At 65.6% G+C, this 55,352-nt stretch carries 55 protein-coding genes, 1 other RNA gene and 1 pseudogene (2 of these 57 running past the window's edge); 29 read left to right on the top strand and 28 right to left on the bottom strand.

Features of this window, described 5'->3' with window-relative positions; all coding sequences use genetic code 11:
* Positions 1-4,590: the 3' portion of a glutamate synthase large subunit gene (gltB, locus tag ACQ6S1_RS05685; RefSeq protein ID WP_445040162.1), read on the top strand. The gene continues 111 nt to the left of window position 1, outside the view; the window shows 4,590 of its 4,701 coding nt (coding positions 112-4,701); the start codon falls outside the window, past its left edge; the stop codon is at positions 4,588-4,590.
* Between the two features lie 116 nt (positions 4,591-4,706).
* Positions 4,707-6,128, top strand: a complete 1,422-nt coding sequence (locus ACQ6S1_RS05680) for a glutamate synthase subunit beta (protein ID WP_445040161.1) — start codon at positions 4,707-4,709, stop codon at positions 6,126-6,128.
* A 72-nt stretch (positions 6,129-6,200) separates the two neighbouring features.
* On the opposite strand, the gene ACQ6S1_RS05675 is transcribed toward ACQ6S1_RS05680, so the two are convergent.
* From ACQ6S1_RS05675 to galE, 3 genes are all read right to left on the bottom strand, one after another.
* Positions 6,201-7,451, bottom strand: a complete 1,251-nt coding sequence (locus ACQ6S1_RS05675) for an SGNH/GDSL hydrolase family protein (RefSeq protein ID WP_445040160.1) — start codon at positions 7,449-7,451, stop codon at positions 6,201-6,203.
* A 60-nt stretch (positions 7,452-7,511) separates the two neighbouring features.
* Entirely contained in the window at positions 7,512-8,753 is a 1,242-nt protein-coding gene (locus tag ACQ6S1_RS05670; RefSeq protein ID WP_445040159.1) for a lytic murein transglycosylase, read from the bottom strand.
* Positions 8,754-8,858: 105 nt separating this feature from the next.
* Positions 8,859-9,854 (bottom strand): UDP-glucose 4-epimerase GalE, encoded by a 996-nt coding sequence (galE, locus tag ACQ6S1_RS05665; protein WP_445040158.1) that lies wholly within the window; start codon positions 9,852-9,854, stop codon positions 8,859-8,861.
* A gap of 153 nt (positions 9,855-10,007) precedes the next feature.
* On the opposite strand from galE, the gene galU reads away from it, so the two are divergent.
* Positions 10,008-10,877: a UTP--glucose-1-phosphate uridylyltransferase GalU gene (gene galU, locus ACQ6S1_RS05660; RefSeq protein ID WP_445040157.1), complete on the top strand. Its 870-nt coding sequence runs from the start codon at positions 10,008-10,010 to the stop codon at positions 10,875-10,877.
* Here galU and ACQ6S1_RS05655 read toward each other — a convergent pair whose 3' ends face one another.
* The gene (locus tag ACQ6S1_RS05655) at positions 10,878-12,299 is read right to left on the bottom strand and encodes an outer membrane beta-barrel protein (RefSeq protein ID WP_445040156.1); all 1,422 of its coding nucleotides are present in this window, start codon (positions 12,297-12,299) and stop codon (positions 10,878-10,880) included. It abuts the gene before it with no gap.
* Positions 12,300-12,409: 110 nt separating this feature from the next.
* Between ACQ6S1_RS05655 and ACQ6S1_RS05650 the strand changes: the two genes are divergently transcribed.
* From ACQ6S1_RS05650 to ACQ6S1_RS05640, 3 genes are all read left to right on the top strand, one after another.
* Positions 12,410-13,450, top strand: coding sequence for a KpsF/GutQ family sugar-phosphate isomerase (locus ACQ6S1_RS05650; protein WP_445040155.1), 1,041 nt, complete (start codon positions 12,410-12,412; stop codon positions 13,448-13,450).
* 139 nt (positions 13,451-13,589) lie between these two features.
* Entirely contained in the window at positions 13,590-13,715 is a 126-nt protein-coding gene (gene ykgO / locus ACQ6S1_RS05645) for a type B 50S ribosomal protein L36 (RefSeq protein WP_114957376.1), read from the top strand.
* Positions 13,716-13,773: 58 nt separating this feature from the next.
* A complete protein-coding gene (locus ACQ6S1_RS05640; protein WP_445040154.1) occupies positions 13,774-14,403 on the top strand; it encodes a tetratricopeptide repeat protein in 630 nt (209 codons plus the stop codon).
* Between the two features lie 8 nt (positions 14,404-14,411).
* Here the strand turns inward: ACQ6S1_RS05640 and ACQ6S1_RS05635 are convergent, their stop codons facing one another.
* Positions 14,412-14,942 (bottom strand): DUF1036 domain-containing protein, encoded by a 531-nt coding sequence (locus ACQ6S1_RS05635; RefSeq protein WP_445040153.1) that lies wholly within the window; start codon positions 14,940-14,942, stop codon positions 14,412-14,414.
* A 156-nt stretch (positions 14,943-15,098) separates the two neighbouring features.
* Positions 15,099-16,007, bottom strand: coding sequence for a DMT family transporter (locus ACQ6S1_RS05630; RefSeq protein WP_445040152.1), 909 nt, complete (start codon positions 16,005-16,007; stop codon positions 15,099-15,101).
* Positions 16,008-16,017: 10 nt separating this feature from the next.
* Here ACQ6S1_RS05630 and ACQ6S1_RS05625 point away from each other — a divergent pair, with 10 nt between their 5' ends.
* The 3 genes from ACQ6S1_RS05625 (at position 16,018) to ACQ6S1_RS05615 (ending at position 17,546) form a co-directional block, all read left to right on the top strand.
* On the top strand, positions 16,018-16,869 hold the full coding sequence (locus tag ACQ6S1_RS05625; RefSeq protein WP_445040151.1) for an N-formylglutamate amidohydrolase: 852 nt from the start codon (positions 16,018-16,020) through the stop codon (positions 16,867-16,869).
* A gap of 10 nt (positions 16,870-16,879) precedes the next feature.
* A complete protein-coding gene (locus ACQ6S1_RS05620; RefSeq protein WP_445040276.1) occupies positions 16,880-17,173 on the top strand; it encodes a DUF1244 domain-containing protein in 294 nt (97 codons plus the stop codon).
* A 127-nt stretch (positions 17,174-17,300) separates the two neighbouring features.
* Entirely contained in the window at positions 17,301-17,546 is a 246-nt protein-coding gene (locus tag ACQ6S1_RS05615; RefSeq protein ID WP_445040150.1) for a DUF2312 domain-containing protein, read from the top strand.
* Positions 17,547-17,585: 39 nt separating this feature from the next.
* Here ACQ6S1_RS05615 and ACQ6S1_RS05610 read toward each other — a convergent pair whose 3' ends face one another.
* The 3 genes from ACQ6S1_RS05610 to ACQ6S1_RS05600 form a co-directional block, all read right to left on the bottom strand.
* Positions 17,586-19,241: a peptidoglycan L,D-endopeptidase MepK gene (locus ACQ6S1_RS05610; protein ID WP_445040149.1), complete on the bottom strand. Its 1,656-nt coding sequence runs from the start codon at positions 19,239-19,241 to the stop codon at positions 17,586-17,588.
* Between the two features lie 201 nt (positions 19,242-19,442).
* The gene (locus ACQ6S1_RS05605) at positions 19,443-21,329 is read right to left on the bottom strand and encodes a L,D-transpeptidase family protein (RefSeq protein ID WP_445040148.1); all 1,887 of its coding nucleotides are present in this window, start codon (positions 21,327-21,329) and stop codon (positions 19,443-19,445) included.
* A 76-nt stretch (positions 21,330-21,405) separates the two neighbouring features.
* On the bottom strand, positions 21,406-22,854 hold the full coding sequence (locus ACQ6S1_RS05600; protein WP_445040147.1) for a sigma-54-dependent transcriptional regulator: 1,449 nt from the start codon (positions 22,852-22,854) through the stop codon (positions 21,406-21,408).
* A 157-nt stretch (positions 22,855-23,011) separates the two neighbouring features.
* Between ACQ6S1_RS05600 and ACQ6S1_RS05595 the strand changes: the two genes are divergently transcribed.
* The 6 genes from ACQ6S1_RS05595 (at position 23,012) to ACQ6S1_RS05570 (ending at position 29,660) form a co-directional block, all read left to right on the top strand.
* Positions 23,012-24,832 carry a M3 family oligoendopeptidase gene (locus ACQ6S1_RS05595; protein WP_445040275.1) on the top strand — a complete coding sequence of 607 codons (1,821 nt, stop codon included), beginning with the start codon at positions 23,012-23,014 and terminating at the stop codon, positions 24,830-24,832.
* Positions 24,833-24,853: 21 nt separating this feature from the next.
* Positions 24,854-26,233, top strand: coding sequence for an ABC1 kinase family protein (locus ACQ6S1_RS05590; RefSeq protein WP_445040146.1), 1,380 nt, complete (start codon positions 24,854-24,856; stop codon positions 26,231-26,233).
* A 133-nt stretch (positions 26,234-26,366) separates the two neighbouring features.
* Positions 26,367-26,654, top strand: a complete 288-nt coding sequence (locus ACQ6S1_RS05585; protein WP_445040145.1) for an aa3-type cytochrome c oxidase subunit IV — start codon at positions 26,367-26,369, stop codon at positions 26,652-26,654.
* Complete coding sequence (locus tag ACQ6S1_RS05580) at positions 26,654-27,793, top strand: Re/Si-specific NAD(P)(+) transhydrogenase subunit alpha (protein ID WP_445040144.1); 1,140 nt, start codon at positions 26,654-26,656, stop codon at positions 27,791-27,793. The genes ACQ6S1_RS05585 and ACQ6S1_RS05580 overlap by 1 nt, the downstream gene beginning before the upstream one ends.
* 5 nt (positions 27,794-27,798) lie before the next feature.
* Positions 27,799-28,260, top strand: a complete 462-nt coding sequence (locus tag ACQ6S1_RS05575) for a proton-translocating transhydrogenase family protein (RefSeq protein ID WP_445040143.1) — start codon at positions 27,799-27,801, stop codon at positions 28,258-28,260.
* 5 nt (positions 28,261-28,265) lie between these two features.
* Positions 28,266-29,660: an NAD(P)(+) transhydrogenase (Re/Si-specific) subunit beta gene (locus ACQ6S1_RS05570; protein WP_445040142.1), complete on the top strand. Its 1,395-nt coding sequence runs from the start codon at positions 28,266-28,268 to the stop codon at positions 29,658-29,660.
* A gap of 138 nt (positions 29,661-29,798) precedes the next feature.
* On the opposite strand, the gene ACQ6S1_RS05565 is transcribed toward ACQ6S1_RS05570, so the two are convergent.
* The 5 genes and pseudogenes from ACQ6S1_RS05565 to ACQ6S1_RS05545 all read right to left on the bottom strand — a co-directional run bounded on the left by ACQ6S1_RS05565 (position 29,799) and on the right by ACQ6S1_RS05545 (position 33,003).
* Entirely contained in the window at positions 29,799-30,662 is an 864-nt protein-coding gene (locus tag ACQ6S1_RS05565; protein ID WP_445040141.1) for a tetratricopeptide repeat protein, read from the bottom strand.
* A 142-nt stretch (positions 30,663-30,804) separates the two neighbouring features.
* A pseudogene (gene rpsU / locus ACQ6S1_RS05560) lies at positions 30,805-31,017 on the bottom strand (30S ribosomal protein S21); the annotation flags it as partial.
* Between the two features lie 133 nt (positions 31,018-31,150).
* Positions 31,151-32,236, bottom strand: coding sequence for a 5-(carboxyamino)imidazole ribonucleotide synthase (locus ACQ6S1_RS05555; protein ID WP_445040140.1), 1,086 nt, complete (start codon positions 32,234-32,236; stop codon positions 31,151-31,153).
* A 1-nt stretch (position 32,237) separates the two neighbouring features.
* Positions 32,238-32,735 carry a 5-(carboxyamino)imidazole ribonucleotide mutase gene (gene purE / locus ACQ6S1_RS05550; RefSeq protein ID WP_445040139.1) on the bottom strand — a complete coding sequence of 166 codons (498 nt, stop codon included), beginning with the start codon at positions 32,733-32,735 and terminating at the stop codon, positions 32,238-32,240.
* A gap of 79 nt (positions 32,736-32,814) precedes the next feature.
* Complete coding sequence (locus tag ACQ6S1_RS05545) at positions 32,815-33,003, bottom strand: DUF3606 domain-containing protein (protein WP_445040138.1); 189 nt, start codon at positions 33,001-33,003, stop codon at positions 32,815-32,817.
* A gap of 160 nt (positions 33,004-33,163) precedes the next feature.
* On the opposite strand from ACQ6S1_RS05545, the gene ACQ6S1_RS05540 reads away from it, so the two are divergent.
* Both ACQ6S1_RS05540 and ACQ6S1_RS05535 read left to right on the top strand, forming a co-directional pair.
* Positions 33,164-34,147: a flagellar motor protein MotA gene (locus ACQ6S1_RS05540; protein ID WP_445040137.1), complete on the top strand. Its 984-nt coding sequence runs from the start codon at positions 33,164-33,166 to the stop codon at positions 34,145-34,147.
* A gap of 3 nt (positions 34,148-34,150) precedes the next feature.
* Positions 34,151-35,173: a peptidoglycan -binding protein gene (locus ACQ6S1_RS05535; RefSeq protein ID WP_445040136.1), complete on the top strand. Its 1,023-nt coding sequence runs from the start codon at positions 34,151-34,153 to the stop codon at positions 35,171-35,173.
* Between the two features lie 16 nt (positions 35,174-35,189).
* On the opposite strand, the gene ACQ6S1_RS05530 is transcribed toward ACQ6S1_RS05535, so the two are convergent.
* A complete protein-coding gene (locus tag ACQ6S1_RS05530) occupies positions 35,190-36,995 on the bottom strand; it encodes an ABC transporter transmembrane domain-containing protein (protein ID WP_445040135.1) in 1,806 nt (601 codons plus the stop codon).
* Positions 36,996-37,194: 199 nt separating this feature from the next.
* On the opposite strand from ACQ6S1_RS05530, the gene rpmE reads away from it, so the two are divergent.
* Entirely contained in the window at positions 37,195-37,422 is a 228-nt protein-coding gene (gene rpmE, locus ACQ6S1_RS05525; protein ID WP_445040134.1) for a 50S ribosomal protein L31, read from the top strand.
* A gap of 72 nt (positions 37,423-37,494) precedes the next feature.
* Here the strand turns inward: rpmE and rcdA are convergent, their stop codons facing one another.
* Both rcdA and ACQ6S1_RS05515 read right to left on the bottom strand, forming a co-directional pair.
* Positions 37,495-38,016 carry a protease adaptor protein RcdA gene (gene rcdA, locus ACQ6S1_RS05520; protein ID WP_445040133.1) on the bottom strand — a complete coding sequence of 174 codons (522 nt, stop codon included), beginning with the start codon at positions 38,014-38,016 and terminating at the stop codon, positions 37,495-37,497.
* Positions 38,017-38,268: 252 nt separating this feature from the next.
* The gene (locus tag ACQ6S1_RS05515; RefSeq protein ID WP_445040132.1) at positions 38,269-38,469 is read right to left on the bottom strand and encodes a DUF1192 domain-containing protein; all 201 of its coding nucleotides are present in this window, start codon (positions 38,467-38,469) and stop codon (positions 38,269-38,271) included.
* Between the two features lie 188 nt (positions 38,470-38,657).
* On the opposite strand from ACQ6S1_RS05515, the gene ACQ6S1_RS05510 reads away from it, so the two are divergent.
* A complete protein-coding gene (locus ACQ6S1_RS05510) occupies positions 38,658-39,383 on the top strand; it encodes a DUF1013 domain-containing protein (RefSeq protein WP_445040131.1) in 726 nt (241 codons plus the stop codon).
* Between the two features lie 21 nt (positions 39,384-39,404).
* On the opposite strand, the gene ACQ6S1_RS05505 is transcribed toward ACQ6S1_RS05510, so the two are convergent.
* On the bottom strand, positions 39,405-39,593 hold the full coding sequence (locus tag ACQ6S1_RS05505; RefSeq protein WP_445040130.1) for a YdcH family protein: 189 nt from the start codon (positions 39,591-39,593) through the stop codon (positions 39,405-39,407).
* Positions 39,594-39,781: 188 nt separating this feature from the next.
* Between ACQ6S1_RS05505 and ACQ6S1_RS05500 the strand changes: the two genes are divergently transcribed.
* Positions 39,782-39,994: a YdcH family protein gene (locus ACQ6S1_RS05500; protein WP_445040129.1), complete on the top strand. Its 213-nt coding sequence runs from the start codon at positions 39,782-39,784 to the stop codon at positions 39,992-39,994.
* A 25-nt stretch (positions 39,995-40,019) separates the two neighbouring features.
* Here ACQ6S1_RS05500 and ACQ6S1_RS05495 read toward each other — a convergent pair whose 3' ends face one another.
* The 10 genes from ACQ6S1_RS05495 to tkt form a co-directional block, all read right to left on the bottom strand.
* Entirely contained in the window at positions 40,020-40,814 is a 795-nt protein-coding gene (locus ACQ6S1_RS05495) for an inositol monophosphatase family protein (protein WP_445040128.1), read from the bottom strand.
* 48 nt (positions 40,815-40,862) lie between these two features.
* Complete coding sequence (locus ACQ6S1_RS05490; RefSeq protein WP_445040127.1) at positions 40,863-41,891, bottom strand: tetratricopeptide repeat protein; 1,029 nt, start codon at positions 41,889-41,891, stop codon at positions 40,863-40,865.
* Positions 41,888-42,538, bottom strand: coding sequence for a thiamine phosphate synthase (locus ACQ6S1_RS05485; RefSeq protein ID WP_445040126.1), 651 nt, complete (start codon positions 42,536-42,538; stop codon positions 41,888-41,890). Before ACQ6S1_RS05485 ends, ACQ6S1_RS05490 begins: the two co-directional genes overlap by 4 nt.
* 107 nt (positions 42,539-42,645) lie before the next feature.
* The gene (locus ACQ6S1_RS05480) at positions 42,646-43,323 is read right to left on the bottom strand and encodes a L,D-transpeptidase (protein WP_445040125.1); all 678 of its coding nucleotides are present in this window, start codon (positions 43,321-43,323) and stop codon (positions 42,646-42,648) included.
* Between the two features lie 45 nt (positions 43,324-43,368).
* Positions 43,369-43,716 carry a hypothetical protein gene (locus ACQ6S1_RS05475; RefSeq protein WP_445040124.1) on the bottom strand — a complete coding sequence of 116 codons (348 nt, stop codon included), beginning with the start codon at positions 43,714-43,716 and terminating at the stop codon, positions 43,369-43,371.
* A gap of 31 nt (positions 43,717-43,747) precedes the next feature.
* On the bottom strand, positions 43,748-44,812 hold the full coding sequence (fba, locus tag ACQ6S1_RS05470; RefSeq protein WP_445040123.1) for a class II fructose-bisphosphate aldolase: 1,065 nt from the start codon (positions 44,810-44,812) through the stop codon (positions 43,748-43,750).
* Between the two features lie 33 nt (positions 44,813-44,845).
* Positions 44,846-46,048: a phosphoglycerate kinase gene (locus ACQ6S1_RS05465; RefSeq protein WP_445040122.1), complete on the bottom strand. Its 1,203-nt coding sequence runs from the start codon at positions 46,046-46,048 to the stop codon at positions 44,846-44,848.
* The gene (locus tag ACQ6S1_RS05460; protein ID WP_445040121.1) at positions 46,048-46,608 is read right to left on the bottom strand and encodes a putative glycolipid-binding domain-containing protein; all 561 of its coding nucleotides are present in this window, start codon (positions 46,606-46,608) and stop codon (positions 46,048-46,050) included. The genes ACQ6S1_RS05465 and ACQ6S1_RS05460 overlap by 1 nt, the downstream gene beginning before the upstream one ends.
* A 7-nt stretch (positions 46,609-46,615) precedes the next feature.
* The gene (gap, locus tag ACQ6S1_RS05455) at positions 46,616-47,635 is read right to left on the bottom strand and encodes a type I glyceraldehyde-3-phosphate dehydrogenase (protein WP_445040120.1); all 1,020 of its coding nucleotides are present in this window, start codon (positions 47,633-47,635) and stop codon (positions 46,616-46,618) included.
* Between the two features lie 43 nt (positions 47,636-47,678).
* On the bottom strand, positions 47,679-49,667 hold the full coding sequence (gene tkt, locus ACQ6S1_RS05450) for a transketolase (protein ID WP_445040119.1): 1,989 nt from the start codon (positions 49,665-49,667) through the stop codon (positions 47,679-47,681).
* A gap of 303 nt (positions 49,668-49,970) precedes the next feature.
* Between tkt and ACQ6S1_RS05445 the strand changes: the two genes are divergently transcribed.
* The 9 genes from ACQ6S1_RS05445 to ruvA all read left to right on the top strand — a co-directional run.
* Positions 49,971-50,249 (top strand): DUF4164 family protein, encoded by a 279-nt coding sequence (locus ACQ6S1_RS05445; RefSeq protein ID WP_445040274.1) that lies wholly within the window; start codon positions 49,971-49,973, stop codon positions 50,247-50,249.
* A gap of 3 nt (positions 50,250-50,252) precedes the next feature.
* Positions 50,253-50,660 (top strand): cell division protein ZapA, encoded by a 408-nt coding sequence (locus ACQ6S1_RS05440; RefSeq protein ID WP_445040118.1) that lies wholly within the window; start codon positions 50,253-50,255, stop codon positions 50,658-50,660.
* 4 nt (positions 50,661-50,664) lie between these two features.
* Positions 50,665-50,820, top strand: a non-coding RNA gene (gene ssrS, locus ACQ6S1_RS05435) — 6S RNA.
* A gap of 23 nt (positions 50,821-50,843) precedes the next feature.
* Positions 50,844-51,461 carry a 5-formyltetrahydrofolate cyclo-ligase gene (locus ACQ6S1_RS05430; protein ID WP_445040273.1) on the top strand — a complete coding sequence of 206 codons (618 nt, stop codon included), beginning with the start codon at positions 50,844-50,846 and terminating at the stop codon, positions 51,459-51,461.
* 2 nt (positions 51,462-51,463) lie between these two features.
* Entirely contained in the window at positions 51,464-52,282 is an 819-nt protein-coding gene (locus ACQ6S1_RS05425; RefSeq protein WP_445040117.1) for a TIGR00282 family metallophosphoesterase, read from the top strand.
* Positions 52,283-52,363: 81 nt separating this feature from the next.
* Positions 52,364-53,113: a YebC/PmpR family DNA-binding transcriptional regulator gene (locus tag ACQ6S1_RS05420; RefSeq protein ID WP_445040116.1), complete on the top strand. Its 750-nt coding sequence runs from the start codon at positions 52,364-52,366 to the stop codon at positions 53,111-53,113.
* A gap of 70 nt (positions 53,114-53,183) precedes the next feature.
* Complete coding sequence (locus tag ACQ6S1_RS05415; RefSeq protein ID WP_445040115.1) at positions 53,184-54,377, top strand: glycosyltransferase family 87 protein; 1,194 nt, start codon at positions 53,184-53,186, stop codon at positions 54,375-54,377.
* Positions 54,378-54,385: 8 nt separating this feature from the next.
* Positions 54,386-54,898: a crossover junction endodeoxyribonuclease RuvC gene (gene ruvC, locus ACQ6S1_RS05410; protein ID WP_445040114.1), complete on the top strand. Its 513-nt coding sequence runs from the start codon at positions 54,386-54,388 to the stop codon at positions 54,896-54,898.
* Positions 54,895-55,352: the 5' portion of a Holliday junction branch migration protein RuvA gene (gene ruvA / locus ACQ6S1_RS05405; RefSeq protein WP_445040113.1), read on the top strand. Its footprint extends 160 nt past the window's final position; 458 of the gene's 618 nt are visible here — the first part of the coding sequence; it begins with the start codon at positions 54,895-54,897; its stop codon lies off the right edge, out of view. The genes ruvC and ruvA overlap by 4 nt, the downstream gene beginning before the upstream one ends.

The raw sequence follows: 55,352 nt of genomic DNA, 5'->3' as shown, positions 1-55,352 counted from the left end.
CATGACAGCTGCGGCGTCGGCTTCATCGCGCACATGAAGAATGTGGCCTCCCACGACATCGTGGAGAAGGGGCTGCACATCCTCGCCAACCTCGAGCATCGCGGCGCCGTGGGCGCGGACGAGCGCGCGGGCGACGGCGTGGGCATCCTGGTTCAGATCCCGCACAAATTCTTCCGCGCGGAAGCCGAGCGGCTGGGCTTTGCCCTGCCTGAGCCCGGCCAGTATGCCGTCGGCCACATCTTCATGCCGCGCGACGCCGAAGGCCAGCGAATCATCCGTGAAACATTTGCGAAAGTGGTCGCGGACGAAGGGCAGGTCCTGCTCGGCTGGCGTGACGTGCCGACCGACAATTCCACGCTGGGCTATTCCGTGCTGCCCACCGAGCCGCACCACGCGCAGATCTTCATCGGACGCGGAGCGGGCGTAACGGACGAGGGCGATTTCGAGCGCAAGCTCTATATCCTGCGCAAGCATGTCTCGAACACGCTGTATCGTGCCGCCGACCCGTGCACGCGCGGCTATTATGCCGTGTCGCTGTCGTGCCGCACGCTGGTTTACAAGGGCATGTTCCTGTCGGATCAGGTGGGCGTGTATTACCCCGATCTGCGGCATCCGGATTTCGAGAGCGCGCTCGCGCTGGTGCATCAGCGCTTCTCCACGAACACCTTCCCCTCGTGGCAGCTGTCGCACCCCTACCGGATGGTGGCGCACAACGGCGAGATCAACACGCTGCGCGGCAATGTGAACTGGATGGCGGCGCGGCAGGCGTCGGTGTCGTCGCCGCTGTTCGGCGAGGACATCGAGAAGCTGTGGCCCATCTCGTATGAGGGCCAGTCGGATACCGCGTGCTTCGACAACGCGCTCGAATTCCTGGTGCAGGGCGGCTACAGCCTCGCGCATGCGGCGATGATGCTGATCCCCGAGGCGTGGGCCGGCCATCCGCACATGGAAGAAGACCGCCGCGCCTTCTACGAATATCACGCCGCGCTGATGGAGCCGTGGGACGGTCCCGCCGCCATGGCCTTCACCGACGGCCGCCAGATCGGCGCGACGCTCGACCGCAACGGCCTGCGCCCGGCGCGCTATTTTGTGACGAGCGACGACCTGGTCGTGATGGCGTCCGAGATGGGCGTGCTGGAACTGCCGGAAGAGAGCATCGTCACGAAGTGGCGCCTGCAGCCCGGCCGCATGCTGCTGATCGACCTGCAGGAAGGGCGCATCGTCTCGGACGACGAGGTGAAGGCGCAGCTTGCCGCCGCGCATCCTTACAAGGACTGGCTGGCGAAGACGCAGATCCAGCTGGAAGACCTCGACAAGGTGTCGAGCGCGCCGGACTGGACGAGCGACGTGCCGCTGCTCGATCGCCAGCAGGCGTTCGGCTACACCGACGAAGACCTCAAGCTTCTGATGTCGCCGATGGCGATGACGGGACAGGAGGCCGTGGGCTCGATGGGCACGGACACCCCCATCTCGCCGCTCTCGGTGCATTCGAAGCCGCTCTACACCTATTTCAAACAATTGTTTGCGCAGGTGACGAACCCGCCGATCGATCCGATCCGCGAAGAGCTGGTGATGAGCCTCGTGTCCTTCATCGGACCGCGGCCGAACATCCTCGACCATGAGGGCACCGCCAACCGGAAGCGGCTGGAAGTGCGCCAGCCCATCCTGACCAATGCCGATCTTGAGAAGATCCGCCACATCTCGGATGTGGAGCCCAGCTTCTCGACCTGCACGCTCGACATCACCTATCCGGTGGAGGCGGGGGCCGAGGGCATGGAGGCCGCGCTCGAGGCCCTGTGCACCGACGCCGAGACGGCGGTGGCCGAGGGCCGCAACATCATCGTCCTGTCCGACCGGAAAGTGGGGGCGGACCGCATCGCCATCCCCGCGCTGCTGGCGACGGCGGCGGTGCATCACGATCTGATCCGCAAGGGGCTTCGCACCTCGGTCGGCCTTGTGGTCGAATCGGGCGAGCCGCGCGAGGTGCATCATTTCGCGTGTCTGGCGGGCTATGGCGCGGAGGCGATCAACCCCTATCTCGCGTTCGAGACGATCGTTCAGATGCACAAGGCCGGCGAGTTCCCGCCGGAAGTCTCCGAGTATGAGGCGGTTTCGCGCTTCAGCAAGGCGGTCGGCAAGGGGCTGCTGAAGGTGGCGTCCAAGCTCGGCATCTCGACTTATCAGAGCTATTGCGGCGCGCAGATCTTCGACGCGGTGGGCCTCAAGAGCGAATTCGTGGATCGCTATTTCCGCGGCACCTCGACCTCGATCGAAGGTGTGGGGCTGGCCGAGATCGCCGAAGAGACGGTGCGTCGCCATCGCGACGCGTTCAGCAATGTGCAGATCCTGCGCAACGCGCTGGAAGTGGGCGGCGAATACGCGTTGCGCATGCGGGGCGAAAACCACGCCTGGACCGCGAATACGGTGCGCGACCTTCAGCACGCGGTGCGCGGCAACAGCCAGGATCGCTACCGCGCGTTCGCCCAGCAGATCAACGAATGCGTCGACCAGCCGCTGACCATCCGTGCGCTGTTCGATCTCAAGACGGCGGAAGATGACGGCCGCACGGCCGTGCCGCTCGACGAGGTGGAGAGCGCCGCCGACATCGTGAAGCGGTTTTCGACCGGCGCGATGAGCTTCGGCTCGATCAGCCGCGAGGCGCACACCACGCTCGCCATTGCCATGAACCGCATCGGCGGCAAGTCCAACACCGGCGAGGGCGGCGAGGAGCCGGACCGTTTCCGGCCGATGGACAATGGCGACAGCATGCGCTCGGCCATCAAGCAGGTGGCGTCGGGCCGGTTCGGAGTGACGGCGGAATATCTCGCCAATTCCGACATGATCCAGATCAAGATGGCGCAGGGCGCGAAGCCCGGCGAAGGCGGTCAGCTGCCCGGTCACAAGGTCGATGGCATCGTCGCCAAGGTGCGGCATTCGACGCCGGGCGTGGGCCTCATCTCTCCGCCGCCGCACCACGACATCTATTCGATCGAGGATCTGGCGCAGCTGATCTACGATCTGAAGAACGTCAATCCGCGCGCGGCGGTGTCGGTGAAGCTGGTGTCCGAAATGGGCGTCGGCACGGTGGCTGCGGGCGTTGCCAAGGCGCGCGCCGACCATGTGACGATCTCGGGCTTCGACGGCGGCACGGGTGCTTCCCCGCTGACCTCGATCAAGCATGCCGGCTCGCCCTGGGAAATCGGCCTCGCCGAAACGCACCAGACGCTGGTGAAGAACGAATTGCGCGGCCGCATCGCCGTGCAGGTGGACGGTGGCCTCAAGACCGGCCGCGACGTGGTGATCGGCGCGCTCCTGGGCGCCGACGAGTTCGGCTTCGCCACCGCGCCGCTGATCGCGGCGGGCTGCATCATGATGCGCAAATGCCATCTGAACACCTGCCCGGTGGGCGTGGCGACGCAGGACCCGGTGCTGCGCAAGCGCTTCACCGGCCTGCCGGAGCATGTGGTCAATTACTTCTTCTTCGTGGCGGAAGAGGTGCGCGAGATCATGGCGTCCCTCGGCTATCGCCGCCTCGAGGAGATGGTGGGCCAGATCCAGATGCTGGACCGCTCGCGCGTGATCGAGCATTGGAAGGCGCAGGGCCTCGATTTCTCGCGGCTGTTCGAGAAGCCGGTGCCGGGCGAGGGTGTGGCCATCCGCCATGTCGAGGCGCAGAACCATCATCTGGAGAAGGTGCTGGATCGTGGGCTGATCGCGCAGGCGCAGCCGGCGCTGGAGCGCGGCGAGAAGGTCGCGATCGAAACCGCGATCTGCAACATCAACCGGTCCGCCGGCGCGATGCTGTCGGGTGAGGTTGCGGCCCGCTACGGACATGCGGGCCTGCCGGACGACACGATCCATGTGAATCTGAAAGGCACGGCCGGCCAGAGCTTCGGCGCATGGCTTGCGCAGGGCGTGACGTTCGATCTCGAGGGCGTTGCCAACGATTATGTCGGCAAGGGCCTTGCCGGTGGGCGGATCGTGGTGCGGCCGCCGGCCCATTCGGGCATCGTGCCCGAGGAATCGATCATTGTCGGCAACACCGTTCTCTACGGTGCGATCTCCGGCGAGGTCTATTTCCGCGGCGTGGCGGGCGAGCGGTTCGCCGTTCGCAATTCCGGCGCCATCGCGGTGGTGGAAGGCACAGGCGACCATGGCTGCGAGTACATGACGGGCGGCGTGGTCGTGGTGCTTGGCGGAACGGGCCGCAATTTCGCGGCCGGCATGTCGGGCGGCGTCGCCTATGTGCTGGACGAGGACGGCACGTTCGAGAAGCGGTGCAACATGTCGATGGTGGAATTCGAGCCGGTGCTCGAAGAAGCCGAACTGCTGGAGCGCGTCCACCATCAGGGCGGCGACCTGCTGTTCCCCGGCCGCGTGGAGCTGCTGAGCAACATGACGGGCCGTGATGCCGAGCGCCTGATGCAGCTGATCTGCAATCACGAACGCTATACGGGCTCGGCCAAGGCGAAGACGATCCTCGACAATTGGGCCGAGTATCGCGGCAAGTTCATCAAGGTGATGCCGGTGGAATATCGCCGCGCATTGGCCGAGATGGAGAAGGCGCAGCAGCTCGTGGCGGCGGAATAGACCGCGGCGTCAGATGAAGAACACGGACGCGGCTTGAGGCCGCGTCTCCGGACAGGTGGGCGCGCACGCGCAGGTGATGCGCGGCGCTGCGCCAGAGAATGTGGGCGGGCAGGACAATGGGCAAGATCACGGGCTTCCTGGAGATCGAGCGGCAGGATCGCACCTACGAGCCGGTGGCCGAGCGCGTGCGCGATTATCGCGAATTCGTGGTGCCGCTGGGCGACGAGGGCACGAAGACGCAGGCGGCGCGCTGCATGGATTGCGGCATCCCGTACTGCCACAATGGCTGCCCGGTGCATAACCAGATCCCGGACTGGAACGACCTCGTCTATCACGACGATTGGGAGGAGGCGGCCCGCAACCTGCACTCCACCAACAATTTCCCGGAATTCACCGGCCGTGTCTGCCCGGCTCCGTGCGAGGCGTCCTGCACGCTGAACCTCATCGACCAGCCGGTCACGATCAAGACCATCGAATGCGCCATTGCCGACAAGGCCTGGGAGAACGGCTGGCTGGGGCCGGTGTCGCTGCGCGAGAAGACCGGGCGGCGTGTGGCCGTCATCGGTTCCGGCCCGGCCGGCATGGCGGCGGCGCAGCAATTGGCTCGCGCGGGGCACGATGTGCATGTGTTCGAGAAGAACGCGCGCGCCGGCGGCCTGCTGCGCTATGGCATCCCCGACTTCAAAATGGAAAAGCACATCATCGACCGCCGGGTGCGGCAGATGGAGGAGGAGGGTGTCACCTTCCATTACGGTGTGAATGTCGGCGTCGACATGCCCGCCGCGAAGCTGTCCGAGGACTACGATTCCGTCATCCTGACCGGCGGTTCGGAGACGCCGCGCGATCTGCCGGTGCCGGGCCGCGAGCTTTCGGGCGTGTATTTCGCCATGGACTTCCTGGCGCAGTCGAACCGCCGCGTCTCGGGCGAAAACACCGATGTGCGCGACCCGATTCTGGCCACGGGCAAGAATGTGGTGGTGATCGGCGGCGGCGATACCGGCTCGGACTGCATCGGCACCTCGGTGCGTCAGGGTGCGGTGTCGGTGACGCAGCTTGAAATCCTGCCCCTGCCGCCGACCCGCGAGAACAAGCTGATGACCTGGCCGGATTGGCCGCTGAAGCTGCGCACCTCGTCCAGCCATCAGGAAGGCGCAGAGCGCGACTTCGCGGTGCTGACGCAGAGCTTCTCGGGCGAGAACGGCCGCGTAACGGGCCTGAATTGCGTGCGTGTGGATGCGGCCTTCAAGCCCGTGCCCGGCACCGAATTCCATATCCCCGCCGACATCGTGTTTCTCGCAATGGGCTTCGTGCACCCGATCCGCGAGGGCATGCTGACCGAGCTCGGCGTGTCGCTCGACGCGCGCGGCAATGTCATCGCGAATACGAAGAGCTACGAGACCTCGGTCCCGAACGTGTTTGTGGCCGGTGACATGCGACGCGGCCAGTCTCTGGTCGTGTGGGCCATTCGCGAAGGCCGTCAGGCGGCCCATGCGGTGGACGCGTTCCTGATGGGATCCTCGGTGCTGCCGCGCACCTGATGGGATCGCTTCAGGCAAATGTAAAAAGCCCGGCTTCGGCCGGGCTTTTTCGTGAGGTCGTGCCAGGCCGGTTCAGGGCGTGGCGAACGAGTTCCATGTAAAGTCGTCGGCGCGTCCGGGCTTTGAGGCGATCGCCTCGCCCGTGGTCAAGGCGCGGGCCGCGATCTGCGTCTCGGGCGCCAATTGCACGTTTGCCGGAGCCGAGGCCGGCACCAATTGGGCGCCGGGGGTGCGGGGCGCTTCGCCCAGCAGCAGGATGCGGCTGGAACCCGGCGTGATCGGAACCGCCTCGATCTCCTTGGCGACGTCGGCGAGAGCCGTGCCGTCATCTTTCGAGATCAGGTAATTGCGCAATTCCAGCTCGACGTAATGAGCGAGCTTGCCGGCGCCTTCTTCCGTGAAATGGACGCCGTCGGCCGTGCGCAGCCGCACGATCTGGCCGCCGAGATTGGGGCCTTGCGCGGTGAAGGCTTCGTCCTCGTCGACGAAGCCTTCCCAGACGTCGATGAAGGTGGCGCCGAGCGATGTCACCCGCTGCTGGACGAGCTCGTTGAGGAAGGCGTTGTCGGCATTGACGCGGGCGTCGGCGACCGGCGGCAGGCCGACCCACAAAAGAGGGATGCCCTTGAGCCGGAAGGCGAGGGTGATGTCGTCGACGCGGGCGGCGTAGAGGTCGGTCCACGGCGAAATGCCGGAATCCGCGGGCTGCTCGGCCTTGCCTTTCACTGGCGGATCGTCGTGTGGACCCATGAAGACCACTGCGGCGGCCATGGGTGGCGTGCGGTTCAGCACATCGTCGGCGATGGCTTTCCAGCTGCGGTCGGTCTCTTTCAGGAAGCCGACACCGGGACGGATCTCGCGCACCAGCCCCACTTCGGGACGCTCTTCGAGCGCCTGATCGAGACCCTTGGCGAGATCGCGGGCAAGCGAATCACCGAGCACCGCGACGAAGGTGGTCGGCTCCACCTTGCGCTTCGCGGCGGCGGCGGGCGCGGCGGAATCGGTGCGGTTCGTGCGGTTTGGGCGGGGCGTGGCCGAGCGTGGGACCGTGCCGCGGAACTGCTGTCCGGGTCTCGCGCCCGGCGGCTCTTCGCTCCGGCGCGTGCCGAACAGGCGCTCGAAGAAATTGGGGCGGCGCGCTTCCTGAGGGGGGGGCTGCTGAGCCGACCGCTGCTGGACGCGCTGACGCGGCGGCGGCTGCTCCTGGCGCTCGCCGCGCGGCGGGCCGAACAATTGCGCCTCGGCGGGCGTCAGGGGAACGCCCGTCATGATGAGGATGAGGATGACAAGCCCCGCAAGCATGCGCGGGAAAGCCGTGGCCATGTTCCGGTTTCCGCAGGAATTCCCGCCCCCACAGGGGCTGCCTGTCGGGAAGCTACCCGGTCAATAGGCCGTGCGCAAACGCTCCAGCATGGCAAGGCTGCCATTGCCGTTCGGTTCGAGCCCCGCGGCGGCCTGGAACTGGCGGATGGCGGTGCGCGTCTGCGGGCCGAACTTGCCGTCGACCGTGCCGATGGCATAGCCGCGCCGCGACAGATGGGTCTGGATTTCCTCACGCTCCTTCTGCGTCAGCAATTGGTCTTCCGGCCACGGCGTGACGAAGGGGCCGGCGCCACGGATGCGATCGGCGAGATGGCCGACGACAAGGGCGTAATTGTCGGCGTTGTTGTAGCGCTTGATGACGCGGAAATTCGGCAGGACGACGAAAGCGGGGCCGGTGAGACCGCCGGGCAGGATGAGGCGGCCCTGATCGGAAGGGCGGGGGAAGGCCGCGCCGTTGGCGCGCCGCACGCCGAGCGATTGCCATTGGGCAAGACTGGCGGTGCGATTGGCCTGCGCGGCGCTGAAGCCCTGCGGGAGGACGACCTCGTAGCCCCAGGTCTCGCCGGGCCGCCAGCCGTGGACCTTCAGGTAATTGGCGGTGGAGGCGAGCGCATCGGGAATGTTCGTCCAGATGTCGCGGCGGCCGTCGCCGTCGAAATCGGCCGCGTAGGCCTTGAAGCTCGACGGCATGAACTGGGTGTGACCCATCGCGCCCGCCCACGAGCCGATCATGTGCTTGGGATCGGTGTGGCGCTGGGCGAGGATGTCGAGCGCGTGCAGCAATTCCTTGCGGAAATACGCCTCGCGATAGCCGCCATAGGCGAGCGTCGACAGCGCGCGGATGACGGAATGGCCGCCGAGAAAGCCGCCGTAATTGGTCTCGTTGCCCCACACTGAGAGCACGATGAAACGATCGACGCCGTAACGCGCCTCGATGGCGCGCAGGACGCGGTCGAGTTCCTGCGCCTTGGCGCGGCCCTTCTCGATGCGGAGGTCGGAGGCGCGTTTGGAGATGTATTGAGCGGAGGTGGAAGTGAACTCCGCCTGCTTGCGGGTCTGTGCCAGAATCGAGGGATCCGGCGTGACGCCGCGGAAGGCCTCGTTGAAGACCTGACGCGGCACGCCGTGCTTCTGGGCGTCGATCCAGAGGCGGTCGACGAAGTTCTGGAAATTGGCCAGCGCCGGCGCTGCGGCCGAGAACGTGGTTACGGCTGAAACCGCAAGTGCCAGAACGGCACGCCGGAATGCCGGGCGTGCCGAATATCCATGTCCGTGCGGCTGTTCTGCATGCAGACGTCGCATAAGGGGCTGGCTCCATCGTTCGCCGGAATTCCGGCTTGGTTTCCTCTTCCTTAAAACAGCGCCATCATGGTTTCCGTATGGTAAACGCGGCTCGTATTCGGCTGTTTACGATGAACCGATGCCTTGATTGTGAAGACGGCGCTCCCAATCGAGCGCGCCGGCAACGATCCGGTCGAGATCGTCGTGCTCGGGCTGCCAGAGCAGGATGCGCCGGATGCGGTCGGCCTGCGCCACGATCTTGGCCGGATCGCCCGGGCGGCGCGGTGCGAGATTGACGGCGAAGTCGACGCCCGAGACACGCTTCACGGAATCGATCACCTCCAGCACCGAATGGCCGGTGCCGTAGCCGCAATTGAGGGTGAGGCTCTCGCCGCCGTTCTGCAGATGGCGCAGCGCGCACATATGGGCGCTGATGAGATCGGTGACGTGGATGTAATCGCGTACGCAGGTGCCGTCGCGCGTTTCGTAATCGGTTCCGAAGACGTTCATCTCGGCCCGCTGGCCGAGCGCCGTCTGGGTGGCGACCTTGATGAGGTGGGTGGCGTTCGGCATCGACTGGCCGGTGCGGCCCTTCGGATCGGCGCCCGCAACGTTGAAATAGCGCAGCACCACATAGCGCAGATCGTGGGCAAAGGCTGCGTCGCGCAGCATCCATTCCGACATCAGCTTGGATGTGCCGTAGGGCGACATCGGCGCGGGCACTGCGTCCTCGCCCACAGGATTGACGACGGGGTTGCCGTAGACGGCCGCCGTTGACGAGAAGACGATGTTGTGCACGCCCGAGCGGACGGCGGCTTCCAGCAGATTGCGGGTCTTGGCGGTGTTGGCCAGATAATAATGCAGCGGATCGGCCACCGAATCCGGCACCACGATGCGGGCCGCGAAATGGACGATGGCCTCGATCCGGTGTTCGGCGATGATGCGCTCGACGAGCGGTCCGTCGCAGACGTCGCCCTGCACGAACACCGCTTCCGGCGGCACCGCCCAGCGATAACCCGTGGAGAGATCGTCCAGCACGACCACCTGCTCGCCCGCATCGAGCAGTTCGTGAACCATGTGGCTGCCGATATAGCCGGCGCCGCCCGTGACCAGCACTTTCATTAAATATTTCTCCGACACATTCGGACGATACTATGCTGCGGCTTACCATTCTGCATGACGCGCCCTAAAAAGACTAAACTTTCCTGCGGACGTCAAAGACGACGCCCGTTTCGGAAAGCCCGCCACGCCCTGTAACGCTCCAGAGTTTTCCCAATGAAGCGCATCCGCAAAGCAGTCTTCCCCGTCGCCGGTCTCGGCACCCGCTTCCTCCCCGCCACCAAGGCGGTGCCCAAGGAAATGCTGACGGTGGTGGACCGTCCCGTGATCCAGCACGTGGTGGACGAGGCCCGTGCGGCCGGCATCGAGCACTTCATCTTCGTGACCGGGCGCAATAAGGGCGTCATCGAAGACCATTTCGACAAGCAGTTCGAACTGGAAGCCACGCTCGAGCGGCGCGGCAAGACAAAGGAGCTGAAGGCGCTGCAGGACGATCTTCCCGCCGCAGGCCAGACCAGCTTCACCCGCCAGCAGGAGCCGCTGGGCCTTGGCCATGCGGTGTGGTGCGCGCGCGATATCGTGGGCGACGAGCCGTTCGCGGTGTTGCTGCCCGACATGCTTCACCATGGCCCGAGCTGCCTTGCGGGCATGATCGAGGTCTACAATCAGAGCGGCGGAAACGTGCTGGCGGTGAACGAGGTGCCCAAGGAGCAGGTGCACCAGTACGGCATCGTGGGCGTGGGCGAGGCGAAGGGGCCGGGCTTCCGCATCACCTCCATGGTGGAGAAGCCAAAGGCCGAGGACGCGCCTTCCAATTATTCGATCTCCGGCCGCTACATCCTGCAGCCCGAAATCTTCGATCTTCTGTCGCAGCAGGGCGCGGGCGCCGGCGGTGAAATCCAGCTGACGGATTCCATGCTGACGCTGGCGGAGAAACAGGATTTCTTCGGCTATCGCTTCGATGGCCGCATCTTCGATTGCGGCTCCAAGATCGGCTTCCTGACCGCCAATCTGGCCTACGGGCTGGAGCGCGAGGACTTGGCCAAGGATCTCCGCGCCGAAATCGCGGCCATCAAGGGCGCCTGATCAACGGCGGACGCTGATGCCGGCCTCGATGAGGTTGGCGGTGTAATCCTCTCCGGGCAGGGTGGTGTTGTAATCGTGGTGCGCCACCCGCCCGTGGATCGCGAGCGTGCGGGTCATGCGGTATTCGACGCCGAGCTCCGCCGTGATCTCGTCGATGTTGTAATCGATCCCCGAATAATCCGAATGCTGGAAGGCGAGGCTGCTTTTCAGCAGGAGATTGCGCCGCAGCGCATGCTCGATCCCAGCGGTCGCGGTGCGCACCAGGGCGCCGGCGGTATCCGGACGAGTGGTCTCGTCGAGGCTGCTGTCGGCGGTCAGCGTGATCGTGGTGAGCGGCGTCGGTCGCCAGATCAGCGAGCCCTCGGCCACAAGGCCGTTGATGCGGGGCAAGGACGGGTCGTCGGAAATCTGGTCGCGATACCCCACCTTGCCGACCACCGTGAGCAGGGCGCTGGGCTCGAACCGGGTGCCGATCGCGACTTCATAGCCATCCGATGAGCGCCTGAGACCGAGGGCATCGATCTCCTGATCGCGTTCACGACGATTCACCGAGGCTTCCACGAACGGCTCCAGCGCGGTCGAGATCTCGTAGCCGCTGCGCAGGCGCAATTCGTAGGCGGTGAAGCTGCGCTCGGAATTGTTGACGATCTCGCCGCTGTTGAGCTCGGCATCTTCATAGAGCGTGCGGTCGGCCAGCGCCTCGATGGTGAGCGAGGCGCGGTTCGGCTTCAGCGTGCCGCCGATCGTGCCGCCGAGATGACGAACCTCCGGACGCGACGCGAGGCCATCGGGCAGTTCAGGGTCGCCCGGGCTTTCGCTTTCCTGCGCGGCGCGGACGGCCAGGTTGAGCTGGAATTCACGGCGCACATCGAGGCGCGCGCTGGCCTCGCCGGTGAAATCCGGGGCATCGAGATCGGGAAATTCGCGATAGGCGGTGTAGCCGGCCTGTATCGACCCCCGCAGAACGTGGCGGGGCCAGTCGGATTCCACGTCGAGGCGGCCGATCGTGCGCGAATAGGCCGAACCCTCGCCATTCGGCTCGGCCCGGGCGTTGTCGGTGTAGCCCACATTCTGATCGACCTGCGGACGGACGATGAACGCACCTGTCCGGATGCCAATCGGTGCGTAGGCGTCTTCCTCCTCGGCGCGGCGGCGTGGCGTGCGCGTGGGCAAGGCGCTTGCCTCGGGCAGGGGCGCGGACGGTTCCACGACATCCGGCGTCGCGGCGTTCGCGGCGAACGGATCGGCTTCCGCCAGCGGAGGCGCTGCGGGATCTGTTCCATCGGAGGTTTCCGCGGAAATGTTTGCGGGGACCGCCTCGGCCGGCAGGGAGCCGCGCAATTCCTGGGCGGACCCGCGAGACGGCAGTGCGAGCGTGCCCGCCAGCAGCAGGGCGCACAGAGCCGGCCGGGCGCGGCGCACAGCTGCCCGCCCATCGCTTCGGAAAGAATCGCGCCCCGCCAACATGGTTAAGGAAAATCGAACAGGTGTGGTTAACGCCGCGTTTCCATCCTTGATTGAGGGCGGCTTGAATGCGGGGAGGGCGCGGGACTAAAAGAAGCGCTTTCCGCAGGAGTGTACCCGTGCTGTCCAGACCCGCGCCCGAGGCCGGCTTCGATTCCGCCTCATCGGCTCGCCGCACATTGCGTTGCGAAATGGAGGGGCTCGGCGGTCTGGCCGCAGCGCTCGACGGCCCGCTCGGCAAGGCGCTGGATCAGGCCGTCGACGTGCTCGGCGGCGCGACCCGCGTCATCGTGACCGGCATGGGCAAGAGCGGCCATGTGGGCCGCAAGCTTGCCGCGACCTTCGCCTCGACCGGCACGCCATCCTCCTTCGTCCACCCGGCGGAGGCGAGCCATGGCGATCTCGGCATGATCACCGCGCAGGACGTGGTGCTGGCGCTGTCGTGGTCCGGAGAGACGGTGGAGCTGCGCGACATGCTGCACCACACGCGCCGCTTCAAGGTGAAGCTGATCGCCATGACCTCCAATCCGGAGAGCGCGCTGGCCCGCAATTCCGACATCGCGCTTGTGCTGCCGAAGGCGCCGGAGGCCTGCCCGCACGGGCTGGCGCCGACCACCTCCACCACCATGCAGCTTGCCCTCGGAGATGCGCTGGCGGTGGCCCTGCTGGAAAGCCGCGGCTTCACGCCGACCGATTTTCAGGCCTTCCACCCGGGCGGCAAGCTGGGAGCCAGCCTGATGCTGGTGCGCGATCTGATGCACCGGAACGAGGCCGTGCCGCTGGTGGACCTCGGCACGCCGATGTCGGACGCGATCCTCGCGATCAGCACCAAGAGCTTCGGTTGCGTCGGCGTGGTGTCGGAGGATGGCCGCCTCGCCGGCATCGTCACCGACGGCGATCTGCGCCGCCACATGAACCCGCGCCTGCTGGAACGGCCGATCGACGAGGTGATGACCCGCACGCCGCGCATCGTCGGCCCCGATGTCATGGCGAGCGCCGCGCTCGAGATCCTGAACTCCGCGAAGATCATGGCCCTCTTCGTGGTCGAGGAGGGCCGGCCGGTCGGGATCGTGCATGTGCACGATCTGTTGCGCGCCGGAGTGGCTTGAGGGACGGTTCGGGATTGCATTTTCGGCCGGCTTGGCCTAGATAGCCGGCCACATCACGATGCTTTGACATCAATCACCCCGGCCGCTCAGGCGGCCGCGATCGTTTCCGGCGTGCGCCGCACCAACAGGCAAGAGACCGATGAAGATCCGCAATTCCCTGAAGTCGCTGCGCGACCGCCATCGGGACAACCGTATCGTGCGCCGCAAGGGCCGCGTCTACATCATCAACAAGACCCAGAAGCGCTTCAAGGCACGCCAGGGCTGAGGCCCGGCCACCTGTATTGTGCTTTGACGGAACGGCGGCGGGGCTCTAGCCTATGGCTATGAGAGCGCGCTGCCTTGTTCTGTTTGCAATCGGCATTCTGCTGCTGCCGGGTGCGGCTGCCCACGCGCAGGACGCGACCGATTCGCCCAAGGGCGATGCGCACATTCTGTCGTCGCACGCGGCTACGGACGAATCGCCCGTCAGTCGGCAAGGTCGGCTCGATCGGCTGTTCGAAAGGCTGTCGGCGGCCACGAGCGCCGAAGACGCCAAGCGCTATGAGAGCAGCATCGAGGCCTTGTGGCAGCGCTCCGGCAGCGATACCGCCGATCTCCTTACCGCACGTGCCCTGGAACTTGCCGCTTCCGATGATCGGGACGGGGCCATGAAGCTTCTGGCTGCCGCGCTGGACGCCAAGCCGGATTATGCCGAGGGCTGGAACAAGCGCGCGACGTTGTTCTTCCTGCGCGGCGATTACGGCCATGCCATGCGCGATATTCGCGAGACGCTGCGCTACGAGCCGCGGCATTACGGGGCCTGGGCGGCTCTGGGGCGCATTCTCGAGCAGAGCGGTGACGAGCGTCGGGCTCTAAATGCCTATCGCCGGGCATTGGCCATCCATCCGCAGCTCGAGGGGCTGCAGGATCAGGTCCGGAATCTCGCCAACAAGGTGCTGGGCGAGGAAATCTAGGTGAAAATCTAACGGTTGCCGTTGGGAGAGGCGGCGGCGGTTGCGCCGCGCCCGGTCTCGGGGCCGGCTTCGGTTTTGCTCGCGGTGCCGGGCGAATCAGTCAGCTGAACGGTCCAGCTGCGCTGCTCCTTTGTGTCGATCTCGAAGAAGCCGGTGCGGGCGAAACCCCGGGCCAGGCAATTGTCGACGCCGCGAATCGTGAACTCCTTTTCGCGGGTGCACATATAGGACGTGCCGCCCCATTCGCCGCCACGGTCGTAATCCATCGCGTAGACGTAATAGAATCGGGCGACGAGGGGGCCTTTCAGCAGCGTTTCGCAGCTCGATGCGGCGACGTTCCACCAGCCTTCGGTGACCCAGGTCTCGCCATCCTTGTAACCGATGGAGATGCCCACGCGGCTCGGCGTGGCGTTGCACAACCGGAAATCCACGGCCCAGGCCGCCGGAGCGGCAACACAACTCAGAGCACCGACGCCGAGCGCGAGAAGGAAGGGTTTGCACCCGTGCGCGCGACGCCGCGGAGCGAAGATCGACGTCATCCGTGATCGGCCCGCGTCAAACAGACTAAACAAGACAAGTGTGTGTATCCTTTCCAATCGCGGTGATGTCAATGACCGGGATCGGGGGCCTTCCACGCGCCAATCAGCGGGCGAAAAAGGGCGAGAGCGGGGCGAGCGGGCCCGATTGATGTGGAATCAGTGATTGCGCGGACGCGCGATGGCCACGGCAGCCAGGATGATGAGCCCGCCGGCGAGCTGAAAAATCGACAATCCCTCACCCAGAACAAGCCAGCCGAGCCCGGCAGCGGCGAATGCCTCCAGGAAAATAACAAGTGAGGAGAAAGTCGCGGGCAGATGGCCGAGCGCGAAGGCCAGCAGGCCCTGGCCACCGGCATGGCTGAGGAGCGCGAGGGCGACGAGGGCCAGCACACCCTGCATGCTTGCCGGCCATAGACTGGCTTCGAGAATAAGCGCAACGGCGCCGAGCACGGCCGCCGTGATGCAGGACGATACGAACATGATTCGCGCCGCGCCTGCCGTCTGCCGCGCCGCGCGCACGGCCAGGAAATAGCCGGCGAAAAAGATCGCGGTGACGGCTCCGTAAAGATCGCCGAGGATGCGGCCCGGCGCCAATTCGAAACTTTCGGCCACCAGCAGCGCTCCGCCGCCGCAAGCCAGCGCGAGGCCCGCCAGAGTGCGCCGGCCGATGATTTCAGCGCCCATGAGCCATGTGGCGAGCACGACCCATACCGGCGCGGTGGTGGCGAAGAATGTGGCGTTGGCCACGCTCGTATGGGTGATGGAGAAATGCCAGAAGAACAGATCGCCGGCGAACAGCAGGCCGGCCAGGATGAGCGCGGGATTACGCGCGGCCTTGACCAGCGGCACAGGCATGCCCTCGCGCTTCTGCTCCCAGCGGTCCCACGCCCACAGAAGCGGCAAAGCGAGGAAGACACGCCAGAACGCGCTTGCGAACGGGCCGGTCTCCGCCAGCCGCACGAAGATGGGGGAGGCGCCCATGGCGATTGCGCCCGCGACAAGGGCGAGCAAGGCCGAATTGACGAAGGACCGCGCGGTTTCGGTGTGGAGGGACGGCTGTGCCATGGGGCTTCCTATGGCAGAGCGCGGCGCCCGTCACTATGCTCGCCGCATGCAGCCCGCTCTTTCGCTCGATGCCTATCGCGGCCCCGTGGACATCCGCCCCGGTGCGGCGCCGGACGTGCTTTTGCTGTGCGACCATGCAAGCCACGCCGTGCCGGATGAGTTCGGCCGTCTCGGCCTGCCGGAGGCGGAGTTTCACCGGCACATCGGCTACGATATCGGCGCGGCGGAGCTTACGCGGCGTCTGGCCGAGCGGCTTGATGCGACCGCGATGTTCTGCGGCTTTTCACGGCTGCTGATCGATCCCAACCGCGGCGCCGACGATCCAACTCTGGTCATGCGCCTGTCGGACGGGGCGGTGGTTCCGGGAAATGCGCGCATCGATGATGCCGGCATTGCCGATCGCGTGGCACGCTTCCACCAGCCTTATCACGATGCGATCGCGGCCTGGATCGACGGCGCCCAGGCGGCCGGCGCCGTCCCCGTCATTGTGTCGATGCACAGCTTCACTCCCTATTGGAAGGCCGTGCCGCGCCCCTGGCACGCGGCCATCCTGTGGGATCAGGACCCAAGGCTGGCACAGCCGCTGATCGCGGGCCTGCGTGAGGATGCGGAGCTCATCGTCGGCGACAACGAGCCTTATGACGGCGCTCTGAAGAACGATACCTGTTATCGGCATGCGACCCTGCGCGGACTGGCGAACGTCTTAATCGAGGTGCGTCAGGACCTCATCTCCGAGCCTGTGGGGCAGGACGCCTGGGCGGAGCGCCTCGCGGGTGTGCTGACGCCGCTTCTGGCGCAGCCGCATCTGCATGTGGTCGAACATTGGGGCTCGCGTGCCGACCGGCCGGGCCGTGGAGGATGATGTGAGCGAGATCGACGCGAAAACCCAGACGGAATTGGAAGCGGCCGCGTTCCGCCGCCTCGTGGCGCATCTGCGTGAGCGCACCGACGTCCAGAACATCGACCTGATGAACCTGGCCGGGTTCTGCCGCAATTGCCTGTCGAACTGGATGAAGGACGCCGCCGACGAGCGTGGCGTGCCGCTCTCCAAGGATGAGAGCCGCCATCTCGTCTACGGCATGAGCTATGAGGAGTGGAAGGCGCGCCACCAGAGCGAGGCCACGCCGGAGCAGCAGAAGGCCTTCGCCGAGAGCCACCAGCACTGATCTTTCGCCAGCGGCGAGATGTGCCCGCTGTCCACAGACTTCGTGGCTGTGGCCGCTGTGCGCTTGACGAGCCCGAGGGTTAGCGGGTCAAACACCCGCCAATCGTTCGCGTTGCCGAGGTTCTGAAATGTCCGCCACCGATGTCGCCAAAGACCAGCTTCTCTCCATCATCGAGCGCATCGAGCGCCTGGAGGAGGAGAAGAAGGGCATCGCCGACGATATCAAGGAGGTCTATGCCGAGGCCAAGGGCAATGGTTTCGACACTAAGGTGCTGCGGAAGGTGATCTCGATCCGCAAGCAGGATGCCGCCGAGCGCGAAGAGCAGGATGCGATCCTGGAGCTCTACCTCAGCGCCCTGGGCATGCCGGCCTGAGGGCCGGCATCTTCCGATTTTCTGGAAATGAAAGGTGCGTCAGCCGCGAGGCTGGCGCACATCCACGATTCGGGCCGCGCGCGGCTGAGACGCTGCGAAGCGCTCCGTGCGGACATTGACAACGGCCGCGCCGGCAAAGGCATCGCTGCGGAGGCCGCCGGTGGGATTGGCGCCGAAGCTGGCCGGCACGATGGCGGCAGGCGGGGCGATCAGGCCCGCGATGGCATCCACCTGCGGGTGGGCGAGCACCACGTCCTGGTCACGCGCTGATTTCTGCTGAGACACAGCGGCCGGGGCGACGGGCTTTGCTTCCGCCGTGACGGCAACGGGCGCGGGTGCCGGCTTGGCCGCAGGAGCGGCCGGTGTCTCGGCGCCGGCGACGCGGCGCATGGCGCTGGCCACGAGGCGGGCGGCGAGATCGCTCGGAACTCCCAGGGACGCGGTGACCGGAGCCTCCGCCGCCGGGCGCAGCACGGGGACCGGAACCGGAGCCGGTTCGGCGCGGGCGACGACAGCGGCCGGGGTGACGGCATTGGCCTGCGGACGCGGCATCGGCAGGGCCGGCGCGGAAACGGGCGTGGTGGCGGTCGACAGCGCGGCCATCTCACGAGCGGGCTCGGAGCTGCCGCGAAGCGTGGCCTCAGGCCCACGCGACCAGGCCATTTGAGGGCCGGCGGGAACCTCTGGCTCGGCATAGGCCATTGCGGGACGTGCCGCCGGAACCGGAACCGGAGCGGCCTGCGCGATGGCGACGGCGGCGCTCGGCGCGGGCACGGGCGCACGTTCAGGTGCGCGCTTGTCCGACGGGGTGGTCTCCGACTTCAGATCGCGAGAGGCGACGGCCCGCGCAGGAGCGGCTGGTGCGGCCGCCGGTGCGCTGTCCTCATCCTCGTCCGCGCCGAGCAGGCGGGAAATGAAATTGCCGCCCGAGCTGCCCGACGAGGCGGACGCCATCAGGATCTCGGATTGCTTGGGAGCCGGCTGGCCCTTCACGCTCGCGCCGCTGCGGCGCACATCGGCCAGCGCGAGAGCATAATTCTGAAGCGGCTTGCCATCGGAGGGCACATGCACGGTGCGGCCATCCGGGAAGACACGGGCCAGTTCGGTGCGCGTCATGCGCGGCCAATGGCGGACATTGCCGACATCGAGATGGACGAAGGGAAGGCCGGACTTCGGATAGAAGCCGACGCCGCCGCGTTGCAGGCGCAGGCCCGCCTCGCGCACCTTGGCCATGTTGATGCCGGGAATATGGATGTCCATCGCCTTGCCGAGCGTGTGCTGGCTGTTCTTGGCGACGCCGGACGTGCGCGAGCGGAGGCCGGCATTGGTCTCGGGCGAGCGGTAGGACGAGACGATGTGCACTTCGCTGCGGGCGCCGGAATCCTTGTAGACCTCCCAGATCACGTCGAACAGACGCGGATCCATGTTGGTCTGCTTCTGGTTGCGCCAGTCGCGAAGGAAATAATTGAGCTTCTTCAGAGCGGCGGGATCGTAGCGGCCGTTCTTCTTGAAGGTGATCGCCAGGCGCTCATGCGAATGGGTGTGGTAGAAGCTGAGCGATCGGGTGTCGCCGTTGGCGACCGCGTTCTGCGTGCCTTCCGCGCCGATCGTCACGAGCAGGGCCGCCAGTCCCAGGCTTGCCCCACGCGGAAGACGACGCGAGAGGAAGCGAAAAGCGGCAGACGCTGTGTTCACCAATCTGATGCCCCCGGCCGGCTCCCCGAAAGGAGAGCGCTTCAAGATGGCGGAGTGTGCGCCGGGATGGTTAACAGCACCTTAGTGCCCGTCCCCCGACTTCCCCATCTTTCCTACCCACAAAGCTGTGGGCGCGAAACATGGCGGAAAACGGGCGCGATCACAAGAAATGTGATCGCAAAGCCGCAGCCTTGGAGGTTTCTACGACCTGGGACGAATTGCCGCTTGCTCGCGTCCGTGGAGCGCCATGGCCGACTTCATGCGGCGGTCGTGGCCGTAGATGTCGGGGCGCGTGACGAGATTGCCATCCGGCCCGGCCTCGGCGGTGAAATAGACGAGGTGGATCGGAACGCGGTGCGCGAGATTGATGCGCCGCTCGCCAGATGCGCCGATCAGCTTCTTCATGCGCGCGGAATTCCAGTCGGAATCCTCGAGCAGGACGTCGGCCAGGGCGAATGGGTCCTGCACGCGAACGCAGCCATGCGAATAGGCGCGCTGGGCGTTGGCGAACAGGCCGCGGTTCGGCGTGTCGTGCAGATAGACGGCATGCTCGTTGGGGAACATGAACTTGATGTTGCCGAGCGCATTGCGCTCGCCGGGAGGCTGCCGGAACCGAATCTTGCGCATGTCGACGCGCGACCAATCCACGTTGGTGGAATCGATCACCTGCGGGCGGCCGCCGCCGGTGTAGATCGCTTCCATGCCCTGTCGCGCGAGGTAATAGGGGTCGCGCATCAGGTTCGGCAACATTTCCTTCTTGGCGATGGAGGCGGGGATGTTCCACGCTGGATTGACGACGATGAACTGCATCTCGTCGGAGAAGATCGGGGTTTGGTTCGTGGTCTTGCCGACGATCACCCGCGTATCGTGAACGAGCGCGCCGTTGCGGACGATGCGTGCATGGTATTCCGGGATGTTGACCATGATGTGCGTCTGGCCGAGATCGCGAGGCAGCCAGCGCCAGCGTTCCATGTTGACGAGCACGAGCTCGATCTGGCTCTGCGGCGTGGAACGGTTGTTGAGAGCGGCCAACGAGCGCGGGCCAAGCAGGCCATCGGCCAAAGCGCCGGATTTCTTCTGGAAAGCGCGAACGGCCTCGACCAGGGCCTCGTCATAGATATCGGTGCCGGCGTCCGGTACGCCGAGCCGGGTGCGCAGCAAGGGTACGCGGGCATCCTGCATACCGGGCTTCAGGACCGGGCCCGGCGGAATGAGGGCGGGGCCTTCCTCAGCCTCCGCGGCGGCCTTGCGCAGCTCGGCGAGCTTGCCCTTCAGCGCCACGAATTGCGCATGTGGCGGATTGTAGGATTCGATCCACGCCGCGCCGTCCTCGTTCGAGGACAGGGTGGAGAGCACGTCCGCCGGGGCGGGGCGCGTCGGCTTGGCGGTGATGTAGGCGCTGATGGAGTTCGGCACGGTGCGGCCGCCCTGCGCCTGTCGTGCATAGGAGACGGCGGCGCGCGAAAGGGCGATCTCCGCGGCGGCGAGCGCCTCCGGCGATCCATCCTCGCTGGCCGTTTCCGGCAGAACGAAGTCGGCGCGGTCGAGGCCGTCCTCGTCGGCGCGGCCAATGCGGGCGGCGACGGCGCGGGCCTTGTCGCCGAGACGCGTGCCCTCGACCCAGATCGGTGCGTTGTTGCGCGCGGCGTAGAAGGCCGCGATCTCGGCGTCGCGCTTGTCCTCGCCCAAACGGGTGGCGATGAGGCTTTCGATGGTCTGGGCGGGCGCCTGTTCGGCGATTTGCGCGGGCGGGGCGGCGTCGAAATGCGGGGTCGCGGGCTCAGCGGGCTCCACCGTCTGCGGAACGAGCGGCAGATCGGCCGGCGGGGGGGCGTCTTCGACGACGTTTTCGGCCTGTTCGCCCGCTGCGGGCGCGGCGTCTGAACTGGGTGCCCGCTGTTCGGCTCCGGCCTGCGCTGCGGGCGCGGTTTCCGATACGGGCTCGGCAGCCTGCGGCGCAACGGCCTGCGTCTCGGCCGGAGCTTCTGCCGCAATGGCCGGAGCGGCGTCCTGAGCCCACGCCGTCAGCGGCGGGGTCGTCGCCAGAACCGCGGCGATGAGGCATGCGACGTCACGGTTCCTGCGCATCTTTCAAACTCCGGTCACGCCATTCTTATGTGCGGTCTGTGCGTTTTTTGGCAGTCACTTTCGAGCGAATACCGGCTCACGCCGCCGCTTCGGGATTCTGCGTGTCTCCCAGGCCACAAAAGCCGTCCTCAAGATCGAGATCCTTGAGCTTGCGGTAGAGAGTGGACCGCCCGATTTGCAGGCGCCGCGCGACCTCGGTCATCTGGCCGTTGTAACGGCTCAGAGCGTTGGCGATGACGTCGCGCTCGATCTCTTCGAGGCTGCGCACATGGCCGTCGGCACCCGTGAGGCGCAGGCGCCCCGGCGCGGACTGGACCTGTTGCGGCGCTTCCGCAGCCATTGCCACGGGGCCGTTGATGGCGGTCTCCGGCGTCGCGAGATCGGGGAAGTCCGCCGTGGTCAGTTCGTGGCGATCGGCGAGGGTCGCGGCACGCAGGACCGCCTTCTCGAGCTGGCGGACATTGCCGGGCCAGGCATGTCCGGTGAGCAGCGCCATGGCGGTGGCCGAGATGGCCCGAACGGGGCGGCTTTCCTCGGCGGCGAAGCGGGCGAGGAAGCTGCGCGCCAACGGTCCGATATCGCCGATGCGCGCCCGCAAAGAGGGCAGGCCGATGGGGAACACGCCGAGACGGAAATAAAGGTCCTCGCGAAAACGGCCGATCTTCACGAGATCGATCAGGTTCTCACTGCTGGCGGCAATCAGGCGCACATCGAGACGCGGCGATTTACGGCCGTCGGCGCTTTCGAGCCGCCCATCCTCGATCAGGCGCAGCAGCTTTTCCTGAGCCTCGGCATCGAGATCGCCGACATTGCCGAGGAACAGGGTACCGCCATGGGCCTCGCCCACCTTGCCACGCGCGCGGCCGTTGGCGTCGAGGCCGAACAGCACGTCGCAGGCCGTTTCGGAAGACAATGCCGCGCAATCCACGGCCACGAAGGGGCGGGAGGCGCGGTGGCCCGAGGCCGCGATGGCGCGGGCGAACAGGCGCTTGCCGGTGCCGCGCTCGCCTTCAAGCAGAACGGGGATGGTGGAAGCGGCGGCGCGCCTTCCCAGCCGCACGGCGGCAGCCATGGCCTCGCTGCGCGCCGGCAGATCGTCGAGCACGAGGGTGACGGGGCCGCGCCGCGTCATACGACGAATCTCGGCGGCGAGGCTGGCCGCACGCAAAGCGTTCTGCGCCGAGATCTGGAAACGCTCGGGGCGCACCGGCTTCACGATGAAATCCGTGGCGCCGAGACGGGTGGCGGAAAGCGCTGTGTCGGCCGCATTGGCCGAGGTCTGGACGATCACCGGCACGTCGACGCCGGCGGCTTGCAGGCGCTCCAGCACGGCGAAACCGTCGAGGTCCGGCATCACGAGATCGAGGATCACGAGGTCCACGCCGTGGCCGGGCGCGGTGAGAATGGACAAGGCCTCGGCGCCGCTGGCCACGCCGCGCACCTGATAACCGGAACGGCGCGCCATCGCCTCCAGCAGGCCCAGCTGGATGGGTTCGTCGTCAACTAGGAGAAGATGGGCACTCATCTGCCGCAAATGATTCCAGCCCCGGGGAGCCGCATCGTGGCCCGACAGGGTAAACAAGTGCTTACGAAAGCTGTGATCGCCGTGCCGGTTGAACCGTTTGCCGGACAACGCGATATGTTGAGCACATCCGAACGTCCCGTGAGGTTTCTCCGTGCATCTGCCCCGTCCCGTCTACGAATCCGCCGAGAGCAAAGCCGCCGATTCCAAACTCGGCGATCTGCCGGAATGGAATCTGGCCGATCTCTACCCTGCGCTCGATTCGCCCGAATTGGTGGCCGATCTCGCCAAGGCCGCGGAGGATGCGGCCGCGTTCGAGGAGCGCTTCAAGGGCCGGCTGACGGAATTGACCGCCAATGGCGGTCTGCTGGACGCAGTGAACGCCTACGAGGCGCTGGACGATCTGATGGGGCGTATCGGCTCCTATGCCGGCCTTGTCTATGCGGGCGATACGACCGACCCGGTGCGGGCGAAGTTCTACGGCGATGTTTCCGAGAAGCTGACGGATGCCTCCACGCATCTGATCTTCTTCACGCTGGAGCTGAACGGCATCGACGATGCCGTCCTTGATGCTGCGCTGGGCGACGATCTCGCCCGCTACCGCCCGTTCTTCGACGACGTGCGCAAGGAGCGGCCGCACCAGCTGGAGCCGCGCATCGAGCAGCTGTTCCACGAGAAGTACACGACCGGGCGGGGCGCCTGGAACCGCCTGTTCGACGAGACGATCGCGGCGCTGGAGTTCGAGGTGGGCGGCGAAAAGCTGCCGCTGGAGCGCACGCTGAACCTGCTGCAGGAGCCCGACGAGGCCGTGCGCAAGGAAGCGGCCGAAGCGCTGGCGAAGGTGTTCAAGGAGAATGTGCGCGTCTTCACGCTCATCACGAACACCCTGGCCAAGGACAAGGAGATTTCCGACCGCTGGCGCAAGTTCGAGGACATCGCGGATTCGCGGCATCTGGCGAACCGGGTCGAGCGGGAGGTGGTGGAGGCCTTGGTCGAGGCCGTGCGCGATGCCTATCCGCGCCTGTCGCACCGCTATTACACGCTGAAGGCCAAATGGTTCGGCAAGGACGTGCTGGAGCATTGGGACCGCAACGCCCCGCTGCCCAGCGTGGAGCAGCGTACCATCTCCTGGGACGAGGCGCGGGGCACCGTGCTGTCGGCCTATGGCGAATTTGCGCCGAAGATGGCCGATATCGCGCGCGATTTCTTCGACAAGAACTGGATCGATGCGCCGGCCCGCCCCGGCAAGGCGCCGGGTGCGTTCGCGCATCCCACCACGCCGTCCGCGCATCCTTATGTGCTGGTGAATTACCTCGGTAAGCCGCGCGATGTGATGACGCTCGCCCACGAGCTCGGCCATGGCGTGCACCAGGTGCTGGCCGCGCACAACGGCCCGCTGATGGCGCCGACGCCTCTGACGCTCGCGGAGACCGCCTCGGTGTTCGGCGAGATGCTGACCTTCCGCAAGATCCTGGAGGGCACCACCGATCCCGTGCAGAAGAAGGCGCTGCTGGCCTCGAAGGTCGAGGACATGCTGAACACGGTGGTTCGGCAGATCGCGTTCTACACCTTCGAGCGCCGCGTCCACACCGCGCGCCGGGAGGAGGGCGAGCTGACCTCCGACCGCCTCAACGAGATCTGGATGAGCGTGCAGGGCGAGAGCCTGGGCCCGGCGATCCGCTTCAACCCCGGCTATGAAGTCTTCTGGACCTATATCGGCCACTTCATCCATTCGCCGTTCTACGTCTACGCCTACGCATTCGGCGATTGCCTCGTGAATTCGCTCTACGCGGTCTACGAGAACGCCCATGAAGGCTTCGCCGACCGTTATTTCGAGCTTCTGGCGGCGGGTGGCACCAAGCACCATTCCGAGCTTCTGGCGCCCTTCGGCCTCGACGCCCGCGACCCCGCCTTCTGGCAGACCGGTCTGGGGCTGATCGAGCGGATGATCACCGATCTGGAGGCGCTGGAGGAGGCGTGATCGCGCCCTATCTCATCCACAATGGCTGATCCCTCCGATTCCGAACGCAACCGGCTTTCCAGCCGCCTGTCCCGTTATGCCCGCGTGGGCACCGGCATTGGCGGCGTGGCCGCCCGCATGGCCGGAGCGCGGGTGCTCGGCCAATCGCGGGGGGCGGGCGGCGCGGCCGATCTTGCCGCAGCGCTCGGTGGCCTGAAGGGGCCGCTGATGAAGGTGGCGCAACTGCTCGCCACCATTCCCGACGCGGTGCCGCCCGAATATGCCGCCGAGCTGATGAAGCTTCAAAACGAGGCGCCCCCGATGGGCGCGGCTTTCGTGCGGCGACGTATGGCCTCGGAACTGGGGCCGGACTGGCGCGAGCGGTTTGCGAACTTCGATCTCAATCCGGCCGCGGCGGCTTCACTCGGGCAAGTGCACCGTGCGAACGCGCTGGATGGCGCGGCTCTGGCCTGCAAGCTGCAATATCCGGACATGGCGTCGGCTGTGGAGGCGGATCTCTCGCAGCTCAAGATTTTGCTCGGCCTGCACCGGCGCATGGACCAGGCTATCGACACGCGCGAGATTGCCCAGGAAATCGGCGCGCGGGTGCGCGAGGAACTGGATTATCGCCGCGAGGCCAAGCATGCGGCGCTTTACGCCCTGATGCTGAATGACGTGCCGGAGGTCTCGGTGCCGGGCGTGCGGACCGAGCTTTCAACGGGCCGGCTGCTGACGCTCGACTGGCTGGACGGCCGCAAGCTGCTCGATTTCACCTCAGGATCGCAGGAGGCGCGCAACAGCCTCGCCACTGCGATCTTCAAGGCCTGGTGGCACCCGTTCGCCCATTACGGCGTGATTCATGGCGACCCGCATTTCGGCAATTACACCGTGCGTGAGCGCGACGGCGAGCCGGACGGCATCAACCTGCTGGATTATGGCTGCATCCGCGTGTTTCCGCCGCGCTTCGTGGGCGGGGTGGTCGAGCTCTATCACGGCCTGCGCACGGGAGACCGCGACCGTGTGGTGGCCGCTTATGAGGTCTGGGGATTCAAGGGCCTGTCGAACGAGCTCATCGATATCCTGAATGTCTGGGCGCGGTTCATCTATGGCCCCCTGCTCAACGATCGGGTGCAGCCCATTGCGGGCGAGGGCGTCTCGCCCACGGAATTCGGGCGCAAGCAGGCTTTTCACGTCCACAGGGCTTTGAAGGAAAAGGGCCCGGTGACGGTGCCGCGCGAATTCGTGTTCATGGACCGCGCCGCGATCGGGCTCGGCGGAGCCTTCCTGCATTTGAAGGCGGAATTGAACTTCTATCAGCTGTTCAATGCGGAAATCGCGGGCTTCTCGGAAGACGTCGTCGCCCGGCGACAGGCGGATGCTTTGGCTACCGTAGATCTTCGGATTGGCGCGATTTCCGACTAGCCAATTGGGATATTGTATGCCACAACACGGCCAAGGACGTCGCCAGAATAAGGCGCTCCCGTGGCGCAGCGTTGCCGAGGGCCAACCTTTCGGATAAAGCCGCAAGCGGGAATAGTCCGGAAGGAGAGGGACCATGGCCGATCACGGCAGGACCGAATACGCCACCGCAACCGGCAATGATTATGCCGAGCACGAATCGACCTATCACAACGTGATGAAGCTCACGAAAGTGGGCACGATTCTCGTTCTGGCCTGGGTCGTTGGCCTGGCCATTTTCGGCACTGTGGGTTCGACCTTCTGGCTCGGTGTCGCCCTCGTCCTCTCCATCGTCGCCGGCGTGATCGGTGCAGCGCGTGACAGCGCCGTGCCGGGCATGATCGTGCTTGTTCTCCTGCTCTTGGTGTGGGCTCTGCTCGTCTGATGACATTTCGCATCGCCGTTCTCGCCGAGACCGACGCCCAGGAAGGGCGCGTCTCCGCTACTCCTGAAACCGTCAAAAAGCTGAAAGCCATGGGCGGGGAGGTTGCGGTCGAGGCCGGCGCCGGCCTGCGCTCCGGCATCCGCGATTCCGACTTCGAAGCCGCCGGCGCCACGATCGTGCCGTCCACGGCGAAGGCGGCCACCGGCGCCGACGTGGTGCTTTCGGTCCGCCGTCCCACGGTGGAAAAGCTGACGGGCATCAATCCCGGCGCCATCGTGCTGGCGGCCGCCGACCCCTACGGCAACGAGGCCGAGCTGGCGAAGGTCGCCGAGACCAAGGCCTCGCTCGTGGCCATGGAGCTGGTGCCCCGCATCACGCGCGCCCAGGTCATGGACATCCTGTCTTCGCAGGCAAACCTCGCCGGTTACCGCGCCGTGGTCGATGCCGTTGCCGAATATGGCCGCGTGTTCCCCATGATGATGACGGCGGCGGGCACCGTGCCGGCCGCGCGTGTTTTCGTGATGGGCGCGGGCGTTGCCGGCCTCCAGGCCGTCGCCACCGCGCGCCGCCTCGGCGCGATCGTGACCGCGACCGACGTCCGGCCTGCGTCCAAGGAGCAGGTTGAATCGCTCGGCGCGAAGTTCATTGCTGTCGAGGACGAAGAGTTCAGGCAGGCGGAGACCGCTGGCGGCTACGCCAAGGAAATGTCGGCCGAGTACCGCGCCAAGCAGGCCGAACTGGTGGCCAGCCACATCGCCAAACAGGACGTGGTCATCACCACCGCGCTCATTCCGGGCCGCCCGGCGCCGAAGCTCGTGACGGCGGCCATGGTCGATTCGATGAAGCCCGGCTCGGTGTTGGTCGATCTCGCGGTCGAGCGTGGCGGCAATGTCGAGGGCGTGAAGCCCGGTGAGGTCGTCGAGCGTAACGGCGTCAAGATCGTCGGCCACGTCAACATGGCCGGCCGTCTCGCGGCCAGCGCCTCGGGCCTCTATGCCAAGAACCTGCTGGCTTTCCTCGATCTCGTGATCAAGGACGGTCAGCTTGCCGTCAACTGGGACGACGAGATCATCAAGGCCTCGCTGCTGACGCGCGACGGCGCCGTCGTTCACCCGAACTTCCAGTCCAAGGGGGCCTGAATTCGATGCAGCCTCAACTTCTAGCTCAGGCGCTGACGCCCGATCAGGCGGCCGCCCGTGCGGCCGAGGCCGCGGACGCCGCACGCGCCGCCGCCGATGCCGCCCAGGCTTATGCCGATGCGGCGGGCGATGCGATCGGTGCCGGCGTTCATGTCGCCACCGGCGGCGCGATCGACCCGTTCGTGTTCCGCTTCGCGATTTTCCTGCTGGCGATCTTCGTTGGCTATTACGTGGTGTGGAGCGTCACGCCGGCCCTGCACACGCCGCTGATGGCGGTGACCAACGCCATTTCGTCGGTTATCGTGGTGGGCGCGCTTCTTTCCGCAGGCGTCGATCTGACCGGTGGCAGCGGCCCGGTCTGGGCCCGTGCCCTCGGCTTTTTCGCCCTGATCCTCGCCTCGGTGAACATCTTCGGCGGGTTCCTCGTCACGCAGCGCATGCTGGCAATGTATAAGAAGAAGGGCTGACCGGCGTGACCAATATCGCCCAATTCCTCTATCTCGCAGCCGGCGTCCTGTTCATCCTGGCGTTGCGCGGCCTGTCGCATCCGACGACGTCGCGCCAGGGCAACATGTTCGGCATGATCGGCATGGCGATCGCGATCGTCACGACGCTCGTCATCTCGCCCCCGTCGGACGGTATGGCCTGGGGTCTCGTCATTCTCGGCATCGCCATCGGTGGCGGTGTCGGCGCGTTGATCGCCAAACGCATCGCCATGACCGACATGCCGCAGCTCGTCGCGGCCTTCCACTCGCTGGTCGGTCTCGCGGCGGTGCTGGTGGCGGCCGGCGCGCTCTATGCGCCGGAAGCCTTCGGCATCGGCCTGCCTGGCGCCATCCATGGCAGCAGCCTGGTCGAAATGTCGCTCGGCGCAGCCATCGGCGCCATGACGTTCACCGGCTCCATCATCGCCTTCCTGAAGCTCGACGGACGCATGTCCGGCAAGCCGATCATCCTGCCGCAGCGCCATCTGCTGAACATCGGACTGGCGGCTGCCATCGTGGTGCTCATCGGCGTTTTCGTGGCGACCGAAAGCCATGTGGTGTTCTGGATCATCGCGCTGCTGGCGCTGATCATCGGCGTGACGCTGATCATCCCGATCGGTGGCGCGGACATGCCGGTCGTCGTGTCGATGCTGAACTCGTATTCGGGTTGGGCGGCAGCGGGCATCGGCTTCACGCTGGGCAACCTCGCGCTCATCATCACGGGTGCGCTGGTCGGCTCCTCGGGCGCCATCCTGTCCTACATTATGTGTAAGGGCATGAACCGCAGCTTCGTCTCGGTCATCCTCGGCGGCTTCGGCGGCGAGGCGGCGGCCGCCGGTGGTGCGGTCGAAGCGCGCCCTGTGAAGCAGGGCTCGGCGGACGATGCGGCCTTCATCATGAAGAACGCGGAGAAGGTCATCATCGTGCCGGGCTACGGCATGGCGGTGGCGCAGGCCCAGCACGCCGTGCGCGAAATGGCCGACGAGCTGAAGAAGGAAGGCGTCGAGGTCAAGTACGCCATCCATCCCGTCGCGGGCCGTATGCCCGGCCACATGAACGTGCTTCTGGCCGAGGCCAACGTGCCTTACGACGAGGTGTTCGAGCTGGAAGACATCAACGGCGAGTTCGCCCAGGCCGACGTGGCCTTCGTGATCGGAGCCAACGACGTGACCAACCCGGCCGCAAAGACCGACCCGTCCTCCTCGATCTACGGCATGCCGATCCTGGACGTGGAGAAGGCGAAGACCGTCCTCTTCATCAAGCGCGGCATGGGCTCCGGCTATGCCGGTGTGGAGAACGAGTTGTTCTTCCGTCCGAACACGATGATGCTGTTCGGCGACGCCAAGAAGGTGACGGACTCGATCCTCAAGGGTCTTGCCTGATCATCACAGGCCAGGATGCAGAAAAGGGCGCCGCGAGGCGCCCTTTTTGTTTGGAATGATCTTTGAGGGGCTCTGAAACAGCGTGCCTGTTCCTGACGGCCAGCGGCCGAAGGCTCCGCCGGCCGTCAGGCTCGCGGTTCAGTTCGTCAGGCTGTAGGAGACGCCCGGCTGCCCGCCCACACGGGCGAACGCGGTGCGGGCGCGTTCGTCGTTCGGCGACAGCTGAACGGCGCGTGCATAGGCCGCGCGGGCGTTCTGCTGGTCGTTCATCCGCTCCGATGCCGTGCCGCGCGCGTACCACGCATCGGCATTCTTGGGATTGGCGGCGATGGCGGTGTTGAGATCTTCCAGCGCGGCCTTGGGGTCGTTCATCTCGAGATAGCTCATGGCGCGCGCGATGTGGGGCGGAGGCGCCGAGGCATCGATCGTGATGGCGCGCGTGAAGTCCTCGATGGCGAACATGTGCTGGTTCTGCGCCTGCTGGACCAGTCCGCGATTGTGGTAGGCCTGCGCGCTCTGGCGGTCGATGTCGATGGCGCTCTGATAATCCGCCAGCGCCTGAGGATATTGTCCGGCTTGGCGATAAAGATTGCCGCGGCCAACATAGGCCAGGGTGTAATTCGGATTTGCTGCTATGGCGCGACCGTAATCGGCGATGGCCTGCTGGTTCTGCTTCAGCCCGGCATAGGCGAGAGCGCGATTGAAATAGGCCTGCGCAAAGCCCGGATTGATCCGGACGGCGGCGTTGAAATCGGCAATCGCTTCCTTGTACTTGCCGGCACGGGCAAGCGCGGAACCGCGTGTGTTGTATGTTTCCGGATCCTGCGGATTGCTGGTCACCGCAGTGGTCAGTGATGCCACATCGACCTGGGCACTGGCGGCCACTTCGGGGTCGATCCCGGCCATCTGACGCGAGCCAGCGCCGCAGCCGGCCAATAGAAGAGCGCACCCGGAAAGGGCCGCAGCCCCCTTCAGCGAAAAGCGGGACACAGAAACGGACATGAACGATTTTCCCCCGACCATCTTCAAATGCGCCGCCATTGCGGCAACATCGGGACAGGAACGAGAAAAGCGCCCGCGGATCACCGGGGCGCTTTGAGCTCTTTCTTCAGCACCTACCGCTTGATCAGCGGGCGGCCGGCTTCTTCATGGGGATGAGGCCTTCGCGCTGGGCGCGCTTGCGAGCCAGCTTCCGGGCGCGCCGCACGGCTTCCGCCTTCTCGCGAGCCTTCTTCTCAGACGGCTTCTCGTAATGACCGCGCAACTTCATCTCGCGGAAGATGCCCTCACGCTGCATCTTCTTCTTGAGCGCCTTCAGCGCCTGATCGACGTTGTTGTCACGAACAAGAACCTGCACGGGCAGCCACTTTCCTAAAATCCGGAGATACAGCAAAGGCCGGAGCGCCGAGGCGTCACCGCAGCCTTCTGCCTGATTGAGGAGTGCGTCTACCAGACGAGTCGCACTTTGTCCACCTTGAGCGACGTCTTTCTTAATCTTCTCGGGTCACGCGATTGACGTGGCCCATCTTGCGGCCGGGCCGTGCTTCGGCCTTGCCGTAGAGATGAATACGAACGCCCGGCTCGGCGGCGAGTTCGGCCCAGCGATCGACGTCGTCGCCCAAAAGATTGGTCATCACGGCGCGGCCGAGACGGGCGGTGTCGCCCAACGGCCAGCCGGCAATGGCGCGGATGTGCTGCTCGAACTGGCTGGTCACGGCGCCGTCCTGCGTCCAATGGCCGGAATTGTGGACGCGCGGGGCGATCTCGTTGACCAAAAGGCGCTCGCCACCAGCCTGGGCGACCACGAACATCTCGACGCCAATGACGCCGACATAATCCAGCGCCGCGGCGATGCGGCTCGCCATTTCGCCCGCCTGCTCGCGTGCGGCGGGGGAGAGACTGGCCGGCACGGTCGATGTGTCGAGGATGTGGTTGCGATGCTGGTTCTCGGTGGGCTCGTAGGCCGCGATTGTGCCGTCGCGCCCGCGTGCGGCGATGACGGAGATTTCGCGCTCAAACGGCACGAAGGCTTCGAGCACGGAAGGCTGGCCACGCACCGCCGTCATGCCCTCGTCGATGCCGATGTTCTCGCGCATCATGATCTGCCCCTTGCCGTCATAACCGAAACGGCGCGTCTTCAGGACGGAAGGGCGGCCAAGCTCGTCGATGGCGGCCTGCAGGGAGGCTGCATCCTCCACGGCGCGGAAATCGGCGATCGGGATGCCCAGATCGCGCAGGAAAGACTTTTCCGCCAGGCGATCCTGTGCGACGGCCAAGGCGCGGGCGCCGGGAAACAGCGGCTTGCGGGTAGCGAGGATCTCGGCCGTGCGTGTCGGAACGTTCTCGAATTCGTAGGTGACGAGATCGACGCCGTCCGCAAAGCGGACAAGGGCCTCCTCGTCCTCGTAGGCGGCCTGAACATGATGGGCGGCGACATCGAAGGCCGGGCTTCCCTCGTCAGGGCAGTAGATGTCCACCTTGAAGCCAAGGCGCGCCGCATCCAATGCCAGCATGCGGCCGAGCTGGCCTCCGCCAACGATGCCGATGACGGAGCCGGGAGGCAGATGACCGGCCATTTCAGGCCTCGTTCACGGGTGCTTCGGCGATGGCCGCCGTCTGCCGTGCCCGCCAATCGTCCAACCGGACGGCGAGGGCGGGATCGTTCAGGGCAAGGACGCTGGCGGCAAGCAGCGCCGCATTCACCGCGCCGGCGCGGCCGATGGCCAGCGTTCCGACCGGAATGCCCGCAGGCATCTGGACGATCGAAAGCAGGCTGTCCATGCCCGACAGCGCCTTCGTTTCGACGGGAACGCCGAACACGGGGAGCGGCGTCATCGAGGCCGTCATGCCGGGCAGATGGGCTGCGCCGCCGGCGCCCGCGATGACGACACGGAACCCCTGATCGCGCGCCGTGCGGGCGAATTCGTAGAGCCGTTCCGGTGTGCGATGGGCGGAGACGATGCGCGCATCGTGGCCCACGCCGAGCGCATCGAGCGTCTCGGCGGCGTGCTGCATGATTGCCCAATCGGACTGGCTGCCCATGATGATGGCAACAGGGCACCCCTGATCCGTCATGCAGAAATCCCCTCGCTGGCCCCGAAAATGAAGGCGCGGACTATAGGGAGGGGCTTTCCGAAGGGCAAGGCAGGGTGGATCAGGCCTTTTTCAGATTTTTCACGGCGGCCTCGAGGTCCGTGCGCTTGTTGCCGACCTGCTTGATCAGGCTGAGCGTCTGCTCCTTGGTGATGCCGTGCTTGCGGGCGAAATATTCGACTTCATGGTCCTGCCCGGCGGCCACACGCTCGTTGTCGCTCTTGCTGTAATTGGGATTGTCGCTCGACATATCTGCCTCCTGGGGAAGCGGTTGCAATGTTCCTAGAATCCGCTCGGGTGGGGCAGGGTTCCATTTCGGGGGAATTTCGTGTCATCGCGCTTCGCAGAGCGTCGTTTCCATGATGCCCCTGCTTCGCTAAGCTCCGGCGCCAAAGAGGGAAGCCGCCCCCATGTCCGTTGCCGAGTTCGATCCGTACAAATTGTCGTCGCCGCGGGTGTTCCTGCTCCGCATGGTGGTGTTCCTCGTGCTCGCCGCCTTCGTGGCGCTGGTTCTGTACGAGCAGATCTTCCGGGCGTTCATGGCCAATCCGGGCCTCAACGGGCTCATCTTCGGCGTGCTGTTCATCGGCATCGGGCTGGCGTTCCGGCAGGCGGTGCGGCTGTTCCCCGAGGTGCGCTGGGTCAATGATTTCCGGGTGTCGGACCCCGGACTTGCGCTGCGTGATGCGCCGGTGCTGCTGGCGCCGATGGCCTCGCTTCTGGGCAACCGGCTTGGGCGGGCGTCGATCTCGACATCGACGCTGCGGTCGATCCTCGATTCGCTCAGCACCCGCCTCGACGAGGCGCGCGATATCGGGCGCTATCTGACCGGGCTTCTCGTCTTTCTCGGCCTGCTCGGCACGTTCTGGGGCCTTCTGGAGACGGTGTCGTCGGTCGGCGGCGTCATCGGCGGCCTTCAAGTGGAGGGCGATGCGGGCGTGATCTTCGAGGATCTGAAGCGTGGCCTCGGCGAACCTCTGTCGGGCATGGGCATCGCGTTTTCGTCCTCGCTGTTCGGCCTTGCGGGGTCGCTGGTGCTCGGCTTCCTCGATCTGCAGGCGGGGCAGGCGCAGAACCGGTTCTACAACGAGCTGGAGGACTGGCTCTCCGGCACGGTGGCCGATGCGCGGATCGGCGATGAGGACGGCCTCGAGTTCAACGGCAACGGCAATGCCGATGTGGCCGCGGCGCTGAACAGGCTGGCCAATCTGCTCGGACAGGACGAGAGCCGCGATGCCGCCGGCATGGGGCGCCTGACGGAGGGCGTGCAGGGGCTGATTCAGCACCTGCGGGCCGAGCAGGCGCTGATTCGGGACTGGATGCAGCGGCAGGCTGTGCAGACCGAGGAATTGCGCCGGCTGATCGCCGAGCGCCAGTCCGATCGCGCAGGCTGATCCATGGCCAGACGCCGGGGGCGGGAACGCCATATCGATTACTGGCCGGGCTTCGTCGACGCGCTGTCGACGTTGCTCATGGCCATCATCTTCCTGTTGTCGGTGTTCGTGGTGGCGCAATTTGTGCTGTCGATCGCAGTGACCTCGAAGGACACCGCACTCGATGCGCTGAACGCGCAGCTTGCCGAGCTGACGGAATTCCTCGCGCTGGAGCGGTCGTCGAAGCGCTCGATCCAGGACGAACTGGCCTCGCTGCAGGCCAGCCTTGCGGGCGTTGAGGCCGAGCGTGACCGGCTGCGCGGAGAGGCAAGCACCGGAGCCGGACAGGCGGCGGCTGCCGGCAGCCGTGCCGAAGCGCTGACCAGCGAGTTGAGCTCGCAGAAGGAGATAACGGGACGCGCGCTCGCTCAGGTAGAGCTTCTGAACCAGCAGATAGCGGCGCTGCGGCGCCAGATCGGCGCGTTGGAGGAGGCTTTGGAAGCGTCCGAATCGCGCGGCCGCGAGAGCCAGGCGCGGATCGCCGATCTTGGCTCGCGGCTCAACGTGGCGCTGGCGCAGCGGGTGCAGGAACTCGCGCGCTACCGCTCCGACTTCTTCGGGCGTTTGCGCACCATCCTCGCAAACCGGCCGGAAATCCGGGTAGTGGGCGACCGCTTCGTGTTTCAGTCGGAGGTGTTCTTCGAGGGCGGATCGGCGGCCGTTTCACCGTCGGGCCTCGAACAGCTCGACAAGCTGGCGGACGCCTTGCTGGAGCTGACCCGCGAAATTCCCGACGACATCAACTGGGTGCTGCGTGTCGACGGGCACACCGACAAGAGGCCGCAGCGCTCGGCGATCTATCCGTCGAACTGGGAATTGTCGGCCGGACGCGCCATCGAGGTGGTGAAATATCTCGTCTCGCGCGGGGTCTCCCCGCAGCGGCTGGTGGCCGCCGGGTTCGGCGAGTTTCAGCCGCTCGACAATTCCGACAGCGACGAGGCCTATGCCCGCAACCGGCGCATCGAGCTGAAGCTGACCGAACGCTGAGGATTGGGTCGGCGCCTCAGGCGTCGGCACCGGCGACGAGGCGTCCGTCGAACTGGAGCTGGGCAAGGCGGGCGTAGAGCCCGTCCCGCGCCACGAGCTGGGAATGGGTGCCTTCCTCGATCAGGCGTCCCTCTTCGAGAACGAGGATGCGGTCGGCCTTCAGCACGGTAGCAAGGCGGTGCGCGACCACGAGCGTGGTGCGGTTCTTCATCAGCCGCGCGAGCGCGTCCTGCACCAAGGTTTCACTTTCGGCATCCAGCGCGGATGTGGCCTCGTCGAGCAGTAGGATCGGCGCGTCGCGCAGGATGGCGCGGGCGATGGCCAGCCGCTGGCGCTGGCCCCCCGAAAGGGTGACGCCGCGTTCGCCGACCTGGGTGTCGTAGCCCTCGGGCAAAGCGCGGATGAAACCATCGGCGGCCGCATCTCGCGCGGCGGCTTCCACCTCGGCATCGCTGGCGTCCGGGCGGCCGAAGCGGATGTTCTCGCGTGCGCTCGTCGCGAAAACGATCGGATCCTGCGGCACGAGCGCGATTCGGCTGCGCAGGTCCGCCAGCGAGGCTTGAGCGATATCAATGCCGTCGATGAGGATGCGGCCAGCCTGCGGATCGTAGAAGCGCAGCAAAAGATGGGTGAGCGTGGATTTGCCCGCGCCCGACGGGCCCACGACGGCAACGTTCTCGCCGGGCCGGATCGTGAGCTCGATATCCTGCAGAACGGGCGATTGCGGACGCGCGGGATAGGCGAACCGCACCCCGTCGAAACGGACTTCGCCACGCGGCGGCTCGAGCATCTTCTGCGGCTGCGGCACGTCCTTGATCGCAGGAGGCACAAGCAGCAATTCGTTCAACCGTTCTGCGGCGCCCGCAGCCTGCGAGATATCGCCGTGCACCTGCGAGATCTCGCTGAGACCGCCGGCTGCGAACACGGTGTAGAGGACGAATTGGCTGAGCTGGCCTGCGCTCATGCGGCCGGCCAGCACGTCGGTCGCGCCCCACCACAGAATGGCGACCACGCTGCCGAAAACGAGGAAGATGACAACGGCCGTCAGAAGCGCGCGCGTGGCCATGGCCGAACGCGACCCCTCATAGGCGCGCTCAACCGCTTCGCCATAGCGATGGTTCAGGCCCAGCTCGGCCGTGAAGGCCTGCACGGTGCGCATCGCGCCCAGCGCCTCGGTGGAGAGAGCCGAGGCGTCCGCGAGATTGTCCTGCGCCGCGCGTGAGCGGCGGCGCACTGCGCGACCGAAGGCTACGAGCGGCAGCACGATCAGCGGGATCGCGATCAGGATCAGACCTGAAAGATGCGGGGAGGTGACCACCATCATGATGGTGGCGCCGATGAACAGGAAGAGATTGCGCAAAGCGAGCGCGATCGAGGCGCCGAACGTGGTCTTGATGAGCGTGGTATCGGCCGACAGGCGAGACACAAGTTCGCCCGCTCGGGAACCGTCGTAGAATTGCGGCGAGAGGCGCGTGAGATGTGCGAAGACGGCGGTGCGCACGTCCGCCACCACGCGTTCGCCCAGCGTGTTGACGAAATAGAAGCGCGAGGCGCTGGCGATTGCGAGCAGGCCCGCCACCAGCAGCATGGTGCCGAAATAAAGATCGACCAACCCGCCTTCCGAGCTGGTGAAGCCGAAATCGATGATGCGGCGAAGCGCAAGCGGTACGACGAGCGTGATGGCGGAGGCCGCGAACAGCGCGAACAATGCGAGCGCGATGCGTCCCTTGTAGGGGGCCACGAAGGGCGCCAATCCCATCAGCGGCTTGAGGCGGCGTTCGGCGGGCGCGCCGTCTTCAGCGGTCTTTGTCTTTCGTCTCATGGCTTTCCTGTCCGGGCCGGGACCATAACGGGCCAGCGGTCGAGGGCAAGTCGGATCATTCCGTAGGCCATGCAGCCCGGGCTCTGCAAACCGTGCCGCTGCGGCTTGCGCGGAGGCGAGCGGTGGGATATAGGGGCGCCTTCCTGTTTCTCGAACACCGAGGGCGTGCGTGATCGCGCGTCCGCGCCGTGAGGCGGCTATGAAGCGCGACATTCATCCCGATTACCATTTCGTGAAGGTCGTGATGACCGACGGCACGGAATATCTGACCCGTTCGACCTATGGCAAAGAGGGTGACACCCTCCAGCTCGACATCGATCCCAAGACCCACCCGGCCTGGACCGGCGGTCAGCAGCAGCTTCTCGACCGCGCCGGCCGCGTGTCGAAGTTCGCCGCTCGCTTCGGCTCGATCGGCAAGCGTAGCTGATCTCTGCCGCTTCGGCAGAAACAGAAAAGGCCCCGGTTTCGACCGGGGCCTTTTCTGTTTCGTTGAGGTGCTTCAGGCGCCGACGGCGAACGCGGTCCGCAGCAGATCCAGCTGGCTCTCGATGGGATTCTTGCCGCCGGAGGCCGATTGTGTATCGAACGAGCGCTCCAGCAGCTGGACGCGTTCCTGAAGGTGCTCGGTGCGGGCAACGAGATCGCGCAGGCGCACGGGCAGAGCGGCAAAAGATTCGGCCGGCAGATTGGACCGGCCGTTGGCGAGCTTGACCTTGCTTTTTTCCTGAACGGCTTGTTCAGGCGGCATTTCGCCGTCATTGGCGGCGCGCTGGATCAGCAGCCAGGAGGCGATCTGCATGAGACGCGTGGTCAGGCGCATGCTTTCGGTGGCGTAGGCGAGGGCCGTGGCGCGCGACAGAACGCGGCTTTCCTCACGTCCGTCGCCATCCAGATAGGCCGCCGTTTCCTCGACCAGCGTCATGCCTTCGCGGAACAGGTTCCGGAAGCCATCGGAGGCCAGAAGTTTTTCGTTGAAAGACACGAACGGCACCTCTTCGGCGCGGCCGGACATCTCGTTCATGCTCTTATCCGCTGAATCGGCGTCCGCCCCCGGAACGCCGGGCTACACTGGCCCGAGGGCCGGAACATGAAAAGTACAATTTTAACGAATGGTAAACGAAGCGGCCATCCTGTGGACAGCTCCCGACGAAAATGAGCCGCCTGACCGGCGGCTCGAAGGTTTGACAGGGAGACTGAACAATCCATGCTCGGCTCCAGCATTCGGAGCAGACTGATTAGGCGCCCCGAATGGTTAACAGCGTATTAACCGAAATCAGCCGCGCGAACCGAACAATTGATCGGCCGCGCTGAGATGGGCGGCCTTCTGCGTTCGCGCCTGGTCCAGGCGTTCGATCTCCGCGCGCAATGCCTCGATGCAGGCCGAGATCTCGTCGACCGAGAGATCCGACAAGGGCATCCCGATCGCGAAGGCCGGACGGGGAACCGGAAGCTCGTCGGTGAAATCCGTATTCATGGCGCTCCTCCTGATGCTGCTTCGAAAGTCCACGCGCAGAGAATATGGCGCGGCGCCGACTAATCGACCCGAAACCGCGTCAACCAAATTGCTTCGCGTGTGACGAAGACTTATATTCCGTCCATTCCGGTCATCGTCGATGTACCATCGCTTCGCCCAGACGGCGGAGCCTACAGGAGAATATTGCCATGGCGAATGCGCCGCTGATGCCGAAGGCCACGGCCGTCTGGCTCGTGGACAACACGTCGCTGACCTTTGGGCAGATCGCCGATTTCTGCCACCTCCACGAGCTGGAAGTGAAGGCGATCGCCGACGGTGACGCCGCGCAGGGCATTCGCGGGATCGACCCGATCTCGGGCGGGCAGCTGACGCGCGACGAGGTCGAGCGCGGCGAGGCGAATTCGGCCCATCGCCTGAAGCTGCTCGAATCCAAGGTGAAACTGCCCGAGGTGAAGCGCCGCAAGGGCCCGCGCTATACGCCGGTCTCGCGCCGCCATGACCGCCCCAATGCGATCCTGTGGCTGATCCGGAACCATCCGGAGCTGAAGGAGGCGCAGATCATGCGGCTCGTCGGCACCACCAAGACGACGATCCAGTCGATTCGCGACCGGACCCATTGGAACACGGCCCAGCTGTCGCCGATGGACCCCGTCACGCTGGGGCTGTGCTCGCAGCTCGATCTCGATCTGGAAGTGACGCGTTCGGCCAAATATGCGCCGGCCCGGCCTGACGTCGCGGAAGAGGGCGAGACCCTGCTTCCCACCGAGATCACCACGGCGTCGGAGACCTCGCCGTTCGGAGATTTCGAGCGCCGCGCGCCCAAGCCGGAAGAAGAAGAGATCGATGTCGATTCCGTGTTCGCGAAGCTGAAGAATCTGCGCGGATCGGAAGACGAGGATGAGGAAGAGCGCTGAGCGCTCTTCCTCCCAAAAAATTCAGTGAAGGGTGGGACGCTCCTCGCCCGGTTTCAGGCGCGTGATCTGATCCTTGATCTTGAGCTTGCGCCGTTTGAGCTCCTGGACACGGACATCGTCCACATTGGGGTGAGAGAGTTCGGTTTCGATCTCACGCTCGAGCGCCTCATGCTTCGATTCGAGCGATGTCAGATGCGAAGATACGGACATTCCATCTCCTCCTGTGTGTTCACGACAGCAGCATGACACCGGCGTCGCGATGTGTCGATTCGACCTCAAGAATTTGACGATGCTTTGGCAAACGCGCTGCTTGATGAAAACATGCAGCGGGGCGATAATCGTCTGATCCGCCGGCGGAACTGGAAACGCGCCGGTCCATCCGGGAACAGCAGCCACACATGGTTCAGGACGAAGACGAAGAAGGCGTCCTGCGCGCTGAGCTCGCGCGCCTGGAGGAAGAGCACCGCGATCTCGATGCCGCCATCACCGCTCTGGAGCGGATCGGAAATTCGGACCGGCTTCAATTGCAGCGGCTGAAGAAGCGCAAGCTCGTCCTGAAGGACCGCATCTCCTATCTGGAAGACACGCTGACCCCGGACCTCATTGCCTGACGGGCGCGGCTTCTGGCCGCAGCTTTCAGGCGGCGGCGCTCTTCAGCGTGTCGATCAGCCAGCGATGTATGGTCTCGTTGCCGCAGGCGAGATGTCCCTTGTTGAGGATGTCGTCGCGGCCATCGAGGTCGGAGGCGTAACCGCCGGCTTCGCGCAGCAGCAGAAGGCCGGCTGCCACGTCCCACGCCTTCAGATCGCGTTCCCAATAACCGTCGAGACGCCCCGCCGCGACCCAGGCGAGATCGAGCGAGGCCGCGCCCGCGCGGCGGATGCCACACACGCGTGCCTGCACCGCGCGCAATTCACGGCCGAACAATTCGTGATCGCCCTTGCCGCGATGCGGCACGCCTGTCGCGACGATGCAATCCTCGACCTTCTTGCGGCCCGACACGCGCAGCCGGCGATCGTTGAGGAATGCGCCGGCGCCGCGCTCGGCGGTGAACATCTCGTCGGCGATGGGATTGTAGACGACCGCCGCGACCAGCGATCCATGCCGCTCCAGCGCCACCGAGATCGCGAAATGCGGAATGCCGTGCAGGAAATTCGTGGTGCCGTCGATTGGATCGATGATGAAACGCTGCGCTGGGTCACGCCCCTCGACCGCGCCGCCTTCCTCCAGCAGGAAGCCGACATCCGGCCGCGCGCGCGACAATTCCTGCCGCAGCAGATCCTCGGCGCGCTTGTCGGCGATGCTGACGAAATCGGATGGCCCCTTGATCGAGACCTGCAATTGCTCGACCTCGCCGAAATCGCGCCGCATGCCGCGTCCGGCCTTCGAGACGGCCTGGACCATGACATTCATCAGCGGGGAACGGGGCATGACTGACCCTTCGGGCAGAGGTTGGCGAATTACGCGGGGAGGGGGTTTCTACTGCCTGCCCGCCGCCGGTGCGTCAAGGCCTGCTTTCGCGGTGCGGGCACTCTGTCCGCGCAGGGCAGCCTCCTGCTCGCGCACCTTGCCGAGTTCCTCCTCCGTCATCCCGCCCAGCAGATCGTCGAGATAGGGGTCGAAGGCACCGCGCGATCTGGCGATCTGGTACCACGCGCCGGCGCGGATGCGGTCCACCTCCACGCCGCGGCCCGCCGCATAGATGCGGCCGACCCGGGTCTGGGCGATGACGTTGCCGTCGAGCGCGGCGCGCAGGAACATCAGCGCGGCCCGCTCCTCGTCCTTCGCGATGCCGTCGCCGTTGAAGACGGCGATGGCATATTCCACCGCCGCATCCGGATGACCTTGCGCGGCGGCCTGACCGAGGAAGCGCGCGCCGGCGGCCCTGTCCTGCGCCACGCCGCGGCCTTCGCGCAGCAAGGTGGCATAGGCGTATTGCGCATCCGCATTGCCGGCCTCGGCCGCCTGCCGGAAACTCGCAGCCGCGCGGGCGAGATCGTAGGGGCGGGAGCGACCCTGCAGATAGAGCAGGCCGACATTGTAGCGCGCCACGGGATCGCCCTTGGCGGCGGCCTTCTCGAACAGATCGGCCGCGCCGTCGCGGTCCTGCCGCGTGCCGTCGCCTTCCAGTTTCAGCAAAGCGAGGGCGACCATCGCGTTGGAATCGCCGCGCTCGGCGCCCTTGCCATACCATTCGGCAGCCTTGGCCGTGTCCTTCTTCGTGCCGAGGCCGTTTTCGTGGAGCATGCCGATCAGCGTCATCGCCGGCGCAGCGTCGCGATCCTCGCGCACGCGCTTCTCGGCTTCCTGCATGGCGGTGACATAGGCCCCACGCTGATAGGCGGCGAAGGCGGCGTCGCCCGTCGTCGGTGTCGAAGCCTGGCCGGGTGCGGGGATGGGGAGCGTGGGCATGTCCTCTGCCGGAATGGGCGGAAGCGCGGGATGCTGGGCCAGTGCGGGGGCGGCCAGCAGCGGCAGCAAAAGAAGAGCGGCAAAAACGGGCTTCATGCCAGCGATCCGGATTCCACCACGGCCTTCTGCGCCGCGCGGATGGCGGAAGCCGGGCCATCCGGGTCCTCCCAGACGAAACGGCCAAGCGCCACGAATTCCGCGCCCGAGGCGGCGATGGGGCCGACCGAAGCCAGCTCCTCCGCCTGGCCCACGCAGGGCACGACGAAGATGTCGGCCCACCATTCGAGCCGCTCCACCAGCGCATCGAGCGGCGGCACCTCGCCGCCCTTGCCTGGATCGCCGAACAGAACGTAATCCGCGCCGGCCTCGCCGACGCTCATGGCGGCGTCGCGCGTGCGCAGGCCGCCGACGCCCACCATTTTCTGCGGCTGGAACCGCTCGGCCGCCTCGTGCGCCTGGTTTTCGCCCAGCGCGTGCACCCCATCGGCTCCGGATTTCCCGACGAGATCGGGCATGCCTTCGATCAGCACCGCCGCGCCGTGGTGCTGGCCCAGCTCGACCAGCGGCTTCAGGATCTTGAGAAGCGCCCGCTCATCGCCCTCGCGCTCGACGCGCAGCACAAGCGCGGAAATCTCCGCCGCCTCCAGCGCCAGACGCAAAGGCACCTCGAAGCTTTCGTTCGCCGCCAGCACGGGGCTGATCAGCATGAGGCGGGCAAGGTCGGGGGCGGGATTGTGCAGCATGATCGCGTCTTAGCAGGGCGCGATGGCGAAATGTAGATGGGTGTTTTGGGGCCTTGCTGTTTGGCTGCGGCGGACTTGGTGCTCCGCCGCAGCCCTATCTGCGTTCTTCAGGCCTGCGCCGCTGTCGGCAACACGATCACGCGCGTGCCGAGCGGTGTGCGGCTATACAGGTCGATGATGTCCTGATTAACCAGACGGACGCACCCTGAGGAGACATTGCTGCCGATGGAGCGTGGCTCATTGGTGCCGTGCAGGCGGTAGAGCGTGTCGCGACCGTTCTGGAAAAGGTAGAGCGCTCGGGCACCGAGCGGGTTTTCCAGGCCGGCCGCCATCCCGTGCCGGTAGGGTTCCAGTTCCGGCTGGCGCTTGATCATCTCGGCAGGCGGCGTCCACCGCGGCCATTCGCGCTTCATCTGGATGAGAGCTGCACCGCTCCAGCCGAACCCCTCGCGCCCGACGCCGACGCCATAGCGCAGTGCCATACCGCCATCCTGCACGAGGTAGAGGTATTTCGCACCTGGATCGACCACGATGGTGCCAGGCGGCTCATTGGTCGCATAGACGACCTGCTTGCGCAGATAATCGGGCTTGATGGCTCCGATTGGCACACCTGGTATCGGAAAAGGCTCGTCTGGGAGAGGGCCGTAGAGTTCGGCGAACTCGGGAGGAAGGGATACTTGGGGCTTCGGCGCAGAGGCCGTGGTTTGCTGACAGGCCGCAAGCGAACCGGCAAGGCCGGCAAGGAACAGGCGGCGCGTGAATGCGCGCCCAGAGATGCTGGTCATGATGTGTGAAGCTCCGAGATGATGATCGACTGACGTAAGAGGACGTCAGGCTGTTCTCGGAGGACGGAAGGGCGTGCCGGCGGTGCGCGCGGGAAGGGCGGTTTCGTCTTTGAAACGCAGGCGGATAGGGGTTTCCGCCTGCACTGGGCAGCGCAGGGGCTGCGTTTCGGCAAGGCCCGGTTTGGTTATGGAGGCGAAGTGGCACGCCGCGCCCCAGGTGTCGGGAGCAGGATCGCCGTTCTGCAGGGCGATCATCACGCCGTCGACATGATTGCCGGTCACGAGGCCACGCTCCAGACCGACGACCGAATTGATCGACAGAAGCAACAGGAGGCAGGCGGACGCGATAAGCCCCCGCCAGCCGAAACGTCCTGAAACTTTGCCGCCGTTCATGCCGGCATCCTAGCTTATCGTAACTCGCGCGTCAGCTGAACTTCGGGTCCAGCTCGCAGGAGGCGTAGCGCTTGGCCATGTCGCCGAGCGGGATGACCTTGATCTTCGAGGCCTGGCCGGCGGTGCCGAATTCTTCCAGGCGCTGCGAGACGAGCTTGGCCATGGCATCGCCGGCCGGGCCGAGATATTTGCGCGGGTCGAACTCCGACGGGTTCTCGGCGAACACCTTGCGGATGGCGCCGGTGATGGCCATGCGGTTGTCGGTGTCGATGTTGACCTTGCGCACGCCGTGTTTGATGCCGCGCTGGATCTCTTCCACGGGCACGCCCCAGGTCGGCTTCATTTCGCCGCCGTAGCGGTTGATGATCTCCTGCAGATCCTCCGGCACCGAGGACGAGCCGTGCATCACGAGATGCACGTTCGGCAGGCGGCGGTGAATCTCCTCGATCACGTTCATGGCGAGCACGTCGCCGTCCGGCTTGCGGGTGAATTTGTAGGCGCCGTGGGAGGTGCCCATGGCGACGGCCAGCGCATCGACCTTGGTGTCCTTGACGAACTGCACCGCCTGCTCGGGGTCGGTGAGGAGTTGGTCGTGGCTGAGTACACCCTCGAAGCCGTGGCCGTCCTCCTTCTCGCCCTCGCCCGATTCCAGCGAGCCCAGCACGCCGATCTCGCCCTCGACGGAGCAGCCGGCCCAATGCGCCATGTCGGCGACGCGGCGGGTGATGCCGGCATTGTACTCGTAATCGGCCGGGGTCTTGCCGTCGGCCTCGAGCGAGCCGTCCATCATCACCGAGGTGAAGCCGTGCTGGATGGCGGTGGCGCAGGTGGCTTCATTGTTGCCGTGGTCGAGATGCATGCAGATCGGGATCTCGGGATAGATATCGACCAAGGCGTCGATCATCTTGGCCAGCATGATGTCATGCGCGTACTGGCGCGCGCCGCGCGAGGCCTGGATGATGACGGGCGCATCCAGCTTCTTGGCGGCCTTACCGATGGCCAGCGCCTGTTCCATGTTGTTGATGTTGAAGGCGGGAACGCCGTAGCCGTGCTCGGCCGCGTGGTCCAGAAGCTGCCTGAGCGTGATGCGAGCCATGTGGTGCGTATCCCTTTTGCGGTGTGAGACGTGTCAGTTCGCGGCGCGCAAGGCCTCGACGCCCGGAAGACTCTTGCCCTCCAGCCATTCGAGAAACGCGCCGCCGGCGGTGGAAATATAGGAGAAATCCTCGGCCACGCCGGCATGGTTGAGCGCGGCCACCGTGTCGCCGCCGCCCGCCACCGAGAGCAGTTTGCCGGCCTTCGTCAGCTCGGCGGCCTTGCGGGCCACCGCGACGGTCGCGGCGTCGAACGGCTCCATCTCGAAGGCTCCGAACGGGCCGTTCCAGACGAGCGTCTTGGCGGTTTCGAGAAGGGCGGAGACTTCCTCCACGCTCTTCGGGCCGGCGTCGAGGATCATTTCGTCTGCCGTGACCTCGTCCACGCCGACCGTCCGGTTGGCGGCATGGGCGCGGAATTCCTTCGCCGCGACGACATCGACCGGCAGCACGATGCGGCAGCCAGCGCTTTCGGCTGTGGCGATGATGTCCTTCGCCGTCTCCAGCAGATCGTGCTCGCACAGCGACTTGCCGACATCGTGGCCCTGAGCCGCCAGGAAGGTGTTGGCCATGCCGCCGCCGATGATGAGCAGGTCCACCTTGCCGACGAGATTCGACAGGAGGTCGATCTTGGTCGAGACCTTGGCCCCGCCGACCACGGCCGCGACCGGGCGCTCCGGCTGCGAGAGGGCCTTCGACAGCGCTTCCAGTTCCTTCTGCATGGAACGGCCGGCATAGGCCGGCAGCTTGTGGGCGAGGCCGGTGGTGGAGGCGCCGTCGCGATGGGCCACGGAGAAGGCGTCGTTGACGTAGAGATCGCCCAACTTCGCGAGCTGGTCCACGAATTCGGTCTCGTTCTTTTCCTCACCCGCGTGGAAGCGGAGGTTTTCCAGCAGAAGCACATCGCCGTTGGCCAGGGAATTCACGGCGCTCTCGGCCTTCTCGCCCACGCAATCCTCGCAGAACGCGGCCTTCGAGCCCAGCGCCTCGATGAGTGCGGGCAGGACAGGTTTCAGGCTCTGGCTGTCGTCGCGCTTGCCCTTGGGTCGGCCGAAATGGGCCAGCAGCACGGCCTTGCCGCCACGCTCCACGATGTCGCGGATCGTCGGCAGCGAAGCCTGGATGCGGGTGGCGTCGGTGACGCGGCCGTTTTCCATCGGGAGATTGTAGTCGACGCGAACGAGAACGCGCTTGCCGGAGAGGTCGCCAGCATCGTCGAGGGTGCGGAATTCGGCCATCACAATATCCGGGAGAAGAGGGTGGGATAATCGGTGACGAGGCCATCCCCATCTACCGCAAGCTCGGCGGAGAAGGAGCGGTCGGCGGCCTCGTAGAGAAAACGCTTGCCGGGTTCGAGGCAGGTGTAGATTTGCGCATCGACGACGGGCACGAAGCTGTCGAACGGGATGTAGACCATCCGCATCTCGGCGCGCTCGCCGGCCGCCCAATCGCGCCGCCGGATGGGCAGCGTGTTGGTGAACGGCGTGCCGGCCAGATCGACGTCCACACAGCCGTCGAGATGGGCGAGATGTTCGCCAACGCCGTTCGACCAATGCCCCGCGCCGTCGGAGAGCAGGTGCAGGCCCTGGCCGCCGGCGGTGCCGATGGCCACTTCCTTCACGTGCCAGTCGGCATCGCAATCCACACGGTAGAACACGCCGTAGGGCGTGCCCCCGCGATCACCGATGACAGTGCCGCGGGCGACGATCGTGCCGCCCTGCGCTGTGATGGTGACGTGATCGAGCCCTGCGCCATCCAGGCTGCGCCAGCGTGCCGTCAGGGGGCGGGCGGCGAGCAAGGCCGCCTCAGAGGAACTTGCCCATGGCGACCGCGGTGTCGGCCATGCGGTTCGAGAAGCCCCATTCGTTGTCGTACCAGGAGAGCACGCGCACGAACGTGCCTTCCATGACCTTGGTCTGGTCGAGGGCGAAGGACGACGAGGCCGGGTTGTGGTTGAAGTCCGAGGAGACGAGCTTGTCGTCCACCACGTCGAGCACACCCTTCAGCTGCTGCGAGGCGGCGCGCTGGATGGCTTCGTTGACTTCCGCGACATTGGTCTCGCGCTTGGCGACGAACTTGAAGTCGATGACGGAGACGTTCGGCGTCGGCACGCGGATCGAGGTGCCGTCCAGCTTGCCCTTCAGCTCCGGCAGCACGACGCCGACGGCCTTGGCCGCGCCGGTCGAGGTCGGGATCATGCTGAGAGCCGCCGCGCGGGCGCGGTAGAGGTCCTTGTGCATGGTGTCGAGCGTCGGCTGGTCGCCCGTGTAGGAATGGATCGTCGTCATGAAGCCCTTCTCGATGCCAATGGCGTCGTTCAGGACCTTGGCGACGGGGGCCAGGCAATTCGTGGTGCAGGAGGCATTCGAGACGATGACGTCGTCCGCGGTCAGGCTGTCGTGGTTGACGCCGTAGACGATGGTCTTTTCGCCCTTCGGGCTGTCGGCCAGGGGTGCCGAGATCAGCACGCGCTTCGCGCCGGCATCGATATGGGCCTGCGCCTTGGTCGGCGAGGTGAAGATGCCCGTGCACTCCATGACGATATCGACGTCGAGCTCCTTGTGCGGCAGCTCGGCGGGGTTCTTCACGGCGGTGACCTTGATGTCGCCGTGGCCGGCGACGCTGATGACGTCTCCGGTGACCGTGACTTCGGCCGGGAACTTGCCGTGGATCGAATCGTAGCGCAGCAGGTGAGCATTGGTTTCGACCGGGCCGAGATCGTTGATGGCGACGATCTTGATGTCGTCACGTCCGGACTCGACGATGGCCCTGAGGACGAGGCGGCCGATGCGCCCGAAACCGTTGATCGCAACCCGAACCGCCATATCCCGTCTCTCCTGCTGTCTTGTCAAAATAGAGTGGGCCGCTTTACCGGCCCAGACGCTTGCGCGCCACCGCCACCACCGCCTCGGCGGTGATGCCGAAATGCTCGTAGACCTCGGCCGCCGGACCACTTGCGCCGAAGCCCGTCATGCCCACGAACGCTCCGTCGGAGCCGATGATGGAATCCCAGCCCAGGCGGAGTGCGGCCTCGACGCCGATCTTCACAGGGGCCGTGCCGATCACCTCAGCACGATAATCTGCCGATTGCTCGTGGAACAGCTCCATGCACGGTACGGAAACAACGCGCACGGGAATGCCCTGGCCCGCGAGCTGCTCGGCCGCCTCGACCGCGAGCGAAACTTCGGAGCCCGAGGCGAAGATCGAGACCAAAGCCTCTCCGTCTGCGGAACGCAGCTCGTATGCTCCGCGCGCGGTGGTGTTGCGTTCTTCCGGATCGAGGCGCAGCTGCGGCAGGTTCTGCCGGGTCAGGGCCAGCACGCTCGGTCGCCGGTCGTGGCGCAGCGCTAGTTCCCACGCTTCCGCGGTCTCGATCGTGTCGCAGGGGCGGAAGACGAGCAGCTTCGGAATGGCGCGCAGCGCCGCCAGATGCTCGACCGGCTGATGGGTGGGGCCGTCTTCGCCCACGCCGATGGAATCGTGCGTGAACACGAAAATGGAGCGAATGCCGGCCAGAGCCGCAATGCGAATCGAGGGGCGGCAATAATCGGAGAACACCAGGAATGTGCCGGAGGCGGGGATGACGCCGCCATGCAGAGCCATGCCGTTCATGGCCGAAGCCATTCCGTGCTCGCGAATGCCCCAGTGGACGTAGCGCCCCGCGTAATCGCCCGGCGCGATCTCGCCGAACGCCTTGACCTTGGTGTTGTTGGACGGCGTCAGATCGGCGGAGCCGGAGATCAGTTCCGGCAATGCGTCGGCGATCGCGTCCAGCACGAGCTCGGAGGATTTGCGGGTGGCAACCTCCTTCGGCTCGTGGAACAGCTTGTCCTTGAGCTTCGAGAACGCACCGGCAAGTTCGGCCGGCAGCTCGCCCTTGATGCGGCGTTCGAATTCGGCGCGCTTGCCGGTCTCAAGCGCCTTGAACCTCTTGTCCCATTCGCCGTGGGCGGTGCGGGATTTCAGGCCGGCGCAGCGCCAGGCATCCACGGTCTCGCTCGGAAGTTCGAAGGCCGGAAGGTCGATGCCGAGCGCCTTGCGCGTCGCGGCCACCGTGTCGGGGCCGAGCGGCGACCCATGGACGGCGGAGGTGCCCTCCTTGCCGGGAGCGCCGAAGCCGATCTTGGTGCGGCAGGCGATCATGGTGGGCTTGTCGCTCTGCTTGGCCTGCTCGATGGCGGAGGCGATGGCGTCGGGATCGTGGCCGTCCACCTGCAGCGTGTTCCAGTTGGCCGCCTTGAAGCGGGCGATCTGGTCGGACGAATCCGACAGCGAGGTGGCGCCGTCGATCGAGATGCGGTTGTCATCCCAGAAGACGATCAGCTTGTTGAGCTTCAGATGGCCGGCAATGCCGATGCTCTCATGGCTGATGCCCTCCATGAGGTCGCCGTCAGAGGCCAGCACATAGGTGTAATGATCGACGATCTCCGAGCCGAACTGCGCGGCCAGATGACGTTCCGCCAGAGCAAAGCCCACCGCGTTGCCGAGGCCCTGGCCCAGAGGGCCGGTCGTGGTCTCGACGCCAAGCGTCATGAAGTTTTCGGGGTGGCCCGGCGTGCGCGATTCGAGCTGGCGGAACTTCTTGATGTCCTCGATGCCGATCGAATCGTAGCCCACGAGATAGAGCAGGCCATAGATCAGCATGGAGCCGTGGCCGGCCGACAGGATGAAGCGGTCGCGGTCGGGCCAGTGCGGATCGGTGGGATCGAATTTCAGAAAGTGGGTGAACAGCACCGTGGCGATGTCGGCCGCGCCCATCGGCAGGCCGGGATGGCCGGATTTTGCGGCCTCGACCGCGTCCATTGCCAGCACGCGGAGCGCATTGGCCATCTGGTCGTGCTTTTCGCGAGAAATCATGTCCCGTCCCGTTCTGCGGCTCAAGAAAATCGGGCTCCGGCGCAACCGAGACGTCCACGGACCCCGATCGGGCAGACGCCAGCGCCCTCTGTTCCGGCAAGGGGGACACTTAGCACTCCCAAGGGCGTAGTCAATTCGGGTTGCCCCTGAAAGGAGTGCCGGTGCGCTTTGCCGGGCCCTACGATCGTGGGCAAGTGTTGCAGGCGATTGACGCCTGTGAAAGGCGTCCGCAAAATCGCTGATTGCGGGAAGAGGTGCGACACCTTTTCCCGGCAAGCGACGGTGCCAGTGGAGTGCGTGCGTATGGAAGATGGGGCGCTCGGCGCTGCGCTGCGGCGGCTCGAACTGGCGACGGGGGCGATCGAGGCGGCATCCGCTTTGGTCGCAGACGTGCGCGAGCTGGCCCGCGACAAGGATCAGGAAGTGGCTCTCCTCGCCGAGGATCGTGCCCGTCTGGCCCAGGAGATGGACGAGATCCACGCCCGCGCCGACCGGCTGGAGACGAGCAATCGCGATGTGGCGCGGCGCCTCGACACGGCGATCGAGACGATCCGCGGCGTGCTGTCGGACGGAAAGGTCTGAGCCATGGCCGAAGTGCATGTGACGATCGCCGGCCGCAAATATCGCATGGCGTGCGATGACGGGCAGGAGGAGCACCTCCACGCGCTGAGCGCGGAGGTGGACGCCAAGATCGAACAGATGCGCGCAAGCTTCGGCGAGATCGGTGACATGCGCCTCACCGTGATGGCGAGCGTGGTTCTGGCCGACGAGCTTTCGGAAGCGCGCCAGCGCATCGAGGCGTTGAAGGCGGATGTTGCCGGCCTGCGCGGGGCCGATTCCGACGCGCTCGCCGCCATGAAGAACGACGAAGTGCGTGCGGCCGCTCGCATCGAAGGCATCGCCGCTCGCCTGGAAAGCGTGGCGGCCGAGCTCAACACCAAGATGGGCCTGTCACCGAAGGCTGGCGCTGGAGCCGCAGACGCCCTAGATTAGCGGCGCGGTGCTGCGGGGTGCGTTAGGAACAATGTATTCCCGGGCCTTATCGATCTCTACGGGAGCTGTCCCTGTCCTTGCCCCTGGGCTTGGGCACATGGCGCCCACCTACAATGGTAGGTTCCCGGGATCGAATATCCGACGGCTTTGTGGCTCCGCGCTTCTATTTGATGGTGCTTTCCTCTGACCCTCGATCCCGAATCCAGCAAGGCCCTGAAGGCGGAGCTTCGCAACCGCAACATCGCGGCGCGGCGCGCATTGCCGAAGGAAGATGCGCTGGCGGCTGCCGAGCGTGCCGCCGACCATGCAATGCATCTGATCGAACACGCCGAGGGCAAGGTGGTGGCGCTCTATTCGCCGGTACAGGGCGAGCTGAAGGTCGCGCCGCTGGCCGAACGCCTGCGCGCTGCCGGGGCGAAGCCCGCGCTCCCAAAGGTGGCCGACCCGGAAGTGCCCATGCATTTCAGGCTCTGGCTGGATCAGGACCCGCTCGAAAAGGGCTTCGGCAATATTCGTGAGCCCGATGTCGACGCGCCCGCCGCCGTGCCGGACGTGGTGATCGTGCCGCTCTCGGCCTTTGACCGGCGCGGCTTTCGCGTGGGCTATGGGCAGGGCCATTACGACCGCACGCTCGGCGCCCTGGCGCGCGAGGAACGCCCGCTGACCATCGGCTATGCCTTCGCGCTGCAGGAGGTGGACGAGGTGCCGCGTGAGTTGCACGACGTGCCGCTTGACGCCGTGGTCACGGAAAACGAGATCATCCGTATCACGCCGCGCGTGGGTGGAGTGGACGGGCTCTAGGCATGCGCATCCTCTTTCTCGGCGATCTCGTCGGCCGTTCAGGCCGCAATGCCGCCATCGCCGCCATTCCGCGCCTGCGCAGTCGCTGGAAACTCGACCTCATCGTCGTCAACGGCGAGAATTCGGCGGGAGGCTTCGGCATCAATGAATCGATCTATGACGAGCTGATCGAGGCCGGCGCGGATGCGGTGACGCTCGGCAACCACGCCTTCGACCAGCGCGAGACCCTTGTCTTCATCGAGCGCGCCGACCGCCTCATCCGCCCGGCGAACTTCCCGGCCGGCACGCCCGGACGCGGCGCGGCGCTGATCGACATCCATGACGGCCGCCGCGTGCTGGTGATGAATGTGATGGGCCGCATCTACATGGATGCGCTGGACGACCCGTTCGCCCGCGCCGATGCGGAATTGTCCGCCGCTCCGCTTGGGCAGGTGTGCGACGCCATCCTCATCGATTTCCACGCGGAGGCGACCAGCGAGAAAGAGGCGTTCGGCCATTTCGTCGACGGCCGCGCCAGCGTGGTGGTGGGAACGCACACCCATGTGCCGACGGCCGATCACCAGATACTGTCGGGCGGCACGGCCTACATGTCGGATGCCGGGATGTGCGGCGATTACGATTCCGTGCTTGGCATGGACAAGGAGGAGCCGGTGCGGCGCTTCCAGCGCAAGATCTCGCAGAGCCGATTCGAGCCGGCGGACGGAGAGGCGACAGTGTGCGGGCTTGCAGTGGAGACCGACGACCGCACGGGGCTCGCCGTGAAGATCTCGCCGGTGCGCATCGGGCCGCGGCTCGAGCCGGTGGAGCCGCGCTTCTGGTGAGACAGGCCTGCGCAAGGCTTGGCGTGGTGCGGACCTCTATTCTATAAACCGCGCGAAAAGCTTGCGCACAGGGACGCCTCGATGGCCGGACATTCACAGTTCAAGAACATCATGCACCGCAAGGGACGGCAGGACGCGCAGCGCTCCAAGCTGTTTTCCAAGCTGGCGCGCGAGATCACCGTGGCCGCCAAGATGGGCATGCCCGACCCCGCGATGAACCCGCGCCTTCGCCTCGCGGTACAGGCCGCCAAGGCGCAGTCCATGCCCAAGGACAACATCGACCGCGCCATCAAGAAGGCATCGGGCGGCGATGCCGAGAATTACGAGGAAGTGCGCTACGAGGGCTATGGCCCGGGCGGCGTCGCGGTCGTGGTCGAGGCCCTGACCGACAACCGCAACCGCACCGCTTCCGCCGTGCGTTCCTATTTCACCAAATCCGGTGGAGCGATGGGCGAAACGGGCTCGGTGGGCTTCATGTTCAACCGCGTGGGCGAGATCGTCTATCCGGCGAAGGTGGGCAGCGCCGACGCGGTCCTGGAAGCCGCCATCGAAGCCGGCGCCGAGGACGTGCAGTCGGACGAGGAGAACCACGTCATCACGTGCGGTTTCGAGGATCTGAACGAGGTTTCGAAGGCGCTGGAAACATCGCTTGGCGAAGCCAGCAGCGTGAAGGCCGTGTGGCGCCCCACCACCACCTCGGCGCTCGACGAGGACAAGGCGCAGAGCATGCTGAAGCTGGTCGATGCGCTGGAAGACGACGACGACGTGCAGAACGTCTATTCGAACTTCGAGGTCTCCGACGAGGTGATGGCGAAGCTGACCGCCGCGTAAACACTGCCCTTAAGAGTATGCTAGGGGTCGGTATGCAATTTATGCGGGATCTTCCTGAAGAACTCCCGCCATGCCGCTCCCTGTCATGCCGTTCGCGGCCTTCAACGCACTCTGCTGGGCAATTGTCTTCGTTTATTGGGCCACCGGTACCGGGAGGCTCGATTATATAAGCGAGCCGTTCGGCCGCGATTTCATCAATTACTGGACGGCCGGGGTCCTTGCGAATGCCGACCGGACGGCGGAAATTTTCGATCCCGCCCGGTTTCTCGCTGCGGAGCGCCAGCTTTACCATCCGGACATCGGGTTTCGCTTCTGGTCCTATCCGCCCACCATGCTTCTCTTCGTCTATCCCCTAGGATGGATGGGCTATTTTACGGCCTTTGCCGTTTGGATCATGGCGGGTTTCGGAGTTCTGATCGCGCCCTTAAGCGCACTCTTTCCGGACCGCCGTGCTTTCTGGCTGACGCTGCTGTGCCCGGCCATGGCGGTCAATGTGTTCGTCGGCCAGAACGGCGCGTTCACGGCGGCGCTTCTGCTCGGAGGCCTTCTGTGCCGGGAACGCCGGCCCATTCTCAGCGGGGTGCTGTTCGGCCTCCTGGTTATCAAGCCGCAGCTGGCTTTGATGATACCCATTCTGGTGATTGCCGAGCGACGTTGGACCACGATGGTTTCCGGCACGCTCACCGTTCTGATGCTGACGCTTCTGTCTTTTCTGGTGTTCGGCGTGGACGCCTGGGAGGGTTTCTTCCGGCAGACGCTTCCGATGCAGACCGCATTCATGAGCTCTGCCACCGGGTTTTTCCTCGCCATGATGCCGTCAGCCTTCGCGGCCGGTCGTCTGATGGGGCTGGGAGGTGAAGCGATCTGGCTTCAATTGCCGTTTTTCCTGTTTGCGTGCGTGGTGGTGTGGCGGGGCTGCGTCTCTCGACGCTCGCTCGATGAGAAGAGCTTACTGGTGATCCTCGGTACGTTCGTCGCGTCGCCGCAATCCTTCACGTACGACCTTATTCTCGTGCAGGCGGCCGCGCCTCTGCTGATCCTGCGGCATGGCTTGATCGTGTCCGGAAGCCTGCTTTGGTTTCTTCCCATCATGTGTCTGCCATTCGAGATTTATCGCATTCCGGTTGCGCCCCTGATCCTCGCTCTGGGCTTGTGGACCCTTTATCGAATTACGGCTGCCACAAACATCGAGCGCACGCGTCCTCAGACCGCGCCATTTTGCAGCCAGCCTTTACTGGACGTGAAGAGACCGATGCGAGATTAGTTCTCGTTATGGTCCCACATCCGATTCGCATTCTCGGCATCGATCCCGGCCTCCGCCGCACTGGCTGGGGCGTGATCGATTGCACCGGCAACCGCCTCAGCTATGTCGCCTGCGGCACGCTTCTGCCGGACGATTCCCTGCCGCTGGCCGGCCGGCTGGCTGCTCTGCACGAGGGGCTCGTCGATCTCATCCGCAGCCATGCGCCCGACGAGGCGGCGGTGGAGGAAACCTTCGTCAACAGCAATCCGATGTCGACGCTGAAGCTTGGCCAGGCGCGTGGCGTGGCCATGCTGGCTCCGGCACAGGCGGGCCTTCCTGTCGCGGAATATGCGCCGAACCTCATCAAGAAAAGCGTGGTGGGTGCGGGCCATGCCGACAAACGCCAGATCGCGGCGATGATCGCGGTGCTGCTGCCGAAGGCCGGCCCGGTGGGGGCCGACGCGGCCGACGCACTCGCGGTCGCCATCACCCACGCCCATCATCGCGCGCATTCGGCGCGGCTCGCCCAGGTGGCGCGATGATCGGCAAGCTGCGCGGCACACTCGATTCCACGGGAGACGATTGGCTCATCCTGGATGTCGGGGGGGTGGGCTATCTCGTCCATTGTTCGGTGCGCACCTTGTCGGCGTTGCCTGCGCGCGGCGAGGCGGCGGTGCTGTTTATCGAGACCTATGTGCGCGAGGACCAGATTCGCCTGTTCGGCTTCATGAGCGAAATCGAGCGGGACTGGTTCCGCCTGCTGCAGACGGTGCAGGGCGTCGGCGCGAAGGTGGCGCTGGCCATCCTCGGCGTGCTGAAGGCCCCCGATCTCGCCAACGCCATCGCGCTTCAGGACCGCGCGGCGGTGGCCCGGGCGCCGGGCGTGGGGCCCAAGGTGGCGGCCCGCATCGTGGCCGAGCTGAAGGACAAGGCACCCGCCTTTTCCGACGCCGACGTCGGGCTCATCCGCCTGCAGGACGATCTGGGCGAGAAGCG

The organism is Terrihabitans aquatilis, from assembly GCF_052542005.1.
Note: the sequence above shows the minus strand (reverse complement) of the source record. Positions and strands in the feature narration are given on the sequence as shown.

Bases quoted from the DNA above. Each gene is read 5' to 3' on its own strand.
- ACQ6S1_RS05445 (WP_445040274.1), top strand. From the start codon at position 49,971: ATGGAAGATGGGGCGCTCGGCGCTGCGCTGCGGCGGCTCGAACTGGCG.
- ACQ6S1_RS05530 (WP_445040135.1), bottom strand. From the start codon at position 36,995: ATGAGACGAAAGACAAAGACCGCTGAAGACGGCGCGCCCGCCGAACGC.
- ACQ6S1_RS05545 (WP_445040138.1), bottom strand. From the start codon at position 33,003: ATGTCGAGCGACAATCCCAATTACAGCAAGAGCGACAACGAGCGTGTG.
- ruvC (WP_445040114.1), top strand. From the start codon at position 54,386: ATGGTCCCACATCCGATTCGCATTCTCGGCATCGATCCCGGCCTCCGC.
- ACQ6S1_RS05605 (WP_445040148.1), bottom strand. From the start codon at position 21,329: ATGCGCAGGAACCGTGACGTCGCATGCCTCATCGCCGCGGTTCTGGCG.
- ACQ6S1_RS05505 (WP_445040130.1), bottom strand. From the start codon at position 39,593: ATGTCCGTATCTTCGCATCTGACATCGCTCGAATCGAAGCATGAGGCG.
- ACQ6S1_RS05565 (WP_445040141.1), bottom strand. From the start codon at position 30,662: ATGTCCGTTTCTGTGTCCCGCTTTTCGCTGAAGGGGGCTGCGGCCCTT.
- ACQ6S1_RS05425 (WP_445040117.1), top strand. From the start codon at position 51,464: ATGCGCATCCTCTTTCTCGGCGATCTCGTCGGCCGTTCAGGCCGCAAT.
- gap (WP_445040120.1), bottom strand. From the start codon at position 47,635: ATGGCGGTTCGGGTTGCGATCAACGGTTTCGGGCGCATCGGCCGCCTC.
- ACQ6S1_RS05440 (WP_445040118.1), top strand. From the start codon at position 50,253: ATGGCCGAAGTGCATGTGACGATCGCCGGCCGCAAATATCGCATGGCG.
- ACQ6S1_RS05490 (WP_445040127.1), bottom strand. From the start codon at position 41,891: ATGAAGCCCGTTTTTGCCGCTCTTCTTTTGCTGCCGCTGCTGGCCGCC.
- fba (WP_445040123.1), bottom strand. From the start codon at position 44,812: ATGGCTCGCATCACGCTCAGGCAGCTTCTGGACCACGCGGCCGAGCAC.
- ACQ6S1_RS05540 (WP_445040137.1), top strand. From the start codon at position 33,164: ATGTCCGTTGCCGAGTTCGATCCGTACAAATTGTCGTCGCCGCGGGTG.
- ACQ6S1_RS05535 (WP_445040136.1), top strand. From the start codon at position 34,151: ATGGCCAGACGCCGGGGGCGGGAACGCCATATCGATTACTGGCCGGGC.
- ACQ6S1_RS05495 (WP_445040128.1), bottom strand. From the start codon at position 40,814: ATGCCCCGTTCCCCGCTGATGAATGTCATGGTCCAGGCCGTCTCGAAG.
- ACQ6S1_RS05615 (WP_445040150.1), top strand. From the start codon at position 17,301: ATGTCCGCCACCGATGTCGCCAAAGACCAGCTTCTCTCCATCATCGAG.
- ACQ6S1_RS05465 (WP_445040122.1), bottom strand. From the start codon at position 46,048: ATGGCCGAATTCCGCACCCTCGACGATGCTGGCGACCTCTCCGGCAAG.
- ACQ6S1_RS05485 (WP_445040126.1), bottom strand. From the start codon at position 42,538: ATGCTGCACAATCCCGCCCCCGACCTTGCCCGCCTCATGCTGATCAGC.
- purE (WP_445040139.1), bottom strand. From the start codon at position 32,735: ATGACGGATCAGGGGTGCCCTGTTGCCATCATCATGGGCAGCCAGTCC.
- ACQ6S1_RS05680 (WP_445040161.1), top strand. From the start codon at position 4,707: ATGGGCAAGATCACGGGCTTCCTGGAGATCGAGCGGCAGGATCGCACC.
- ACQ6S1_RS05635 (WP_445040153.1), bottom strand. From the start codon at position 14,942: ATGACGTCGATCTTCGCTCCGCGGCGTCGCGCGCACGGGTGCAAACCC.
- ACQ6S1_RS05475 (WP_445040124.1), bottom strand. From the start codon at position 43,716: ATGAACGGCGGCAAAGTTTCAGGACGTTTCGGCTGGCGGGGGCTTATC.
- ACQ6S1_RS05600 (WP_445040147.1), bottom strand. From the start codon at position 22,854: ATGAGTGCCCATCTTCTCCTAGTTGACGACGAACCCATCCAGCTGGGC.
- ACQ6S1_RS05670 (WP_445040159.1), bottom strand. From the start codon at position 8,753: ATGCGACGTCTGCATGCAGAACAGCCGCACGGACATGGATATTCGGCA.
- ACQ6S1_RS05650 (WP_445040155.1), top strand. From the start codon at position 12,410: ATGCGGGGAGGGCGCGGGACTAAAAGAAGCGCTTTCCGCAGGAGTGTA.
- ykgO (WP_114957376.1), top strand. From the start codon at position 13,590: ATGAAGATCCGCAATTCCCTGAAGTCGCTGCGCGACCGCCATCGGGAC.
- ACQ6S1_RS05675 (WP_445040160.1), bottom strand. From the start codon at position 7,451: ATGGCCACGGCTTTCCCGCGCATGCTTGCGGGGCTTGTCATCCTCATC.
- ACQ6S1_RS05500 (WP_445040129.1), top strand. From the start codon at position 39,782: ATGGTTCAGGACGAAGACGAAGAAGGCGTCCTGCGCGCTGAGCTCGCG.
- rpmE (WP_445040134.1), top strand. From the start codon at position 37,195: ATGAAGCGCGACATTCATCCCGATTACCATTTCGTGAAGGTCGTGATG.
- ACQ6S1_RS05480 (WP_445040125.1), bottom strand. From the start codon at position 43,323: ATGACCAGCATCTCTGGGCGCGCATTCACGCGCCGCCTGTTCCTTGCC.
- galU (WP_445040157.1), top strand. From the start codon at position 10,008: ATGAAGCGCATCCGCAAAGCAGTCTTCCCCGTCGCCGGTCTCGGCACC.
- galE (WP_445040158.1), bottom strand. From the start codon at position 9,854: ATGAAAGTGCTGGTCACGGGCGGCGCCGGCTATATCGGCAGCCACATG.
- rcdA (WP_445040133.1), bottom strand. From the start codon at position 38,016: ATGAACGAGATGTCCGGCCGCGCCGAAGAGGTGCCGTTCGTGTCTTTC.
- tkt (WP_445040119.1), bottom strand. From the start codon at position 49,667: ATGATTTCTCGCGAAAAGCACGACCAGATGGCCAATGCGCTCCGCGTG.
- ACQ6S1_RS05630 (WP_445040152.1), bottom strand. From the start codon at position 16,007: ATGGCACAGCCGTCCCTCCACACCGAAACCGCGCGGTCCTTCGTCAAT.
- ACQ6S1_RS05415 (WP_445040115.1), top strand. From the start codon at position 53,184: ATGCCGCTCCCTGTCATGCCGTTCGCGGCCTTCAACGCACTCTGCTGG.
- ACQ6S1_RS05515 (WP_445040132.1), bottom strand. From the start codon at position 38,469: ATGAATACGGATTTCACCGACGAGCTTCCGGTTCCCCGTCCGGCCTTC.
- ACQ6S1_RS05625 (WP_445040151.1), top strand. From the start codon at position 16,018: ATGGCAGAGCGCGGCGCCCGTCACTATGCTCGCCGCATGCAGCCCGCT.
- ACQ6S1_RS05555 (WP_445040140.1), bottom strand. From the start codon at position 32,236: ATGGCCGGTCATCTGCCTCCCGGCTCCGTCATCGGCATCGTTGGCGGA.
- ACQ6S1_RS05575 (WP_445040143.1), top strand. From the start codon at position 27,799: ATGCAGCCTCAACTTCTAGCTCAGGCGCTGACGCCCGATCAGGCGGCC.
- ACQ6S1_RS05510 (WP_445040131.1), top strand. From the start codon at position 38,658: ATGGCGAATGCGCCGCTGATGCCGAAGGCCACGGCCGTCTGGCTCGTG.
- ACQ6S1_RS05590 (WP_445040146.1), top strand. From the start codon at position 24,854: ATGGCTGATCCCTCCGATTCCGAACGCAACCGGCTTTCCAGCCGCCTG.
- ACQ6S1_RS05585 (WP_445040145.1), top strand. From the start codon at position 26,367: ATGGCCGATCACGGCAGGACCGAATACGCCACCGCAACCGGCAATGAT.
- ACQ6S1_RS05420 (WP_445040116.1), top strand. From the start codon at position 52,364: ATGGCCGGACATTCACAGTTCAAGAACATCATGCACCGCAAGGGACGG.
- ACQ6S1_RS05580 (WP_445040144.1), top strand. From the start codon at position 26,654: ATGACATTTCGCATCGCCGTTCTCGCCGAGACCGACGCCCAGGAAGGG.
- ACQ6S1_RS05640 (WP_445040154.1), top strand. From the start codon at position 13,774: ATGAGAGCGCGCTGCCTTGTTCTGTTTGCAATCGGCATTCTGCTGCTG.